This window comes from Streptomyces sp. NPDC019443 (genome assembly GCF_044389785.1).
Taxonomy (GTDB): domain Bacteria; phylum Actinomycetota; class Actinomycetes; order Streptomycetales; family Streptomycetaceae; genus Streptomyces.
The window spans coordinates 451,235-492,025 of sequence record NZ_JBIRYJ010000006.1; the positions used below are offsets into that span (position 1 = coordinate 451,235).

69 protein-coding genes and 1 pseudogene (1 of these 70 running past the window's edge) are annotated in these 40,791 nt (G+C 69.0%); 8 read left to right on the forward strand and 62 right to left on the reverse strand.

The annotated features are described in order from the left end of the window. The 14 genes from ACH492_RS22135 to ACH492_RS22200 form a co-directional block, all read right to left on the reverse strand. Positions 1-435: the 5' portion of a hypothetical protein gene (locus ACH492_RS22135; protein WP_398989053.1), read on the reverse strand. It extends 312 nt beyond the left edge of the window; the window shows 435 of its 747 coding nt (coding positions 1-435); it begins with the start codon at positions 433-435; the stop codon falls past the left edge of the window. Continuing rightward, positions 435-890 carry a hypothetical protein gene (locus tag ACH492_RS22140; RefSeq protein ID WP_398989055.1) on the reverse strand — a complete coding sequence of 152 codons (456 nt, stop codon included), beginning with the start codon at positions 888-890 and terminating at the stop codon, positions 435-437. The genes ACH492_RS22135 and ACH492_RS22140 overlap by 1 nt, the downstream gene beginning before the upstream one ends. Continuing rightward, positions 887-1,288, reverse strand: coding sequence for a hypothetical protein (locus ACH492_RS22145; RefSeq protein ID WP_398989057.1), 402 nt, complete (start codon positions 1,286-1,288; stop codon positions 887-889). Before ACH492_RS22145 ends, ACH492_RS22140 begins: the two co-directional genes overlap by 4 nt. Further along, positions 1,288-2,334, reverse strand: coding sequence for a hypothetical protein (locus tag ACH492_RS22150; protein ID WP_398989059.1), 1,047 nt, complete (start codon positions 2,332-2,334; stop codon positions 1,288-1,290). The genes ACH492_RS22145 and ACH492_RS22150 overlap by 1 nt, the downstream gene beginning before the upstream one ends. A gap of 37 nt (positions 2,335-2,371) precedes the next feature. Next, the gene (locus tag ACH492_RS22155; RefSeq protein ID WP_398989061.1) at positions 2,372-2,734 is read right to left on the reverse strand and encodes a hypothetical protein; all 363 of its coding nucleotides are present in this window, start codon (positions 2,732-2,734) and stop codon (positions 2,372-2,374) included. Positions 2,735-2,837: 103 nt separating this feature from the next. Beyond that, positions 2,838-3,284, reverse strand: a complete 447-nt coding sequence (locus ACH492_RS22160) for a hypothetical protein (RefSeq protein ID WP_398989062.1) — start codon at positions 3,282-3,284, stop codon at positions 2,838-2,840. Positions 3,285-3,296: 12 nt separating this feature from the next. Next, positions 3,297-3,716 carry a hypothetical protein gene (locus ACH492_RS22165; protein ID WP_398989064.1) on the reverse strand — a complete coding sequence of 140 codons (420 nt, stop codon included), beginning with the start codon at positions 3,714-3,716 and terminating at the stop codon, positions 3,297-3,299. 85 nt (positions 3,717-3,801) lie between these two features. Beyond that, a complete protein-coding gene (locus tag ACH492_RS22170) occupies positions 3,802-5,268 on the reverse strand; it encodes a phage major capsid protein (protein WP_398989065.1) in 1,467 nt (488 codons plus the stop codon). Further along, positions 5,265-6,554 carry a head maturation protease, ClpP-related gene (locus tag ACH492_RS22175; protein ID WP_398989067.1) on the reverse strand — a complete coding sequence of 430 codons (1,290 nt, stop codon included), beginning with the start codon at positions 6,552-6,554 and terminating at the stop codon, positions 5,265-5,267. Before ACH492_RS22175 ends, ACH492_RS22170 begins: the two co-directional genes overlap by 4 nt. Beyond that, positions 6,551-8,053: a phage portal protein gene (locus ACH492_RS22180; protein ID WP_398989069.1), complete on the reverse strand. Its 1,503-nt coding sequence runs from the start codon at positions 8,051-8,053 to the stop codon at positions 6,551-6,553. The genes ACH492_RS22175 and ACH492_RS22180 overlap by 4 nt, the downstream gene beginning before the upstream one ends. Positions 8,054-8,311: 258 nt before the next feature. Next, positions 8,312-9,637: a phage terminase large subunit gene (locus ACH492_RS22185; RefSeq protein WP_398989071.1), complete on the reverse strand. Its 1,326-nt coding sequence runs from the start codon at positions 9,635-9,637 to the stop codon at positions 8,312-8,314. Then, positions 9,634-10,167, reverse strand: a complete 534-nt coding sequence (locus ACH492_RS22190) for a hypothetical protein (RefSeq protein WP_398989073.1) — start codon at positions 10,165-10,167, stop codon at positions 9,634-9,636. Before ACH492_RS22190 ends, ACH492_RS22185 begins: the two co-directional genes overlap by 4 nt. 98 nt (positions 10,168-10,265) lie before the next feature. Then, entirely contained in the window at positions 10,266-10,649 is a 384-nt protein-coding gene (locus ACH492_RS22195; protein ID WP_398989075.1) for a hypothetical protein, read from the reverse strand. A 249-nt stretch (positions 10,650-10,898) separates the two neighbouring features. After that, complete coding sequence (locus tag ACH492_RS22200) at positions 10,899-11,285, reverse strand: hypothetical protein (RefSeq protein WP_398989077.1); 387 nt, start codon at positions 11,283-11,285, stop codon at positions 10,899-10,901. Between the two features lie 105 nt (positions 11,286-11,390). Between ACH492_RS22200 and ACH492_RS22205 the strand changes: the two genes are divergently transcribed. Both ACH492_RS22205 and ACH492_RS22210 read left to right on the forward strand, forming a co-directional pair. Next, positions 11,391-11,633 (forward strand): hypothetical protein, encoded by a 243-nt coding sequence (locus ACH492_RS22205; RefSeq protein WP_398989079.1) that lies wholly within the window; start codon positions 11,391-11,393, stop codon positions 11,631-11,633. Positions 11,634-11,683: 50 nt separating this feature from the next. Next, the gene (locus tag ACH492_RS22210) at positions 11,684-11,863 is read left to right on the forward strand and encodes a hypothetical protein (protein WP_398989081.1); all 180 of its coding nucleotides are present in this window, start codon (positions 11,684-11,686) and stop codon (positions 11,861-11,863) included. Positions 11,864-11,869: 6 nt separating this feature from the next. Here the strand turns inward: ACH492_RS22210 and ACH492_RS22215 are convergent, their stop codons facing one another. The 8 genes from ACH492_RS22215 to ACH492_RS22250 all read right to left on the reverse strand — a co-directional run bounded on the left by ACH492_RS22215 (position 11,870) and on the right by ACH492_RS22250 (position 16,885). Then, positions 11,870-12,358 (reverse strand): hypothetical protein, encoded by a 489-nt coding sequence (locus ACH492_RS22215; protein WP_398989083.1) that lies wholly within the window; start codon positions 12,356-12,358, stop codon positions 11,870-11,872. 8 nt (positions 12,359-12,366) lie between these two features. Further along, positions 12,367-12,600 (reverse strand): hypothetical protein, encoded by a 234-nt coding sequence (locus tag ACH492_RS22220; RefSeq protein ID WP_398989085.1) that lies wholly within the window; start codon positions 12,598-12,600, stop codon positions 12,367-12,369. 207 nt (positions 12,601-12,807) lie between these two features. Then, a complete protein-coding gene (locus ACH492_RS22225) occupies positions 12,808-14,793 on the reverse strand; it encodes a sporulation protein SsgA (protein ID WP_398989087.1) in 1,986 nt (661 codons plus the stop codon). 4 nt (positions 14,794-14,797) lie between these two features. After that, positions 14,798-15,427, reverse strand: a complete 630-nt coding sequence (traA, locus tag ACH492_RS22230; protein WP_398989089.1) for a plasmid transfer protein TraA — start codon at positions 15,425-15,427, stop codon at positions 14,798-14,800. Between the two features lie 46 nt (positions 15,428-15,473). Then, positions 15,474-16,205, reverse strand: a complete 732-nt coding sequence (locus ACH492_RS22235) for a hypothetical protein (RefSeq protein WP_398989091.1) — start codon at positions 16,203-16,205, stop codon at positions 15,474-15,476. Further along, positions 16,160-16,378, reverse strand: a complete 219-nt coding sequence (locus tag ACH492_RS22240; RefSeq protein ID WP_398989093.1) for a hypothetical protein — start codon at positions 16,376-16,378, stop codon at positions 16,160-16,162. Before ACH492_RS22240 ends, ACH492_RS22235 begins: the two co-directional genes overlap by 46 nt. Positions 16,379-16,398: 20 nt before the next feature. Further along, positions 16,399-16,596 (reverse strand): hypothetical protein, encoded by a 198-nt coding sequence (locus ACH492_RS22245; protein WP_398989095.1) that lies wholly within the window; start codon positions 16,594-16,596, stop codon positions 16,399-16,401. A gap of 88 nt (positions 16,597-16,684) precedes the next feature. Further along, complete coding sequence (locus tag ACH492_RS22250) at positions 16,685-16,885, reverse strand: hypothetical protein (RefSeq protein ID WP_398989097.1); 201 nt, start codon at positions 16,883-16,885, stop codon at positions 16,685-16,687. Between the two features lie 213 nt (positions 16,886-17,098). Between ACH492_RS22250 and ACH492_RS22255 the strand changes: the two genes are divergently transcribed. From ACH492_RS22255 to ACH492_RS22265, 3 genes are all read left to right on the forward strand, one after another. Next, positions 17,099-17,344 (forward strand): hypothetical protein, encoded by a 246-nt coding sequence (locus tag ACH492_RS22255; protein WP_398989099.1) that lies wholly within the window; start codon positions 17,099-17,101, stop codon positions 17,342-17,344. Positions 17,345-17,476: 132 nt separating this feature from the next. Next, complete coding sequence (locus ACH492_RS22260; RefSeq protein WP_398989221.1) at positions 17,477-18,109, forward strand: NUDIX hydrolase; 633 nt, start codon at positions 17,477-17,479, stop codon at positions 18,107-18,109. Beyond that, positions 18,106-18,507, forward strand: coding sequence for an NUDIX hydrolase (locus ACH492_RS22265; RefSeq protein ID WP_398989101.1), 402 nt, complete (start codon positions 18,106-18,108; stop codon positions 18,505-18,507). Before ACH492_RS22260 ends, ACH492_RS22265 begins: the two co-directional genes overlap by 4 nt. A 150-nt stretch (positions 18,508-18,657) precedes the next feature. On the opposite strand, the gene ACH492_RS22270 is transcribed toward ACH492_RS22265, so the two are convergent. From ACH492_RS22270 to ACH492_RS22335, 14 genes are all read right to left on the reverse strand, one after another. Next, complete coding sequence (locus ACH492_RS22270; protein WP_398989103.1) at positions 18,658-18,852, reverse strand: hypothetical protein; 195 nt, start codon at positions 18,850-18,852, stop codon at positions 18,658-18,660. Beyond that, entirely contained in the window at positions 18,849-19,694 is an 846-nt protein-coding gene (locus ACH492_RS22275; RefSeq protein WP_398989105.1) for a hypothetical protein, read from the reverse strand. The genes ACH492_RS22270 and ACH492_RS22275 overlap by 4 nt, the downstream gene beginning before the upstream one ends. Then, positions 19,691-20,077 carry a hypothetical protein gene (locus ACH492_RS22280; protein ID WP_398989107.1) on the reverse strand — a complete coding sequence of 129 codons (387 nt, stop codon included), beginning with the start codon at positions 20,075-20,077 and terminating at the stop codon, positions 19,691-19,693. The genes ACH492_RS22275 and ACH492_RS22280 overlap by 4 nt, the downstream gene beginning before the upstream one ends. Continuing rightward, on the reverse strand, positions 20,070-20,327 hold the full coding sequence (locus tag ACH492_RS22285; protein ID WP_398989109.1) for a hypothetical protein: 258 nt from the start codon (positions 20,325-20,327) through the stop codon (positions 20,070-20,072). The genes ACH492_RS22280 and ACH492_RS22285 overlap by 8 nt, the downstream gene beginning before the upstream one ends. 135 nt (positions 20,328-20,462) lie before the next feature. Continuing rightward, positions 20,463-20,705, reverse strand: coding sequence for a hypothetical protein (locus ACH492_RS22290; RefSeq protein WP_398989111.1), 243 nt, complete (start codon positions 20,703-20,705; stop codon positions 20,463-20,465). Continuing rightward, complete coding sequence (locus ACH492_RS22295) at positions 20,702-20,884, reverse strand: hypothetical protein (protein ID WP_398989113.1); 183 nt, start codon at positions 20,882-20,884, stop codon at positions 20,702-20,704. Before ACH492_RS22295 ends, ACH492_RS22290 begins: the two co-directional genes overlap by 4 nt. Further along, a complete protein-coding gene (locus ACH492_RS22300; RefSeq protein WP_398989114.1) occupies positions 20,881-21,291 on the reverse strand; it encodes a hypothetical protein in 411 nt (136 codons plus the stop codon). The genes ACH492_RS22295 and ACH492_RS22300 overlap by 4 nt, the downstream gene beginning before the upstream one ends. A gap of 66 nt (positions 21,292-21,357) precedes the next feature. Beyond that, a complete protein-coding gene (locus ACH492_RS22305; protein ID WP_398989116.1) occupies positions 21,358-21,876 on the reverse strand; it encodes a DUF4326 domain-containing protein in 519 nt (172 codons plus the stop codon). 23 nt (positions 21,877-21,899) lie between these two features. After that, complete coding sequence (locus tag ACH492_RS22310; RefSeq protein WP_398989118.1) at positions 21,900-22,043, reverse strand: hypothetical protein; 144 nt, start codon at positions 22,041-22,043, stop codon at positions 21,900-21,902. 81 nt (positions 22,044-22,124) lie between these two features. Further along, positions 22,125-22,403, reverse strand: a complete 279-nt coding sequence (locus ACH492_RS22315) for a hypothetical protein (protein WP_398989120.1) — start codon at positions 22,401-22,403, stop codon at positions 22,125-22,127. Between the two features lie 84 nt (positions 22,404-22,487). After that, positions 22,488-22,775: a hypothetical protein gene (locus ACH492_RS22320; protein WP_398989122.1), complete on the reverse strand. Its 288-nt coding sequence runs from the start codon at positions 22,773-22,775 to the stop codon at positions 22,488-22,490. Continuing rightward, positions 22,772-23,170 (reverse strand): hypothetical protein, encoded by a 399-nt coding sequence (locus ACH492_RS22325; RefSeq protein ID WP_398989124.1) that lies wholly within the window; start codon positions 23,168-23,170, stop codon positions 22,772-22,774. The genes ACH492_RS22320 and ACH492_RS22325 overlap by 4 nt, the downstream gene beginning before the upstream one ends. Then, entirely contained in the window at positions 23,167-24,489 is a 1,323-nt protein-coding gene (locus tag ACH492_RS22330; RefSeq protein WP_398989126.1) for a DnaB-like helicase N-terminal domain-containing protein, read from the reverse strand. The genes ACH492_RS22325 and ACH492_RS22330 overlap by 4 nt, the downstream gene beginning before the upstream one ends. Further along, a complete protein-coding gene (locus ACH492_RS22335; RefSeq protein WP_398989128.1) occupies positions 24,486-24,773 on the reverse strand; it encodes a hypothetical protein in 288 nt (95 codons plus the stop codon). Before ACH492_RS22335 ends, ACH492_RS22330 begins: the two co-directional genes overlap by 4 nt. 735 nt (positions 24,774-25,508) lie before the next feature. On the opposite strand from ACH492_RS22335, the gene ACH492_RS22340 reads away from it, so the two are divergent. Then, positions 25,509-25,796, forward strand: a complete 288-nt coding sequence (locus ACH492_RS22340; RefSeq protein WP_398989130.1) for a type II toxin-antitoxin system Phd/YefM family antitoxin — start codon at positions 25,509-25,511, stop codon at positions 25,794-25,796. 54 nt (positions 25,797-25,850) lie between these two features. Here ACH492_RS22340 and ACH492_RS22345 read toward each other — a convergent pair whose 3' ends face one another. The 25 genes from ACH492_RS22345 to ACH492_RS22465 form a co-directional block, all read right to left on the reverse strand. Next, the gene (locus tag ACH492_RS22345; RefSeq protein ID WP_398989132.1) at positions 25,851-26,693 is read right to left on the reverse strand and encodes a hypothetical protein; all 843 of its coding nucleotides are present in this window, start codon (positions 26,691-26,693) and stop codon (positions 25,851-25,853) included. Further along, a complete protein-coding gene (locus ACH492_RS22350) occupies positions 26,693-26,980 on the reverse strand; it encodes a hypothetical protein (protein WP_398989134.1) in 288 nt (95 codons plus the stop codon). Before ACH492_RS22350 ends, ACH492_RS22345 begins: the two co-directional genes overlap by 1 nt. Then, a complete protein-coding gene (locus ACH492_RS22355; protein ID WP_398989136.1) occupies positions 26,977-27,378 on the reverse strand; it encodes a helix-turn-helix domain-containing protein in 402 nt (133 codons plus the stop codon). Before ACH492_RS22355 ends, ACH492_RS22350 begins: the two co-directional genes overlap by 4 nt. Further along, positions 27,375-27,851, reverse strand: coding sequence for a hypothetical protein (locus ACH492_RS22360; protein WP_398989138.1), 477 nt, complete (start codon positions 27,849-27,851; stop codon positions 27,375-27,377). The genes ACH492_RS22355 and ACH492_RS22360 overlap by 4 nt, the downstream gene beginning before the upstream one ends. Continuing rightward, positions 27,848-28,213 (reverse strand): hypothetical protein, encoded by a 366-nt coding sequence (locus ACH492_RS22365; RefSeq protein ID WP_398989140.1) that lies wholly within the window; start codon positions 28,211-28,213, stop codon positions 27,848-27,850. Before ACH492_RS22365 ends, ACH492_RS22360 begins: the two co-directional genes overlap by 4 nt. Further along, entirely contained in the window at positions 28,210-28,602 is a 393-nt protein-coding gene (locus ACH492_RS22370; RefSeq protein ID WP_398989142.1) for an ASCH domain-containing protein, read from the reverse strand. The genes ACH492_RS22365 and ACH492_RS22370 overlap by 4 nt, the downstream gene beginning before the upstream one ends. 69 nt (positions 28,603-28,671) lie before the next feature. After that, a complete protein-coding gene (locus ACH492_RS22375) occupies positions 28,672-29,172 on the reverse strand; it encodes an endonuclease VII domain-containing protein (protein ID WP_398989144.1) in 501 nt (166 codons plus the stop codon). Continuing rightward, positions 29,169-30,152, reverse strand: coding sequence for a hypothetical protein (locus ACH492_RS22380; protein ID WP_398989146.1), 984 nt, complete (start codon positions 30,150-30,152; stop codon positions 29,169-29,171). Before ACH492_RS22380 ends, ACH492_RS22375 begins: the two co-directional genes overlap by 4 nt. Beyond that, positions 30,152-30,994 (reverse strand): hypothetical protein, encoded by an 843-nt coding sequence (locus ACH492_RS22385; protein WP_398989148.1) that lies wholly within the window; start codon positions 30,992-30,994, stop codon positions 30,152-30,154. The genes ACH492_RS22380 and ACH492_RS22385 overlap by 1 nt, the downstream gene beginning before the upstream one ends. Continuing rightward, the gene (locus tag ACH492_RS22390) at positions 30,991-31,236 is read right to left on the reverse strand and encodes a hypothetical protein (protein WP_398989150.1); all 246 of its coding nucleotides are present in this window, start codon (positions 31,234-31,236) and stop codon (positions 30,991-30,993) included. The genes ACH492_RS22385 and ACH492_RS22390 overlap by 4 nt, the downstream gene beginning before the upstream one ends. A 107-nt stretch (positions 31,237-31,343) precedes the next feature. Next, positions 31,344-32,090, reverse strand: a complete 747-nt coding sequence (locus ACH492_RS22395) for a methyltransferase (RefSeq protein WP_398989152.1) — start codon at positions 32,088-32,090, stop codon at positions 31,344-31,346. 85 nt (positions 32,091-32,175) lie between these two features. Continuing rightward, positions 32,176-32,394: a hypothetical protein gene (locus ACH492_RS22400; RefSeq protein WP_398989153.1), complete on the reverse strand. Its 219-nt coding sequence runs from the start codon at positions 32,392-32,394 to the stop codon at positions 32,176-32,178. Between the two features lie 75 nt (positions 32,395-32,469). Then, positions 32,470-33,273 (reverse strand): DNA-methyltransferase, encoded by an 804-nt coding sequence (locus ACH492_RS22405; RefSeq protein ID WP_398989155.1) that lies wholly within the window; start codon positions 33,271-33,273, stop codon positions 32,470-32,472. Then, positions 33,270-33,578, reverse strand: coding sequence for a hypothetical protein (locus ACH492_RS22410; protein WP_398989157.1), 309 nt, complete (start codon positions 33,576-33,578; stop codon positions 33,270-33,272). The genes ACH492_RS22405 and ACH492_RS22410 overlap by 4 nt, the downstream gene beginning before the upstream one ends. After that, positions 33,575-34,015 carry a hypothetical protein gene (locus ACH492_RS22415; RefSeq protein WP_398989159.1) on the reverse strand — a complete coding sequence of 147 codons (441 nt, stop codon included), beginning with the start codon at positions 34,013-34,015 and terminating at the stop codon, positions 33,575-33,577. The genes ACH492_RS22410 and ACH492_RS22415 overlap by 4 nt, the downstream gene beginning before the upstream one ends. Next, a complete protein-coding gene (locus tag ACH492_RS22420) occupies positions 34,012-34,134 on the reverse strand; it encodes a hypothetical protein (RefSeq protein ID WP_398989161.1) in 123 nt (40 codons plus the stop codon). The genes ACH492_RS22415 and ACH492_RS22420 overlap by 4 nt, the downstream gene beginning before the upstream one ends. Next, positions 34,131-34,565, reverse strand: coding sequence for a hypothetical protein (locus ACH492_RS22425; protein WP_398989163.1), 435 nt, complete (start codon positions 34,563-34,565; stop codon positions 34,131-34,133). The genes ACH492_RS22420 and ACH492_RS22425 overlap by 4 nt, the downstream gene beginning before the upstream one ends. Beyond that, complete coding sequence (locus tag ACH492_RS22430) at positions 34,558-35,043, reverse strand: hypothetical protein (RefSeq protein ID WP_398989165.1); 486 nt, start codon at positions 35,041-35,043, stop codon at positions 34,558-34,560. Before ACH492_RS22430 ends, ACH492_RS22425 begins: the two co-directional genes overlap by 8 nt. Then, positions 35,043-35,384 (reverse strand): hypothetical protein, encoded by a 342-nt coding sequence (locus ACH492_RS22435; RefSeq protein WP_398989166.1) that lies wholly within the window; start codon positions 35,382-35,384, stop codon positions 35,043-35,045. The genes ACH492_RS22430 and ACH492_RS22435 overlap by 1 nt, the downstream gene beginning before the upstream one ends. Next, positions 35,381-35,884: an HNH endonuclease signature motif containing protein gene (locus ACH492_RS22440; protein ID WP_398989168.1), complete on the reverse strand. Its 504-nt coding sequence runs from the start codon at positions 35,882-35,884 to the stop codon at positions 35,381-35,383. Before ACH492_RS22440 ends, ACH492_RS22435 begins: the two co-directional genes overlap by 4 nt. Continuing rightward, the gene (locus ACH492_RS22445; protein WP_398989170.1) at positions 35,881-36,105 is read right to left on the reverse strand and encodes a hypothetical protein; all 225 of its coding nucleotides are present in this window, start codon (positions 36,103-36,105) and stop codon (positions 35,881-35,883) included. Before ACH492_RS22445 ends, ACH492_RS22440 begins: the two co-directional genes overlap by 4 nt. Then, complete coding sequence (locus ACH492_RS22450; RefSeq protein WP_398989172.1) at positions 36,102-36,575, reverse strand: hypothetical protein; 474 nt, start codon at positions 36,573-36,575, stop codon at positions 36,102-36,104. Before ACH492_RS22450 ends, ACH492_RS22445 begins: the two co-directional genes overlap by 4 nt. Continuing rightward, a complete protein-coding gene (locus tag ACH492_RS22455) occupies positions 36,572-37,195 on the reverse strand; it encodes a hypothetical protein (RefSeq protein ID WP_398989174.1) in 624 nt (207 codons plus the stop codon). The genes ACH492_RS22450 and ACH492_RS22455 overlap by 4 nt, the downstream gene beginning before the upstream one ends. After that, positions 37,192-37,398, reverse strand: a complete 207-nt coding sequence (locus ACH492_RS22460; protein ID WP_398989176.1) for a hypothetical protein — start codon at positions 37,396-37,398, stop codon at positions 37,192-37,194. The genes ACH492_RS22455 and ACH492_RS22460 overlap by 4 nt, the downstream gene beginning before the upstream one ends. Before the next feature lie 157 nt (positions 37,399-37,555). Next, positions 37,556-38,017, reverse strand: a complete 462-nt coding sequence (locus ACH492_RS22465) for a helix-turn-helix domain-containing protein (protein WP_398989178.1) — start codon at positions 38,015-38,017, stop codon at positions 37,556-37,558. A 215-nt stretch (positions 38,018-38,232) separates the two neighbouring features. Between ACH492_RS22465 and ACH492_RS22470 the strand changes: the two genes are divergently transcribed. Further along, the gene (locus ACH492_RS22470) at positions 38,233-38,760 is read left to right on the forward strand and encodes a helix-turn-helix domain-containing protein (protein ID WP_398989180.1); all 528 of its coding nucleotides are present in this window, start codon (positions 38,233-38,235) and stop codon (positions 38,758-38,760) included. 374 nt (positions 38,761-39,134) lie between these two features. Continuing rightward, the gene (locus ACH492_RS22475; RefSeq protein ID WP_398989182.1) at positions 39,135-40,478 is read left to right on the forward strand and encodes a hypothetical protein; all 1,344 of its coding nucleotides are present in this window, start codon (positions 39,135-39,137) and stop codon (positions 40,476-40,478) included. Between the two features lie 151 nt (positions 40,479-40,629). Here ACH492_RS22475 and ACH492_RS22480 read toward each other — a convergent pair. Then, positions 40,630-40,791, reverse strand: a pseudogene (locus ACH492_RS22480) (oxidoreductase); the annotation flags it as partial.

Below are 40,791 nucleotides of genomic sequence, written 5' to 3' on the forward strand. Positions count from 1 at the left end.
GGTGGCCGTGGTGTCGGTGCGCTTGCCCGCCGTCATCGACGTGCCCCACTCGAGGCCGTAGCCGTTGGCCTGCGACTGCACGGTGAACGTGAACGCCCCGTCGTCAGCGCGGGTCCCGTCATAGTTGATCTGCTTCGAGACCAGGCAGGCCGACTGGCCGCCCAGGGCAGTGCCGCGGAAGTAGCTGACGATCACGTCGGTGGTGGGGAGCAGCGACAGGCGGTCGTGCGCCCGGTCGGTCGCCGGGTTGAAGAACGCCGTGTAGTCGATGTGTCCGTCGCGGACCAGGCCGATCCGCTCCATTGCCGACTTGTCGATGCCGGTCACGTCTTGGACAGCAGGGCCGCCGGCGATCGAGTTGACCGCGCCGATGTCGCCGGAGACGTCATAGCCCGCCACGTACAGGTTGTCCCCAAGTCCTGACTGCTTGGCCATCAGGGAGCCTCCGTCCATAGGTCGTTGACGATGAGCGGAAGCGTGATCGTGAACACCCGGAACTCGATGCCGTCGACGGTGATGTAGCCGCCGATCGCTTCCAGGCCAGGGCCGTCCGAACCGATCAGATCTACCTGGCGCACAAGGCCACCAAGGGTGAAGTCGGCCGCGTAGGCACCCATCAGCGCGTCGACTGCATCGAGCATCGCCACGTCGATGTCATCTGCCGGCTCGGCCTGCATCGACTCGAAGACCCGCACGCTGAACGTGACCCGCGCCGAGACGGAGTCGAGTCCGGATGATCGGACGCTGCCGATCCGGTCGGCGAAGATCGCACAGTGCAAGCCGTTGCCTGGGGCGTTCTTCGGTTCGTGTGCGTTGACCTGCTCAAACTTGCCGAGGCTCATGGCGTGGGTGACGACGGCGTCAATGATGTTGCGGGTGGCGAGGGTCATCGCAGGAGCCCCCTCGCCTGATAGCGGTTGAGGAGCTGGATCGCGATGCGGTTCGCGTCACGGTCGACGATCGGCTTGACGCGTCGGAAGGTGGCGTAGCCGCGGAAGCGTGTGACAGGCGCGTTGCGGGAGCCGGTGCCCTCGAGCCACGGCCCGTAGATGACGCCCTGGTCGGTGACTTCGTAGCCCCCCCGGTTCCGGCGGACGGTGATGCGGAGCCGGTAGTACGGGGTCTGCTTCTTCAACACCTGGTTCAGGCGTGTCTTGACGAGCTTCTCGCCGTGCTCGGCGACGGCGTAGTTGAGGGCGTCGCTGTACTGGGATGCGGCGCGCTGGAAGCGGCCGTCCCTGAATGGGCCGGTGCGGGTGGCGTTGACGCGTATCTGGAAGTCGGGCATCACACGCCCCGCAGTCTGGCTTTGCGGCCGTGGGAGTCGTACACCTGGTCTCGGAGTACCGAGATGGCGCTGGTGTCGCGGGCCCGCTCGCCCGTGCTTTCCCCGCTGCGCTTCACCCTGGAGTAGCCGGACTGCTCGGACGTCAGCGTGCTGATCGCCTGGCCCACGACGAGGGTGCGCACCGGGCCGGGCGGGTCCCAGCGGTAGACGTCGGCCCCACTGGAGTGGGTGGCCGCTGTGGTGCCGAGTGCGGCGCGGGTGACGGTGAGGGTGCGCAGGGCGTTGATTCCGGCGCCGATGCTGTGGGCGGCGATGACGCTGCCGTCCCAGGCACGCTTCACAGTGAGCGCGGTCGGTGACTTGTCGACAATGAGCATCCGCTCCGAGTCGATGAGAATGACCTCGTCGACAGAAAAGCCGGTGGATACACCGGTCAGGGTCACGTCGGCGTTGCTGGCGGTCAGGGCGACGGTGAGGTCGACGAACGTGTCCTTCATCAGCCGCTCGGTCACGAGCATCCGTTCGGAGTCGACACGCAGGAGGGAGCCGACGCCGATCCCTGGGGCGGTGGCTACGTCGATGCTGGTCGCGCTGGCTGTGATGCCGCCGTCGAGGTCGGCGACCTGCGTCTCGTCGTTGCGGTAGCCGAACAGGCCGGAGATGGAGATGCTGCGCTGGTGCGTGTCGCCGCCGCCGAACGCCGAGCTCGAACTGAGGTCGATCTCTACCCTGTTGTACGGCGGTCCGTACTCGTTGGGCTCGAGGAAGTAGTCAGTCGACGCGATGACTTCCCCGCCGGCGGAGAGGGCGGTGACGGAGATGAGCTCGTTGGCGTCGAGCCAGAGCCGCCACGGACGCGCGTGCTGCCCGTTGGGCCAGTCGAACAGGCGGGTTGCGACCTCGGGGTAGAACCGCCTGTGACACAGCGCCTCGACGCTGCGTGAGGCGGCCTCGAGGGCGCGGTCTATCTGCCTGTTCGCGCGGGCCGTCTCCTTGAAGTCGAGTGCTTCCTTGACTTCCTCGCGGGTCGCATACAGCACGCCCATCTCCGTTCACCTCCCTTCCGTTGCTCGCTGTTGGTGGTCAGTTGTCAGGCGATGCGTCCGTCTTCTCGCCATCCGTCGAACGGGCAGAAGAGCTTCCCGTCTGGCCCTTCTTGGAGCGGCTCGCCGTCCTGGGGGCACGCTTCGGGGCGGCGGTTTCGCTCGGCTCGGTACTCGTCGGAGGCTTCTCGGAGGATGGAGAGGAGCTGGTCCCAGCTGATGGCTGGTCACCTCCCTCTACCTGCTTCTTGAGCGCGGCGTATTCCTCTTCGCTCAGCTCCTTGTCGAAGTGCAGGACGCGATCTGGGGCCGGTGCCGCCTCGGCGGGGGTGGATTCAGCGGCACCGGCTGTCTCGGGGGCGTGGGCGTTGGACGCCCCGCCATGGCGAGTGATCTTCGGCATGGTTTCTCCCTGCTCGATGGAGTCGACCGAGCGGCAGTGCGGGCAGCACGCAGCGCCCACCGCATAGACGGTGGTGCAGCCCGTGCACACCCGCGCCGCCATGTCAGGCCGCCACCAGCGTCGCGCCGTCGGTCAGCGGCACCCACGTGCAGTAGACCGTCATGGCCCCGTCCACGTTGGTCCCGGCGGAGTCGATCTCAACAGTGCCGGTCGACACCACGGCCTGGGCAGGCGGACCATTCCGCGTAAACGCGGCACTGTCCGGCTCCCATCCGATGACGGTCCCAGCCAAGGTGTCCGCGGTGCCCAGGTCGCCCGCGACGATCGTCGCGGTGTCACCGGTCGTCGGGTTGGCCTGGATGGTGACGGTGTTCGCCACGGTGATCGCCGTGGTCACCTTCGCCCACAGTGCGGTGATCAGAACCTCGCCACCAGCGATAGTGAACAGGCTCGGCGTGACATCCTCGTCGAGGGTGCCGGTGGCCTTGGAGACCGGGGTGCTACCGAGCAGCAGCGTGCGCAGCTGGGAGCCCTGGATGATGGCAGTCATGAGTCAGCCCCCTCAGACCAGAGCCGCGAGGTTCTCAGGCGCACGCTGCACCTTGAGGTCGTGCAGGATCGCAACGACAGTGCCGGTCGACGTGGACGCGACCTTGACGTGCGTGTGACCGTCCGGCAGCTCAGCCTCGTTGATCGTGAAGACCGAGCAGTCGTGCCCGGCGGTGCCAGCGTTGACGACCGTCGACGCGGCGGCCTGCGTCTCCGCCGACCACGCGCCACCAGTGCCGGTGCTGTCGTAGAAGTGGTCGACGGTGGCGAGCACCGCCGAGCCGGAGCCGCCTGCACTGGCTGCGGACGTCACGGTGAACGTGTCGCCGGCGGCGAGGTGGCAGACGAAGCTGACAGCGGCGGCGTCCTTGAGGGGGACGTACACGTCGTCGGCGACAGCGACGACGTTGAAGACCCTTCCGAGTCCATCCATGGTTCTTGCCTTCCTGACGGGGGGTTAATGCCGTTTCGGATCGGCCCGGCCGGGGGCGTTACTGCCCGACCGGGCTGGCACCGGATTAGGCCCGGTCCGCGATCTCGACGAACGGGGACAGGGTCGGTCCGCCGTTGGCGGGGGTGATGGGGGACTTGAGCCACGGCTTGCCGTCGACGCGCTGGATGATCCGGAACGCCGTCTGGTCGTTGCCGAACTTCCAGTCCGTCGAGCTGGACGCGGTCATGGTCTGACGGTCGCCGACCAAGTAGTAGGACAGGTCGACGAACGCGAGGTCACTGCGGTCGCCGAGACGTCCGGCCTTCTCGCTGACGATGAGCGGGCGGCCGAAGATGGTCATCGGCGCAGGGCCGGCGACGTTGGTGAGCATGACCGGGCCGCCGCCCGTGCCGACGGAGAGGGCCATGGTGAACAGCTCCGGGATGGCTTCCGGGGAGCAGATCCAGATGCCGCGCGCGAGCGACGCCGGGAGCATCCTGCTGTACATCTTGATGACGTTCTCGACGACGACCGTGTCCGCGGGCTGGCCGGTCTCCTTGGCGACGGCGACACCGGCGCTGTTGTCTGCGCCGAGGAAGCCGAGGGGCTCGCCGACGCCGGAGCCGGACATGAACGCGACGTCCTCGAAGAACGCCAGGGCCTGCGGCCACAGCGTCTCCACCAGGGCGGCGAAGGACACGATGGAGTCCTGGAGGAGTTCGTTCGGGACGACGCTGAGGCCGGTGAGCTTCTGCGCGTCGAGGGTGATCCGCCCGAACTTGGCCTCGGACTGGGTGAGGGCTGCGGACTCCTCACCCCAGTAGGCGATCATGCCGCCGTACACGGACCCGGCGTTGGTCGTCGAGTCGATCATCGGGAAGGGGACTCGAGGCGACTCCATCGGCACGACCGTCGCCCGGGATCGGACGACCGCCATCTCGAGGGCGATCTGCAGCAGCTGGGACCGCAGTGTTTCGGGGACGAGGAACCCGCCGTCCGCCGGGACGATCGAGGAGTACTCGTTGCGCAGGCGGTGCATCTTGGCCTGCAGGTCTGCGTTGTTGTTGAGGTGCCAGGCGGCGTGGATGAACTCGCCGGCGGAGGCGAACTCGTTGTCGAGGCGCGCGCCGGGGGCCTTGGCGTTGTGGGCGGTGGCCTGCTTGTGCGAGGTGAGCATGTTCGTCGGCCGGGTTTGCGGGTCGAGGTTGAGCCGCTTGATGCCGTCGCGGCTGCCGTCCTGGCCGTTCTCGATGAGCATGTCCCTCAGGCCGCGCTGCACGCCCTCGTCGATCTGGCGCTGCAGGTCGGTGCCGTCGCCCTGCTGCTGCTTGGCGTAGCGGTTGATGAACTCGGCGAGGGCGTCGGGGCTGGCGACGACGGGGGCGATGCGGCCGGGGTCGCCGAGCATTTCGGCGAGTTCGTCGGCGTTCTTCGGGACGGGTACGTCCTTCGGCGCTACGGTCTGCGCGGTGTTGAAGGTGCGGCCGAGCATGTCCGGGTGGATGCCCATGGCGGACAGGCGTGCTCGCTGCCCTCGGGTGATGGTCTTCACTTGGATGCCTCCCTAAGGCTGGCGGTCACGTCGTCCCATGACGGCGTGGTCAAGAGTTGGGCTGTGAGTGCGGCCCACGGATCGGGCTCGGGGGTGGGTTCTGGCGTGGCCTCGGCGGTCACCGGCGCGGCGTGGTCTTCGTCGTCGCCGCCCCCGCCGTCCTTGAGGTGGGCCCGCAGGTGGGCTTCTACGCCCGCCCGCTCCGCTTCCGGGATGTCAGCCGACGCGAGGCGTGCGAGCCCGTTGCGGACCGCAGCCATGTTCGCGGGGCCGCCTTCCTTGCGGTGGTGGGGGAACTTGTAGGTGGACTTGGCATTCGGGTCGCCGTCTGGATCACGCCAGGCGTGGCAGTAGTGCAGCGTTCCCGACTCGTTGGGCATGCCGGCGACCGCACCCGGGCCGTCCCAGTCGCTGGTCTCGGTGGCGGTGTGGTGTACGCCTGAGGCGGTGTCGACGGGCGCGGGCTCCAGCGGCGCGGTGTTGACCAGCGGTGCGGGGGCGTGTTCGCGTCCGGCGTGCTTGAACACCGTCAGGTCCCAGCGGGCCGCCACGGGCTCGGGGGCGGGGGCCTGCTCCTGGCGGGCGGGGGCTTCGACTTCGTCGGCCAACCCGGCAGCTACGGCTTCCTCGGCGTTGAACCAGGTCTCCGCCTGCATGCGCTCGCGCCACTCTTCAGTGGTGCCACCTGCGCGTTCGGCGTAGATGGAGGCGATGTTGTCGGACTGCCGGTCCAGTAGTTCGGCCATCTGTCGCATGTCGGCGGCGTCGCCGAGGCACAGCCCGCTGCCTTCGTGGATCATCATTTGGGATCCGGTCTGCATGATGATCCGGTCCCCGGCCTGCGCGATCACGCTCGCGATGGAAGCGGCGAGCGAAGACACGCGGACGGTCACGTTGGCGGGGTGGGTGCGCAGCGCGTTGTAGATCGCTATGCCCTCGAAGATCTCCCCGCCCGGGCTGTTCAAATTGACGGTGATCTCGGTGGCGGTGATGGCGGACAGTTCACGCTGGAACTCTGCGGCCATGACGCCCCAGTAGCCGATCTCGTCGTAGATGTCGACGACGACCGGGCCCCCCGCAAGGTTGCTGATCTTGTACCACTGGCGGTCAGGCTGGATGGTGGCGGCCGGACGCCCACCGGCCGCCACCCCCTCCACGCGTTCCTGACGGCGCCCCGCCGCAAGGAACGCCTGCCGCGCGCCAGCGGACAGACTCTGGTTGATGAGGTAGTCCTTCGGTACGGGGCCGATGGCCTGCAGGCCGAACTCGGAAACACGTCGCGTCACGATTCGTCTCCCTTGCTGACCCGGCGCTTGACGACCGTGCAGCGGCACTCGTTACCGAACTCCGCACCCGTGCAGTGGATGTAGCCCGAGCCGCCCGGATAGTCCTTGTAAGCGGCAGCCCGGTTCCGGTACAGCTGCCCGTCGTTGTCCCGACACGGATCACAGGTGTCGTCGTCATCCTTGGAGACCGCGACCCACCGCATCGCGTTCTCGAGGTCGCCGCCGTCACCGCCATCAGCCGAAGCAAGGAGCGTTGACCCGGCGGGCAGCCAAGCGGCCGGCTGCGGCACGGGGGCAAGGGCCGCCGGTCCTCCGTGCCGCATGTCAGGGAGACCCACCGCCGAGAGGATGTCGTCGGGATCCCAGCCCGCACGCCGGAGCGCCTCAGCCGCGTTCGCACGGGCCGTGAGCTGTGTCGCCTCGGTCTCGGCATCCGGTGGGACTGGGTCCTCGTAGTCAAACTCCAGCCCCGCCGCCGTAGATCCGAACAGCGGCAGCAGGTCGTTGTTCAGTGCGCCCTTGATGCGCTCCAGTCGCGGGACGGTCAGCATCTCCGCGAACCACGCCTTCGACGCTTCGGCGGTCGCCCGGTTGACGTCGTCGATGTCGCCGACCGCGAACTTGGGCATGCCGAACGCGCCGCGGATCTCATCCTTGCTGACGCCCCGCAGCTCAACGAACTGCATGTCGCGCTGGCTGATGGTGCGGTCAACCCACTGCATGCCCGACTCGAGGACGGCGACCCGGTGCGCGTTGGCCACGCCCTTGTGCTGCTCGCCCCAGCGGGTGCGGAGCTCGTCGAACTCGGGGTCGTCGAGACGGCGGTCGACGGAGATGATGCCGCCCGGCTCGGCGCTGTTGGCGAAGAAGTTCTTGTTCCACTCGGCAGCGTACCGGCTCGAGTCGAGGTCGGTGAGGATGGACTGCACCGGGCCCATGCCGCGGTACGGGTCCAGCGGGTTCGGCATCCGCAGGAAGATGACGTCCTCGATACGGAGCGCGATCTCCTGCCCGTCCGGGCTGGTGTACATGTAGCCGGCGAGGAACGTCTCGGGGTCCGGCACGGGCCGTATGCGGTCGGGGCGGACGGGCCACATCTCCAGCGGTATCGGTGAGCGCGCATCGCGGGCGATGACCCACCAGCCTTCGCCAGTCAGGTCGACGTGTTGCTGTGTCGCCTCGACGAACTCCTGCCGCGGCATGAACTGGTTGGGCTTGTTCCACAGGTCGAGCGCTGCGTGCGCGGTGACCTCGACGCGGTCTTCGTCACGGCCTGACTTGGCCTTGCGCCACAGCTTCCAGTCGACCTGTGATGTGGCGTTCGATGTTCGGTGGACGATGGAGAAGAGGGTGCCGACGGATCCCATGGCCTGCATTTGGGCGACGGCGTCACGCCGGTTGCCGAACAGGCCGTGGGCGTGGGACTGGGCGCGGGAGGCGAAGGGGACCGGGGTGGCTGTTGCCCGGTTGAGGAGGGCGCCGAGGAGGGTTCTGGCCACTCGCCCTCCCGTCATGTGCTAGTCGCCGTGGAGCCGCCAGTTGATGGCGAGTGTGGCGAGTCCCGCTGTGATCCACCCGGCAGGCGCATAGATCATGTTGGCACCTACTGACAAGAGAATAGCCGCATTCAAGTCAAGAATGGTAGGCATGACTGTCTGCAATCTGTTGACCCACCTGCGGACTGGCACTTTCCGCGTAGCCATGATCTCGTCACCCCTCGCCGCTGGCACTTGTAAGAACCCTACAAGCCTGCTCGGTTACAGCCACCGCAGCCGAGGCCGCGACCCCAGGTCACGCTCCGCGACCATGTACCGCATGCTGTCCATCCCGTGATCGTTTTCTTTCACGGGCGTCTCCTTCGGCGCCTTGCCCGCCTTCTGATCCCACACGTAGCCGACGATCTCCTCCTCCGTGCACGTCGGCCGCTTCGCATCCACCAGCTCCGGATCCCGCTCAACCAGCGCACCCCGCACCAGGAACAGGCGCGGCTTGCCATCCGCCGCCGGACGGAGCCGGGCCTGCACCGCCTGAATGCCGTCCGTCACCGACTTGCGTGCCGCACTGGTGCCCAGCCCCAGCTCCCGCTCCAGCACCGCCCGCCCTTCGGCGTCGTGGTCGCAGATGATGGCCCGCGGCTTCGGTTCCCTCCACTCCCCCGTGTGGCGGGTGACCTGCCGCAGAATGTCCTTCGCGTGCTGGTCGACGGTGCGCCTGGTGCGGTAGATCTCCCGGTAGAGGAACAGCCGGCCGTCCGGATCCTCCGCCCACCACTGGATGACCTGAGGGTTGGTGAACCCGAAGTCGACAGACCACCAGCGCGTCCACGACTCGGGGATGGGGAACGGGTCTACGAGGTGCACGGTCGGCTCGAAGTCCTCGTAGATGAGTCCTTCGGCGGCGACCCACAGGCCGCGGCGCAGGCGCTGGTAGCGGACGCCGGTGAGGGCGTCGAGCTTGCCGATGTAGTCCCGGCCGCGCTCCGTGATCTGCCCGTCCCGGAAGAGGATCGGGTTGTCTTCGTGACGGCAGTTCAGCATCAGCGTCTTGCCGCCGTCGCAGCGCCGCTTGAGCCAGTGGTGGGGGACGTCCGGGTTGCAGTCGGCCATCAGCTGCTGGAAGGAGATGCGGCCGTTACGCAGCCGGGTGGTGATCGCTTCCCAGTCCGTCTCCGTCAGCTCGGTGGCTTCCTGAACGTAGGCGACGTCGTACTCGGACGACATGATCCGGCTGGCCTTGTCCATGCCACCCACGACGATCACGCTGCCGTTGGCGTACCGGTACTGCGGCGACTCCTGCGGACTACCGCCGTACCAGCGGACGATCCCCGCATCGAGAGCTTCCTTCGCCACCCACTCCCGCCACGTCACGAGGGCGGTGGAGCCGAGGGACGCAAGGGTCTTGCGGATGACGATGCCCCGCATACCGGGGTTGAGGAGCGCCAGGAGGTGCAGCTTCTCCATCAGGGCCCGGGACTTGCCCGTTCCTGCGGGGCCTGAGAGCAGGATCTCCGCCTCGCGGCGCCCAAAGGCTTCCAGTGCCGTTCCGTGCGGCTGGTAGGCGTGCTCCAGCTGCCCGGTGGTCACGTGAGTTTGCCCATGTCGACGCCGACGATCTCGTACTTCACGCCGCCCGACACCTGTGTCTTGACCGGCTCGTCGAGGCCGAGGAGCTTGCGCCTGCTCTCGCCGTTGCGGCGCCTCGACTCTTCGATCTTCAGTAGCCGGTCGACGGCCTGAAGGACAGGCACGTCGTCCTCGAGGGGCTCATCCCCGACGTAGATCACCTTGCCGTTGTTGACGGTGATGTGCTTCCGCTCCAGCACGGCGCGCACGGATTCCTCGAGCGCGTTGAGGCGCACCAGTTCGGCGTCGAGGCGGGCCAGCTCCATCTTGCGGAGCTCATCGCCGGCCTCCTGCACGGTCTCTTTGAGGACGCGTTGCACGGCGCGGCGGGCGGTGCCCCGGTCTGTGAAGCCGAGTTCGGTGGCGATGGCTGGGAAGGAGAGGCCCCGTTCGCGGAGGCGTGCGGCTTCGGCGTCGCGTTCGGCGGTGTCGCGGGTGCGGATGAATCTGCCTTGGGCGGCGCGTGCGTTATGGGGGTCGGGGTTGGTCATCGTGCCTCCTTCCTGTGGACAGGATGACACGGAGGGTACGTAAGTGGCCCGCCTCCCGTGGTATGGGATGGCGGGCCAGAGTGGGCCAATGAGACGGGCTAGTCCTTCGGGGGCCGCATGATCCAGACCTTGTCGGCCCCTACCGCGTCTGCCGCATCCTCGATGGGGTCGCGGTGCGTCCACTCGGGGAGCGGAGCAACGGCGATCTCCTCGCCATGGATGCGCTCAGCTTCAACCAGCCATGCGTACAGGTCGCTTCGGTCCAGGCCGGTCGGGGGCTTGAGGTCGGCGAGGAACGGGTGCTGCTCGATCAAGGCGGGCGCGCAGGCGTCGGCGACCTTGCCGAGCTGATGGGTGTACACGTCCTGCCCGGTCATGTGGCGCAGCAGGTCGTAGACGCCGTCGACGTGGCGGCGGGACAGGAGCTTGTCAGTCGTGACGCTGAGTACGTCGGCCAGGGGAACGGAGCAGGTCTCGGTCATGCGGGTCATCCTCTCGCGGATGGCTAGTCGTCGTCGGTGGTCTGTTGGCTTGAGCAGCCGGGGTAGTGGCCGCAGGCGTTGCAGCAGGTGCCGCAGTCGCAGTACATGGCGCTCCGGTCAGTCGTCGGGGTCGGTGTCGTCTTCGGGTTCGGCGTAGCGGTCGTTCCAGTAGGCGTCGTCGAGGGCGGCCTCTTCGGCGGGGGTCAGGTCCCAACGCGGGAGGGGTGCGACCTGCTCGGTGAAGTTGGTCTAGGCGGCCTCCGTATAGGTGGCGGCGAGGAGGTGGCGGGTGGCCTTGTAGGTGCGGAGGGCTTCGTAGAGGGCGGGGTCGATGGGGCCGACGACGTTGACGTGGATCCATTTGCCGGTGGTGCGGTGCTGCGCCCACACCCGGACCGGCGAGGCTCCGTCGTTGGCCGCTCGGTACGCCTTGGCGACATGCCGGCCGAACCAGGACTTCTGTCCGTCGGGGAGGTCGCCGCCGCCGATGCGGTCGAGGAAGTCGCCGGTCCGGATGAGGTGGCCGAGGTCGACGTGGAGGGCGACGATGCCGGAGAGGGTGCGGTAGGCGAGGGCCTTGATCGTGTGGCGGGCGGCTCGGTGGCTGCGGGTGATGCTGCGGACCGTGGCGTTCATCGGGTTCCCCTCCGTCGTGCGCTTACCTTGTACCCACAAGGTTACGCATAACCGTGTACCCACACAAGGGGTTGCGCAAAGGAATCCCTGTGGGAACATGAGTCCATGACCGATGACGCCAGCGACCACACCTACGCAACCCGCTTCCGCATCCCCAAGCGCATGTGGAACGCCTACGGCCGCGTCGCCGACCGCCTCGGCACCGACCGCACCGCCGACCTCGTCGACCACGTCCGCGCCACCATCAGGAAGCACGGCGACGAGCGAGACCACGCCGACCTCACAGCCGCCGAAGCCGAGTTGGCAGAGCGCCGCTCACGCAAGGGCGGACGACCCCCCAAGACCTAACCCCGCCCGTTCCTCCCCCACCAAACCCCTGCGCCCGGCAGACTGCCGTCATGGGGGTTTCGTACATGGTCCGCGGCCAGACCCGCGACGAATGCCAGGCCGCGCTCGACCGCCTGTGCCGGCTGCTCGGAGCGACGCCGACCAACCCGCCGACGGACAGGGTCGGGCCTGGCTGGGTCGCACGGGCGCAAGCAGCGGCCCCCGCCAACGAGGGCGAGGGCCGCGGGTAGAGCGGGCTACTGGCTGGTGGTGCTCTTGCCCCACCACTTGTTGTGGTTGTGGACGTGCTGCTCGTTGTGGATGTGCGTGCCCGCGCTCCTGAGCGTTGAGGTGATGCGGGCGACGATGAGCGCGCCGACAATCCAGGCGACTACGGTTCCGGCCGCGGCTGCCGCGTTGAACAGCTGGCCCGCGCCGATGAGGAGCTGCCCGCCACCCCAGCCGACACCGGCGGCGAGGATGCCGCCGCACCCCATGCGCTGCGCCATCGGGTCGAGGAGCGGCTGGGGGGTGAGGTCGCGCGGCTGGGGCGCGATCTGGGGCTGCAGGAGGCGGGCGTCGATGGCGACGGACACGTTCGGGTTGTCGGCGGACTGGACGTAGGCGACGCGGCGTTCGCCGTACAGCTCCACCTGCGCGGGCTGGACGAGGGGGGCAGACCAGCCGGGCATGGTATGCCGCTGCCCGGCCTGCTGGGGCGGGCTGTACGGCTCAGGCATCGACACGGGGGCTCCTACAGGTAGGTGATGGAGCGGATGACGTTGCTGATCCGCTTGAGGGGCAGGGTGATGATCAGGTCGGCTATGCCGATGCCGACAATGCCGAGGATGATCACGGCGGCCGGGACGGTGTTGGTGGGGTCGGACAGCTCGACGAAGATCCGCACGGCGAACACCGCGGCAAGGATGTGGGTCATCTTGATCAAGCCGTCGAGGAGATCGGCGAGTTGTCGTTTCGCGGTGTTCACGGGGCCTCCGGGCCTGTGCTGTTCGGTGGGCTGTTCCATGGCTGTTCGGTGGGCTGTTCCTCGCGCGCGCCTTAGGGATCTAGAGCGGCGCTGTTCGCTGTGCCGCACAGCCCTGTTCGGCTGTTCATGCTGATCGCAGGGCTGTGCGGTCTTGTTCGGTGGCTGTTCCGTGACGTAGAGCTGGCTGTTCGGTGCTGTTTGTGCAGGTCAGGCGTGTGCGGGGACGTTGATGCGGTAGATGCCAGCCTCGTCGGTCGTGGAGAGCAGCCCCTCGGTCTCGAGGCGACGGAACTCCTTGCGGACCCAGCTGGCGGACTTGCCGATGCGGCCGAGCTCGGGCGTGATGTCCTTCGGTCCGAAGGTCAACTGCCCTCGGTCGACGAACTCGTTGAGGACCTGCTCCAGCTCCTCGAGCGCCTGCTCGCGGCTCTTCGTCTCGGGCGGGGCACTGGCGAGCGGGATGTCCATGCCGCCCGGGACCGGAGGCAGCGGCTTGTCGATGTCGACGTGCAGGTCCGCGTACTCCGGGTCCGTCTGATGCAGCGCCATGTCGTCGGCGTCCAGGCCCTCTTCGCCCGCCGGTTCGGCGACGGGCTGGGCGGCCTGGCTGATGGACGTGTACCGCTTGCGACCTGCATAGGCCTGGCCTGCGGCCTGCTCGGTCACCGGGCCAAGGCCCTTGAAGCGGACACTGCTGTACGCGGCGATGACCTGGGTTGCGTAGTCCTTGTCGAGCAGGTAGGTGCGCACGGGGGTGGCGAAACGGTCCTCGGGGATGCCGGGGCCTTCGAGGTAGCAGTAGCCGGGCTTGAGGTTCTTCCACTGCTCGGGCCGGGCGCCGGCGTCGATCGTGTCGTCGGACAGGACGAACCCGGCGTCGACGGAGCTGTTGACGCCGAATGCTGCGCCGCCTGCGATGTTGGCGCGCACGTCGGTGTCCATGACGGTGTGTGATGAGCGCTGGAGGGAGAAGACGAGGGAGCCGCCGGCGGACCGGATTTCCTGGATGGTCGGCAGGAGGTCTTCGCCTTCGCGGAACAGCTTGGCGACTTCCTCGCACCAGATGATCAGGTACGGCATGTTCAGCTTGGCCCCGGCTTCGGGGGTCCACTGGTCGTAGCCGTGTTTGCCCAGTTCATTGGCCCGTGCGGTGATCATGGCGGGTAGTGAGGAGATCACGGCACGGCATTCGGCCATGGTGAACGCGGCCCAGTCGATGCCGCCGAGGATCGGGCCGAACGTCTGGACGCCCTTGGACGGGTCCATCGCGATGATGGCGACGTCGCGCCGGGTCATCAGGTCCGTGAGCGAGACGCGGCCGCCCTGGGACTTGCCCGCGCCGGTCATGCCCATGAGCTGCCAGTTCCCGGCGTTGCGTCCGGCCTCCTCGTCTCCTGAGAACCACATCCCGGCTGCCGGGCCGTCCTCGTAGATGCCGATGGGGATGGGGGCGTCGCCGATGCTGCCGCCGGGTGCGGAGGGTCCGGGCCACGGGGTGGGCGTCTTGAGCATGTCCTCGGGGATCACCACGTACTGGCCGCGACCCGCATCCTCCGGGTCGCGCTCCCAGCGGACCGCGTTCTCCGGCACGCCGAGGACACCGGCCAGGCCCTTGGCGGCTTTGGCTGCGTCGTCGTGGGTCTGCTTCCCGCGGTCCAACTCCACGGGCACGGTGACCTTGTTCGGCTCGGCCTTGATGCCCTTCGCCTGCGCGCGGGCGAGTCCGATCTTCGCCAGGAGCCCCTTCTCCTCACTGTTCTCGCTGGTCGCAGCCTGGTCGGGGCTGGTGCGCATGACCATCTTCACCGCCCACAACAGGGCGATCGTCGGCCCGCCCATGAGCCATGAGTTGACCGCCAGCTCGTGCGTGGGGCCTCCGATCGCCGCAGCGGCGAACCAGCCGGTGGCCGCGGCGGCGGTGGCGGTGGCCTGCACCAGGCGCTGCATCTTCATGCGGGCCTCGATCCCGGCCCACAGCGTGGTGCCCGTGACGCCGACAGCGGCCAGGGTGAGGAACGCTGAGGCCACGGACGACCCGCCCCACTGCCAGTGCGCGGCCAGCGCGACCGGCCACTCGGCCAGCCACACCGCGAACGGCGGGACAAACGGGATCGCCTTCGACGCCAGGAACGAAGTGAGACCATTCCTACTGGTCGGTGCCGGTTCGATCTCCGGCTGCTGCTTCTTGACCATGACGTCACATCCCGAAGTTCATGTTGCGCCGGGGCTGCTGCTTGGGGCCGCCGTAGGCGTTGAGTTCGGGCGCGTACTCGCGCATGAACGCCGGCCACGTGCGGGCGGAGTGCGCGGACGCGGCCTGGGCGGCGTTCGCTGCCCGCTTGAGGCTGCGGGCGACCCGGTGCGCGCGGGCGATGGCCTGCCCGCGTCCCTGACCGGGTGCTACCGGCACCTCACGCAGCACGAGACGGAGGGTCTGCTCGGCGTAGGCGAAGTCCATGGCGGCCTGACGCATGGCGCGCCTGCCTCGCTCGGCGAACTCGCGGATGTGGCCGGCGGACAGGAACTCGGCGTCGCCGATCGGGGACTGCCGCGAGAACTGCCCGGCGGCGCCACCGTCGCCGGTTCCGCCCTTGTTGATGTGGACGTGGTACTCGCGGGTCTTGCTGCGGTTGCTGGTGCGGGTCTTGTTGTTGGTGACCTTCTCCCGGCGGGCCCGGTCCCGGTCCCTCGGCGAGGACTGCTGTACGCGGGGCTGTTGAGGACCGGCCGTGCGGGCGCGGCCATTGGCGAAGTTGGCGTCGTTCAGCAACCCGCCGGTGGCGGGGTCGACGCGGATCGGTCCGCGAGGTGTGCCGTTGGTGGCCATGAGTTACTCCTGGTCGGTGCGCGCGGCCATGCGCCGCGGTGGCGGGTTAACTGGCGGGCTTGAGGGCGGCACGCTTCACGCGGCGGCCGTAGGAGGCGTCGGTCCCGAGCTTCTTGCCGATGTCGGTCCCGGACAGTTCCGGGTTCTCGGCGAGCCACTCGCGGGCGGTACTGACGCTCTCCTCGAAGGAGCGGGCGGGGGCCTTCGTCCGGGTACGCGCCGCCGGGACTCGCCGGGTGCGCCGTACCGGGACCGGCGGGGTCTTCGGTACGGCGGGGAGTTCCGGGCGGCGCGCCGTCTCGACGGCTACCGGTCCCGCCTCGTGGGAGGTCTCCGGGACCGGGACTCGCTCCACCTCCGGTCCCGCCTCGACGGGCTCCTCGCCTGCCGGTTCGTCGGCCAGTACCGCGAGCGCGTGCACCCGCCAGATGACGAGCGGGACCAGCAGCGAGACGGCGGCCACGAGCGGGACCGAAACCTTGACGACGTGCGCCTCGAGCATGTGCGCCGAGACTTGCGCGATGCCCATCAGGAGTAGCGACAGGGCGATGTCCCGGCCGCGGGACCGGCGGATGGCGGCGATGACGTACACGTCGAGTGCGACGGGCAGCAGTACCGCCACCGGTACCGGCGCGCCGATGGTGCGGGCGAGGTGGTACTCGGCGGATGCGGTGAACCCGACGCCGGCCAGGAGGCTAATGGCAACGAGGGGGTCGCGGCCTGTGCCGGCCACTACGACCACCCCCTGCGGTACCGCCGCGTCGGGCGGGCGAGGCACCAGCCGATCGTGACAAGCAGCGCGACAGTGAGGACGGCGCCGCCAGCTGGTGCGGTGAGCACCCAGCCGACTGCGGCGATCCCGGCGGTCACGATCTGCGGGCAGGTGAGGATGAGGGCGATGCCGAGGACCCAGGCCAGTACGGCAGCGGGCCGCATGTGGTGGGTGCGCATGAGCGTGGTCCTCTCGGAGGTCAGGCGGCGGCGAGCTCGGTGAGGAGCTGCGTGCCGTGCTGCGCGTCGTGGGCGGCGATGAGGGCCTCGACGCGGTGCAGGTCGAGCTCGTCTCCGAGGGCGAGGGCGATCTCGTAGCGGGTGGCGAGGTTGAGCCCGGCCTCGTAGGCGTCGAGGTCGGCGTTGGAGACGAGGCGAAGAGCCTTGATGCGGGACATGGGCGTGCCTTTCCGATGGTCATGCGGACGGATGGGGAGCCGTGCCGGGCGGCTGGGGGATGTACCGCCCGACACGGCGGTCAGGGGGTTAGCGGCGGCGCAGTTGCCGGTCGAGGTTGGCGCGCACGTCGGCGGCGGCCTCGTAGTCGCTGCGGCAGGCGGCGACGGTCGCGGGGGTGGTGGCGATGTTGGAGGCGCGCACACGACGCAGTGCCTCGCTGGCGTCCGGGTCGGAGTCGACCATGCGGACGGTGCGCGACGGCGCACAGGTAAGCTCTTGATCAGCCATCGGGGATCCTCTCGAGATCCTGGTGGTTAGGCCCTGGCCAGCGGTGGAGTCGCTGCGCCCAGGGCCGTCTTCGTTTGTGGGTGCCGGTGGAGTCGGCAAGGTGATGCCTTCCGGGGTGGAGTCCCGTCCGGCTTCAACACCCATATTGAAGACGCGGCGCGCGGATGTCAACGCCCCATTGAAGACTGGCGTGTTGCCGCCTACCCTTGGCCCATGACCGACCCCCTGACCGGCGCTCTCGAGGACGCCACCGCCCAAGTCGCAGCCGTCGCCGATCCGGTCGAGCGCTTCCGAGCCGCCCGCGAGAGGCGAGCAGCGATCACCCAGGCGGACCGCGAACTCACAGAGATCGAGAAGGCCGTCGTATGGGAGCTGTACGAAGGTCGCACCTGGGCAGAGGTCGGAAAGATCCTCGGCTTCAGCGGATCCCGAGCCGAGGCCATTGCACGCGGAAGATGACCGGGTCGTCGTCATGTCTTCGAGCCTCGCCGCGCCCGGCTTACCGGGCCATGAGCCGCCGATGCAGTGGCAGTGCAGTCCCAGTGCAACCGCAGTGCAGTACGCCAGCATTCGACCGGCTGGAGCCTGACATTGGACGTCATCGGCAAGTGGACAGGACGTGCAGCGAGCCAGCTGCAGGGCGCGCTCCGCATGACGAATCAGGCATTCGCCGCCCGGCTCGGGGTCGCGGAACGCACGGTCGCTGGCTGGCACAGCAGGCCCGACGTGATCCCGCGGCCGGACATGCAGGCGGCGTTGGACACGCTGTACGGGAGGGCTGATGCGTCGGTGAGGTTGAGGTTCATGGAGTCCCTGCGTCCCGCCCCGTCCGTCACGGCGCAGGCTTTGCGGGTCGCGATAGCAGTGGTGCGCCGCGGGGGCGAGGTGCTGCTCGTCTGCCGCCGCGGCGACGCGAGCCTGTCGTGGCAGTTCCCCGCCGGGATGGTGAAGCCAGGCCGGACGCCCGCCGTGGTCGCGGTCGAGGAAACCCACGCCGAGACCGGAGTCCGATGCGCCGTCCGCCGACACCTCGGCACCCGCATCCACCCCGTGACCGGCGTGGTCGCCGACTACCAGCTCGCCGAATACCTGATGGGCGAGGCAACCAACCGGGACGACCGCGAGAACGACGCCGTCGCCTGGGTGCCGATCACCCAACTACCGAAGTTCATCCCGCTCGAACAGATCTATCCGCCCATCGTGGCCGCACTGGAGGACGCATGACCGAGACCGACCAGCCCATCTCCATGGCGATCATTACCGACGGCGGGCGGGTGCTGATGATCCGACGCAGGCAGCGGGAGGGGAAGCTGTCGTGGGCGTTCCCGGGCGGCGGCATCGAGCCCGGCGAGACGGCGGAGCAGGCCGCGGTGCGGGAGACGCTCGAGGAAGTGGGGCTCGAGGTCAAGGCGATCAAGACGCTGGGTGCGCGGATCCATCCGGACACTGGCCGGCACATGACCTACGTCGCGTGCGAGATGGTTGGCGGTGAGGCGCACGTCGCAGACGACGAAGAGCTCGCCGAGGTCGCCTGGCTCGAGCACAGGCAGGTCCCCGAGCATGTGCCGTGGGGGCTATACCTACCGGTGCAGGCCCACTTGGACGAGACGCTCCCGCACTGACCCTGGACGCACGAATGCCCCCGCCGCCGGTTGATTACCGGGGCGGGGGCGTCGTCGTTCGCGGCTGGCTCCTTGGTGCGGTGGTGCGGTCGGTGTTCTGCGGTCAGGCGGCGGGCGGCCGGGGCTGGTCGTCGGGGTCCGCCTCGCTGCTCACGAGGTGTTCCAGTTGTCGAGCGCCCAGACGAAAGCGCGAACCAAGCCGAGGACGACCGCGCCGATTCCCCAGACGACGGCCACGCCGGGCCAGCCGCCGACGTCGTAGTAGGCGCCAGCCGAGACGGCGGCGACGAACACGACTGCGGTGATCGCGGCGGTGCACCGGGCGGCAAGTCGCTTGGCGTTCACGGCTGCTCCTGCGGGTCGTCGGGGCAGGGGGTGCCGGCGGGTTCGGGGAAGATGCGCAGCGCGTCCTCGACGCGGCTGCATGTGACGCTGACAGCGTCGCTCCAGCCGGACGGCTCGTGCTCGGCCTCGTACTCGGCCAGCTCGGTTCGCCGTTCTGCGACGACCTTCCGGACGCGCTCGATCTGCCCGCGCGCTTCGGCCAGTTCCTCCCGCATCTGCTGCTGTTCCTGGTCGTAGGCGTCGCGGTCGCCTGTCGCGTGGCGGAGTGCGTCGCGGGTTTCGGCCAGCCTGCGGATCGCGGGGACGGCGAGCACGGCATCGGCTGCCAGGTGGACGTTGGTCTCGTCGAGGAGCGTCTCGTCGTCGCCGAGCCGGACCGACTTGATCGCCGCCGCGATCTGGTCCCGTAGCTGCGACGCGGGGGCGGGGGTGTCTGCGGCCACGGCTGCGGTGTACGCCTCGCAGTCATCCCAGGTGTGGCCCGGGTCGCCGCAGTGAGCGCAGGCAGAGTCGGACTCGATGGCCGTTGTGGCGTGCAGCCGCGCGAAGAACTCGGGCGCCACGTACTGCGGGTCCGGCTCGGCCTGCCCGTCCGCTCCGGGTCCTTCGAGCTTCGCCTTCCGCTCGGGCGCGGGGGTGGTCTTGCAGCAGCCGCACTTCGGCGGGCAGGGGCATTCGCCGTCGTAGCCCTCGGGGTGGACGCAGGTGGGCGGTTCGCCGCAGGTGACGGCTGCCGGGTCGTCCGACATCCGGTCGGTAGGCGGCGCTTCGAACGGGGTCTTACGGCAGCAGGGCATGACGCCGGAGCCGTTGGGCGGGCATGCGTGGATGGTCTCGGTCATCGCGGGTTCTCCTCGGTGGTCGTGTGGCAGGGGCAGGCGCAGGGTCGGCCGGTGAACTTGTGCGACAACCTGCAGCGTTGGTGCATGCGGTCGCGCCATGCCCGGAGCTCCGTCGCCCGGTCGGGGTGTGCGATGGCGGCGCCTTCGAGGAGGCGGGCGGTTTCGCAGGCGGTGGACAGGTAGCTGCGCGGGGGCAGGAGGGCGAGCAGGTCGGCGGGGAGCTGCTCGCGGGTGGAGCCGGGCGGGTTGTCGATGGCGTCGAGGACCGCGTCGGCGACGGCCTGGCGCACGGACAGGTCCAGCCATGCGCCGGACGCGTGGACCGCGGCGTCGACGGCGGCGACGGCCAGGGCGCGGCGGCGGTCGGGTGTCGGCTCAGGCATCGGAGGCTCCGGCGTTGTCGTTCCAGCCGGGCTTGGTGGGGATGGTTCCGTTGGCGTGGCCTGCGATGTGGTCGACCATCGTTTCGGCGGTGAGCGGCTGGCCGCAGCCGAAGCAGGGCTCACTGTCCGGCTCCTCGTGGGTCGCTTCCTCGGCGCGGACTTGGGCGAGGGCTGCCGTGTACGGCATGCCGGTCTCGGCCTGGAGGGCGCGGGCTTTCTTCTGCGCGGTGGACTTCTTCTTCTTGGTCATTTCGGTTCCTATCGGGTCGAGTTGGTCACGGTCAGTGGATTGGCGGCGCTGTACGCCTCGCTGACGCTCCGGGGCTCAGGGCTCCCGCTCCCCGCCGGATGGCTACGAGGCGCTTACGCGGGCACTGAGGGCCCTTCACGGCCCCGCTGCGGTCGCTGAGTCCGGCGCAGGCTGAGCGTCGAGGGCTGCCTCGGCCTTCTCGGCGCGCAGGCACTGCGCCATCAACTTGGCGTGGCAGCCGTGGTGCGCGAGAGCGTCGGCTGCGGTGGATTCCATTGCGCGTGTCATCGCTTCGGCGCGCTTCTCGGCGCGCTCCAGCCGCTCGTACAGGGCGTCGAGTTCGTCGTCGGTGATCGTCGATGCGGTCTTGCGGGTCACGTCTGCCTCCGCCGTGCTCGGTCGGTGGTGGGTTTGCCGCTGGCGTCCAGGAGCCCGTCGGCTTGGGCGAGGAGCCGCATGGCGCGGGCCACAACGTCGGCGGGCTTCTGGCCCTGGTAGCGGCGCAGCAGGCGGGTCGTCGCCTCGTCGAGGCGCACCGTCCACGCGGGGGCGGTCACGTCTCGTCCTCGACCGTGTACGTGGTCGTCTCGCGAACGACGCGCCAGCGAACCGGCTCACCGTCGGCAGCCCAGTTCTTCGCGGCGGCACGGCGGGCGGCCAGCGCGTCGAGGGCGATCTGCCGGTGCTGGGTGGGACTTCCGGCGGGCATCCACTGACCGCCGTCGTGGATCTCAACGCGGAACCGCTGCTCCGTCGGGTGCGCCTCGGTGACGGACTGGTCCGACCAGTTCATGTCGCAGCGGCCGAGCACATCCCGCGCCGCCTTCCGGTGCCGGTCGCGGACGGCTTCATCGAGCTGGTCCCACGGGGCGGTGCTACGGCCGCTGAGGACCTCCGCTCCGGCGAGGGCGCGGGCGAGGTCATCGACGCTCAAGCCGATCGGCTGGGCGGGTGTCTGGGTCATCAGGTGTCTCCTCGGTAGGCTCGGGCCAGGCCCGCCCCCGCTAAGCCCGGGGGCGGGCCGCTTGCGTCACGGGGCAGGGGTGGCGGGGCGGGGGTCTTCACCGGCGGCAGTGGCGATCAGCACGTCGCCGTGGCACGGGAGTTCGCGGAGGCACCAGCACATGACGTCTCGTCCGGCGAGCTCGGCCCGGATGACGGCAAGCATCTTGGGCTGGTCGGCGATCCACTCGGCGTACCGGTAGACCGCGGCCTCATGGGCTGCGTACCGCGTGTCGGCCGCAACCCATCGCTTCTCCGCGGGCGGGGTGGGCTGGCGGGCGCCTTCGGTCCACGACGCGGCCCAGCCTTGCGGTGTCTGGACGACGGCCCACGGGTTGCCCCAGCGGGTGCCGCGGCCGACGTACTTGGCTTCGGCAGGTGCGCGCCAGCCGAAGGTGCGGCGGCGCTGGATACGGATGGGGCCGCCGTTGGCTGCGCGGCGCGCATTCTGTTCGGCTCGCAGTTCGATGGCGGCCGGGCATGTGCATCCGCAGTCGCACCCGTTAGGGCAGATGCAGCGGCAGCGGGTGGCAGTGGTCTCGGGCATCAGGTCTCCTCGGTTGGGTTGGGTTAGTCGGCGTTGGTCATGCGGCGGTCGTAGTCGTCGCATTCGCAGGGGCAGTTGTGCGAGCGGCCACAGGGGCACGGTTCGCAGCAGTAGTGCTGGCGGCAGTCCGGGCAGTTGGAGCGGTTGCAGTCTTCGCAGCGGTCCATCAGGTCTCCTCGGGTCGGGCGGGCTAGGTGGGGGTTTGGGGTTGGCGGTGCATCAAGCAGCGGGACAGGCAGGGGTGGAGGTCAGTGGGCCTGCTGCACCCAGTGAGTGCGGCGCCTGGCGAGGGATCCGCTGCGGTCGCTGCGGTCCGAGGCGCGGCAACCGTCATCGCAGTAGGCGGCGTCGGAGCGCTTGCGGAGCCGACGGTGCGGTCCGCCGCTTACGCCGCATGGGGTGTCCTTGGTGCAGTCCGGGCACCAGTCGATGGGGTCGATGAAGTCGCCGCACCATGCGCAGTGGCGGGTGCCGTCGCCATGGATGACAGCGGTCTCGGCTTGGCGGGTGGCGTAGCGGTTACGCACGTCGGGTCTCCTTGCGGCAGTCGGTGCACGGCTTCGGTGTGGGGCCGGTGGCGGCGGTACCGCACGGCCAGACGCCGGGGCGGGTCATGCGGGGTCCCGGCGGGCGGCGTGCTTGTGGGCGCGGTTGACGGCGGCCTGCTCGTGGAGCAGGGCGGACAGGTGCCGGTCGAGGAAGTCGGCCGCGGCGGGCTCCGGCGGCACGGTCCGGCCGGGGACGATGCCCCAGCCGCAGGTCCAGACGGCGTGGCAGTTGGGGCAGCGGTAGCCGCAGACGATGCCGGTGTCGCCGTCGCGTATCGCCGCGGCAGGGATCACGTCGTACTGGCCGCAGCGTTCGCAGGCGTCGGCGTAGGCGCGGTTGTGGTCGGTCACGACTCCTCCATGGGGAGCTCGCCCTGGCTGCCGGTGCGTGCGGCTTCGATGGCGGAGCAGCGGCGGCAGGGCTCGGCGAAGTGGATCGAGGCGGAGCCCATGGCCCAGGCCTTCTGGAACTTGACGTGGTCGGCGAGGGTGCCGTGCTCGGCCATGTCGTCGATGGCCTCGTCGGTCATCAGCGGTTCGTCGAGCGGGACATGGCAGCCGCAGGGGCAACCGGCCTCGCCGCCGATGCCGAGCGCTGCGGTGTGGGCCCAGCACGCGTGGTGCTTGTGCTGGCGACAGGCGGGGCAGATCGTCGTCTTCTCGCCGAACGCGACGACGACCTTGCCGGGGCGCAGTTCGGAGTTCTGGGGTCGGTAGCCGCGGCTGCGGCCAGCTCCTCGGGTCATGCCGCACCCCATCCGCTTCCGGCGTGAGGGTCGTACCGGACCCATGGCCAGTCCGCGCCCTGCTTGATCTGCACGGGCCAGCTGCGCTCTTCACGCGGGCCGCGCCAGGAGACGACGTTCATGAGTCGCTCCTTCTTGGCCATCTCGTCGTCGGCGAGGCGGATGCCGTAGCCGAACTCGGGCCAGCGCATCCACAGCGACGAGCCGAGCGGGCGGAGGGCGCGCTGGTTGCTGAAGCCGTTCTGGTGGGGGGCGTGGGCTTCCATCCACACGGCGCAGCCGGAGGTGGCGCGGGCTTCGTCGATGACGACGGACACCTTGCGCGCCAGCTCCTCGGAGTTCGGGTCCCCGGCGTGGAGCCGGTAGATAGGGCCGATGACCATGAAGTCGGGCTGGATCTTCTCGACCTTGCGCATGACGAACGACCGGTCTGCGGGGCGGGTGAGGTCGAGGCCTTCGGGGCGGCACAGGATGCGCAGCCGGTTGGGGTCGTAGGCGCCGCGGGTGTGGCGTTGGGCGAGCTGGCGGAGCGGGCGGTAGTGGCGGGCGGATGCGAACTGGCCGTTCTCGCAGTCGAAGACGAGGACGGTGCCGGGGCCGGTCTCGATGGGGGCGTGCGTGAAGGGGTGGATGCCGGCGGAGATGCACACGGCCATCTGGCGGGAGAGGACGGATTTGCCTGCGCCTTCGGCTCCGGTGAAGACGATGCGGTCGCGGCGCTCGAGGAGTCCGGGGATGAGCCAGTCGTGGGTCTGCTCGACGGACAGGAACTCGTCGATGTTGGGGACGTGGTCGTCACTGCTGGCCATGCCGCGGTCGCGGATGTCGCGGAAGTCGGCGACGGCGCGCTCGACGAGGTCGGTGGCTTCTCCGGTTCCGGAGAGCGCTTCGTTGGTGAGGGCGGTGCTCTTCGCGGCGACGGCCCGGCGGAGGGCGAGGGCGAGGATGCGGTCGGCGTACCAGGGGGCCAGGGCCACAGTCGGTACGGCTTGGACGAGGTCGAAGACGTAGCTGCGTCCGCCGATGCGCTCGAGGCTGCCGGCCTGCTCGAGATAGTGGATGAGGGTGAGCTGGTCAACGGGTTCGCCGAGGGCGTGCATGGTGGCGATGGCGGTGAGGAGGGTCGCGTGCCGGGGCTGGTAGAAGTCCTCGGGGGCGAGGGTGTCGATGATGTGGCGGAGGACGTCGCGGTTGATCATGCAGCTGCCGAGGACGCTCATCTCGGCTTCGGGGTCGTGGGGTTGCATGCGGGTGATGGCGGCTACGTCGTTGGGGACGGTGTCCCAGAGGTCGTCTCCGGGCGGCGGGGTGTCGGTCATGTGCCGTACATCCATTCGTCGTGTGGGCTGGAGTTGGGGGGCGGGGTGGGGCGGCCGAGGCGTTGGGGTCTGCTGGTGTGAACGGGTGTTCCGTCGGCGGGCTTGGGCGGGAGTTCGCCCCAGCCGCGCATGAAGTACTTGGCGGAGTCGACGGCGGTGCGGTCGGCGGTGCGCCGGGCGTAGTCGACGAGTGCGGGTACGCCGCACTTGTTGATCAGCGCGAGGAGTGGGAACCACTGGTTGCCGGTGAAGGGCCAGCGGACGATGACGCCGCTGGCGGTCATGCTGTCGACGAGAGGGCGGGCTGCTTCCGGGATGCCGTAGTCGTCGCTGCCAGCCGCCCGCTCCGGCTCTCCCCCTGCTTGCTTGCTGGGAGTAGTTGGGGAGTGTGGGCCTGATTCCGGCCCACTAGCGATCCGTAGTGGGCCGGAATCCGGCCCACTAGCGGATTCCTCTTGATCCCGTAGTGGGCCTGATTCCGGCCCACTAGGTTCGGCTAGTGGGCCTAGATCCGGCCCACTAGAGGGATCTTGAAGGTGTCCTAGTGGGCCGGATTCCGGCCCACTAGAGACGGCGGGGCGGATGTAACCGACCGCTTTCGGGATGCCGTAGAGGGACGAGCGAGTACCGATTCCCTGCTCGATGATCTGTAGCTCGCCGGTCTCCGCGGCTGCCTTCACGGCCGCTTTGGCGACAGACCTTGAGGCGTTGAGCGCCGCCGTGAAGTCGGCATAGCTCAGCCGTACCTCGCACGCGGAGGTGCGCACCTGGTCCGCCACGAACAGCAGGGCGAGCCGGGCGTTACCCCTCGACCTGGAGTGGTTCCACACCCAGTGCATGGCGTCCAAGGTCACGGCGGTCTTCTTTCGAGAGGTGCTGACAGGGGGCTGAGAGCTGCATTCGGGCAGTGCTCATGGCGGCTTATCGAGGCCGGCCCCCTGGCCCCTGATCACCTCTGAATTGTACAACGCGACGCTACCGACGGACATTACAAGACGGCTGCTGTGTATTCTGGTCGCATGGGTGAACCCGCGATCCGCCAGCTGGGCATCTCCGAGGCCCGCGCGAACATGACCGAGGTCATTGCCGAGGTGCGTCTCCTCGGCCGTCCAGTCGTGCTCACCCGTCGCGATAAGCCGCAAGCCGTGCTCGTCTCGGTCGCCGACTACGAGCAGGCCAAGGCGCTCCGGCGGCTGGCCCAGATGGTCAAAGCGGCGGACCCCGACCTGTATGAGGAGCTGCTCGCCAAGGCAACGCTGAAGCCCAGGACCGTCCGGGTCACGAAGCGCAAGCCGTCGACCGACTGACCTCACGTCCCCTCCTCCTTGCCCCGCGGTGTCCCGCGGGGCTTTGTCGTGCGCTCAGGCGGCTAGCTGCGGGTGTTCGGCGAGGGCGCGGTCGACGTAGCAGCGGGCGATGCCCAGCCGTTCGGCTACTGCGGTGCGCGTCAGGCCAGCCGTGGTGATCAGCCAGTGGGCTTCTTCGGCGACGATCTCGGCTCGGGTGATCCCGTAGTCGGGGGTGAAGTGCGGGTCGTCGATGGCGTCGGGGCGTCCGGCCCAGTAGGCGACGGTGGCCCAGCGGCGTCGGGCCGCGTGTATGCGTGCGCGGCTGGCCGACCTGGGGCTGATGCCGTGCTTCTGCGGCTTCTCGCCCGCCAGCTGCTCGTACACGTCGGCGACGGCCTGGGCGGTGCGCCCGTACACCCGGTCCTGCCCGATGAGCGAGCCGGCGGTGCGCTCGGAGCAGCCGAAGCGGGGGCCGAGGTACTTCATGGGCCAGCCCGCTGCGACGAGAGCTTGGATGCGGCGGCTGGTTCCGGTGGCGTCGACGACGCCCGGCATTGCTGTGTCCGGGGTGATGGCGAGGATTTTCGCGGCGACTTCGGGGGTGCACCTGCGCTTGCGGGCCTTGCGGTATCCGGTGTTGCCGTAGGCGCGGGTGAAGCCGATGACGGTTTCGAAGGGCAGGCCGGAGAGTTCGCTGACGCGGACGGGGGTGAAGTCGACGGCGTACAGGGCGAGGAGGTGGAGGCGGACGGGTTCGGCGTCGATGAGGGGCTGCCATGTTCCGGCGGTGCGGCTGTGGTAGCGGTCGCGCTGGTAGGCCTTGTATCGGTCGCGGCATTCGGGGCGGAGGCAGCCGTAGTGCTTGACGCAGGTGAGCTTGTCGTGGTGCGGCGCGGTCCGGGTCGCGGTGGCCATCACCCCTCCTCTCGCTGCTGCTTGGCGGTGTCGTGGCGGTGCTGTGCTTCGGCCGTGCGCCAGCTGGGTGGGTCGGGCCAGATGGCCTGGCAGTTGTCGAGGTCGTCGGCGACCTGCTCGGCTTCACGCCGTGCCCGGCAGTCGGCGGCGTCGCGGTACACGTCGGCGGGGGTGCGCTGCGGGAGCGGCGGCTGGCGGCGGTAGCGGGCCCAGACGATGGCGGCGGTCACGGCGATGGCCAGCCAGATCCCGGCGACCCACGCGGCCGTCTCGACGGCGGGGCTCATGCGGCACCGTCCTCGGGTACGTCGGCCCGGCCGGGGAGCAGTGGCAGGAGGGCGTTGATCTGGTCGCGGACGGAGGCGAGTCGCTTGGCGAGGCGGCGTGCGTCGCGCTCGGTTCCGGCGGGGATGGCGTCGGCGATCTGCTCGCCTGCTACGGCCCGGCTGATGAGGTCGGCCGGGTCGACGTTGAGGGCTTGGGATGCGGCGATCAGGGTGTGGACCTGGATGCGCTGGACGCCGCTTTCGAGGTTGGCGACGGAGGGGCGGGTGAGGCCGACGGCTGTGGCGAGGTCAGCTTGCGTGACGCCTCGGGCGAGGCGGGCGGCCCGGACTTGCTGGCCGAGGTGGCGGTACAGGTTGCCGATGACGGCGTTCGCGGAGGCTAGGTCGGCGGGGCTCATGCGGTCACCTCGTGGACGGTGATGCCTGCGGCCCGTGCGAGGCGCATGCAGTTGCGGGTGCCGTAGGAGGGTCCGGCCGGGTCGGGGAAGGCGACCATCCAGTCGGCGCGCGGCTCCTTGGCGACCATCTGGGCGTTGCGGCGGGGTCCGGCGTCGGGGCAGTAGTCGTCGCACAGGCCGGGGTGGGCGGTGTCGCCGGGCTTTTTGGTGCGCCGGTGTCCTTGCGGGCACGCGTCGGTGCAGTGGTCCCAGTCGGCGGGCATGGGGTCTTCGGTGACGCCGAGCCATTCGCCGCAGTCCCGGATCCAGTCGGCTGCTGCCTGGTCTGCAGAGTTGTCGCCGGGGCAGGCGCCGTGCCGGACGATGACGGGGCCTTCGGCGATGTTGAGGGCGATGTCGGCGATCGTTCCGGTGACGATGCCCGGCTCGGGCAGGTTCCGGCCGCCGGCGAGGAGGATGACGAGGGTCTTCATGCTGCTGCCTGCTTCCGCTGTTCGTTGCGGGCGGCGATGGCTTCGAGCCGGGCGTCGGAGAGGACGTAGAGCTTGATCGGCTTGCCGTGGGTGGACTCGGCGGTCGAGGGTTCTTCGCCGACGACGATCAGTTGCCGCGGGTTCTTGCGGCGGATGAGGCCGTGGAAATACAGGCCGGCCGCGCCTTGCGCCATGTCGGGAAGGACGGCGCGAACGTCGTTCATGGAGAAGGCGCGCCCGTCGCCACCGATAGCGTCGATGGCCTGGTCGAGGAGGGCGGTATCCCACTGGGTGACGGTGGCGTACATGGCGGCGAGGAGTTCGTTGGCCTGGGTGCGGGCTTCTTCCGGGGTGAGGGTCATCGGACTGCCTCCCGCTCCTGCTCGAGCACGGCGGTGGCGATGTCCTCGGCGGGCGTCCACAGTCCGAGGCGGCCCTTGCACGGCACCGGGCGCGCGAGGCGGCGGACGTTCGCCAGCTCCCAGTGGTAGACCTCGGAGAAGCCCCACTTCTGGCAGCAGCGGCCGTTCGCGAAGTGGACTTCGACCAGACCCGCGATGGCGATGACGGCACTGCGCGTGTCCGGCCACGGCTCGGCCATCTCTGCCGGGAGGGCGTTGCGGTCCTCGGCTGCTGCCGCGTGGATCAGGAAGTCGCCGCGGTGGCGGGTGGCCCAGGTTCGGTTCTCGATGCGCTTCTCGCCGTGGGCGATGGCGTCGGCCCACGGCTGTCGGATGGTGAGTGCCTTCATGGCGGTGTCCCTTCGGTGTGGTTCTCTGGGGGTGGCCGCCCCCTGTTTCGGGCAGGGGGCGGCCGGTCGTCATTGCTGCAGCAGGGGGTTGCCGTTTCCGTATGCGGCGAGGTACTCGGCGGCCTCATGGCGGCGGTTCTCGTAGACGCCGATCATCAAGTTGCATGGGTTGCAGAGCAGGGCCCGCACAACTCCCGTGGCGTGACAGTGATCGACGAAGAGCCGCGCGCCGACGTTGGGCGCCGTTCCGCAGATGGCACACACGCCGCCCTGCGCATCGGCGAGTGCCATGTACTGCGCGAGGGTGAGTCTGTACATCTCCCAGAGCCTGCGGATGAGTCGCTGCTCGGACGTCTCGGGCTCGCGTCGCCGCTCACCCCTGGCGCGTCGCCTCTCGGACCGGCACTCGCCGCAGATCCCCATACGGCCTTTGCTCCGGCCGTTGCTGTGGAAGGCGACTTCGGGCTTGGTCCCCTTGCAGCGCTTACAGGTCCTGCTCACTTCAGGCTGGGCGGCGTAGGAGGCGGCCATGGCAAGGTCGAGGGCTGCGGTTTCGGTGTGCCCGCTCATGCGGCACCGCCAGGTACCGCGACGGCGGGCCAGCCGCCTTCGGGCTCCAGCTCGGCGTCGACCGGTTCGGCTTCGGCCTTCAGCCGGTCGGAGATCTCCTTGAGATCCGCGATCAATTGGTCGTTGAGATGGCCGGCCGCGTGCGCCCGCCGGTACACGTCGCCGACGTCATCCGGGGTGAGGGCACCCTCCGCCTCGGCGAGGTAGTCCGGCTTTGCCGCCTCAAGCGCGAGCGGCTCACGGGTGCCTGACGGGTCAAGGGCGAGCGCCGTGGAGATGGGGCCGGTCAGAGCCTGGCGCGGGGTGATACCGCGGACCTCGACGACCACCACAGGGAAGTGCTTCGTCTTCCCGCCAGCCACACGGGACCGCGGCTCGATCCGCAGCGTCACCGGCACGAGCCCCTGTCCGCCGGTGCCGGACAGGACCATGTCGACGGTGCCCGCCATTTCGTTGGCGGCGTAGAAGCTGTGCGTCTCTGCCCGCCATACACCGACGTCCGGCATGTCGGGGAGGACGACGCTCAGTCGGGACGTGGCCGCGCAGACCTTGTCCTTCTTGTACTGGTCCTGCCTCAGCAGGTGCCAGTCCTCGCCGTACTCCGCCATGCACAGGCACGGCTTCCTGCTGAGCTGTTCGGTCTGCCCGTCGCAGCGGCGCATGCAGCCGCCCTTGTTCCACATCTCGTTGCACTGGGACAGCGGGTCGCCGGGGGGCAGCAGGGCATCGATCTGCTCGGCCTTGGTGATGACGCGGAACTGCGGGACACCGGCGCCTTGCGGCTGCCAGCGCTCAACGTCCCCGCCCCACGCTGCGGCTGCGGCTTCGACGTAGTGCTCGGCATGGGAGGAGACCACCCAGGTCTTGGACTTGACGGGACGCGGGCGCTTCTTCGGGTCGTCGCTCGGTACGGACCAGCCGGTGCGCAGGCGGCCGAGTTCGCGGGCCTGGCGTTGGAGGGTGAGGATGCGGGAGCCCATCAGGCTGCCTTTCGTGTGGTGCGCCGGGCCGGCTTGACGGTCTGGCCGGGGGCGAGCAAGGCGGGATAGGTGGAGGGGGCGGCGTGGTGCCACACGGCGTTGGCGAGGGCGCCGCGGAACGCGCGGTGCGCGTCGCGCCCGGCGGGCATTTCGACGAGGGCGTGGGACTTGGCGCGCAGGTTGAGGACTCCGGCCCGCTGGATCTTCGGCATGGGCGCGTCGGTGTCGTCGGGGAGCAGGACGGTCTCGGCGTAGCGGAGCGCGGCCAGCTGCTGCGTGTTCTCCGGATAGACCGACTTGGCGGGGCGGGTGGCGCTGGTCTTGAAGTCGATGAGCCACAGCTCCAGCCGTCCGCCCGGCCCGGTGGGCAGCCAGATCATGAGGTCTGCGGTTCCGGCGTAGCCGAGGCGCCGGTGTAGGACGGTGATCTCGGTGGCGACGAGGTGCTGCTCAAGGTCGACGCCCCAGTTGGCGAGCCAGAGGTCGAACTGGGCGAGGTAGGGGGCGACTTCGGGGTCGGCCGGGATGGGGGCTCCGAGGAGTCGGAGTTCGGCTGCTTTGTGGATGCGGTCGCCGAGGTCGGCGGCGTTGTCTCGTGCGTCGCGGTGGATCTTCTTGATCTGTTTGGTGAGTTCGGCCCGGTCGGTGATGGCGCGGCGGGCGACTTCCATCCGGTTGTCGAGGATCCACTCGACGGTGACCTTCACCGCCCACGGCATGAGCGCGGCCTTGTTGACGGACGTGCCGAGGACGTTGGTCACGGAGACCAGGTCCGGGCCTCCGGCCGGGTCGAGGTAGTAGCGGCCGTGGTCCGTGTCGCGGGCGTTCTTCGGATCGGTCATGCCGAACCGCCCGCGATGCGCTGCAGGTTGGCCACGCCGTTGGGGTCGTACTTGATGGCGACGACTGCGGCGACGTACTCGGGGAAGCCGAGGGCGAGCTTGTCGCGGTTGTCCTCGTCGGCCCTGTCGATGGTGGTGATGAGGCTTTCGATGCAGCTGCCGGCCTGGTAGCCGCCGTAGCCGAAGTGGAAGAGGACGTGGTTCGCGGTCTCTGCGGGGATGGTGGGTGTCTCGGTGCTCATGTGCTGCCTTCCTGGGGTGTGTTGTGCCTGCCGGTCGCCGCGCTGGGGGTTGGCGGCGACCGGCTGGCTGGCCGCGGCACTGGGGGAAGCGCGGCCGGGGAGGGGGTCTAGGCGGGCTTGGGGATGACCGCGATGATCGTGTTGACGCCGGTGCCGGACTCCTTGAACGCGCCCTCAGGCAGGGGCAGGAGTTCGCCGTCCTCGCGGTCGAGGAGCTGCCAGAACTCCTTCGTCAGCGGGGTGCTGCGGAATGTGACGCCGTTCGACATCACCGCAACGAGCCGGCCGCCGGGCTTCAGGAACTGCCAGGCGTGGAGGACGTGCCGGATGTCGTCCTGCTTTGCGAACGGCGGGTTCATCACCACGCGGTCGTAGCCGGTGCCCGGGTCGGTGGTCAGGAAGTCGCGGACCAGGATGAGGTTGGCGTACTCCGCGTCGAAGATGACCGTCGCGTTGGACTCCTGCAGTTCGATGCAGTCGACGACGGCACCGGTGGCGGCGGCCGCGGAGGCAATGGCGCCCTGCCCTGCGGACGGCTCCAGCACGGTCATGCCGGGCTTGAGGTCGGCGAGTTCGATGAGCTGCTGGACGATTGGCGCGGGGGTGGGGAAGTAGCCGAACTGCTGCTTGGTGCTGACGACCTGGCCGGTGAGGATGACCTGCTCTATGGCGTCGGCTGCGTCGCCGTCGAACAGGTGCGCCTTCGCTGCCCGGTTCCACTTGCCGCCCGCCAGCTCGAGGACTTTGGCGGTGTCGGTGTACAGCTTGCGGTCGAGGGTGCCGGTGAGGACGAGACGCTGGCCGTCGGTCTCGGCGCGGTCGAGTACTTCGAGGACGCTGGTGGGTACCTTCACGGTGTTCTCCTGGGATGCTGGGGTTGCGTCCCGCCCGAATTCACCTCGGGCGGGGCGTCGTGCGTTGTGGGCGCCGGAGGGGTGGTCAGTCGGCGTAGTAGCTGGCCGGGTCGTCGACGCCGGCGACGGTCGCTCCGTCTTTGAGGAGCCGGTGGGGGCCGGTGCCGCAGCACACCGTGTAGGCGAAGTAGGCGTTGTCTTCGGCCCTGTCGTCGCCGTCGGTGTCGTAGGTGCTGCGGGTCTTCCAGGCCTCGGAGGTCCAGTCGTATGTCTGGAGCTCGTAGACCGGCTGCTGATGGGTCATGGCGGGTCCTTCGGGTGGGATGGGTGGTGGGCCCGCCGGTCGGGGCCGGTGTCATCCGTCGACGCGGCGGGCGGTCTAGGTGAGGACCAGCGCCGACAGGCGGCGCGCTGCGGCCTCGGCGTAGGGCTCGTGGGCTTCGATGCCGACCGCTCTTCGTCCGGCCTGCCGGGCGGCGTCCAACGTGGAGCCGGACCCGGCGAACGGGTCGACGACCGTTCCGCCTACCGGGCACCCATACCGGATCAGCGGGTCGAGCAAGTCGACCGGCTTCTCCGTTTTGTGGATGCCGCGCTTGTGCATGGACCGGACTTGCAGCACCGAGGTCAGCAGCCGCGTCCCGTCATCGGTCCAGCTGGTATGCGGCTTGTATGCGCCGAGGTGCGGCGAGCGGATGTCGGGGCTTGAGCCGAAGCGGCTGCGCGGGTCCCGCCCGGAGACGATGCGCTGCGCTTCGTGGTGCACGTCGCCCCACTTGCCGCGGTACCAGTAGAGGGCGTGTTCGTGGACGCGGCGGAAGCGGTCGGCTGCGCGGGAGCTGCCGTTGTGCTTTTCCCACACGACGTGCACATCGCCGAGGATGGGTTCGCCGTCCTCGGTGCGGCCGACGACGTCCTGTGACAGCTTCCAGTCGGCGGCCTGGAACTCGGTGAGCCGGCGGAAGAACATGCGCTGCGATCCGAAGCACCACATGCTGGAGCTGTGCGCGGCGGCCGTGTCGAGCCATCCGTCGGGCCAGCGGTCCCATTCGTGCTGCGTGTCCTCATACGGTGGGTCGGCGACCAGCAGATCGGCCTGCAGGTCGAGGGCGGGCAGGACCTCCCGCATGTCCCCGAGGTACAGCTGGATTCCGGCGTCGGTGTCTTCCCAGTAGGGCTTCACAGGGCACCTGCTTCGATGCCGTCGGCGGCTCCGTAGAGGGCGCCTCGCACGTCGGCGACGGTGCGGCCTTCGGCCCATTCGTCGATGTCGGTCTGGTGGTCGGCGTCGGCGATGCCGGGGTTGATGTGCCGCTTGAGCCAGTAGCCGGCGTCTTCGACGAGGAGAGAGTCGGCGGTGTCCCAGTGCGGCAGGGTCACGTCGGGGCGGCCGTAGACGGCGGCACGGATGCAGCCTTCGGGGTCGGGCCCGTACAGGAGGGTGAGGTCGGCGGCCTTGTGCAGAACGGCGATCAGGTCGGCGCTCACGCCTCGACCTCCGTCCGCAGCTGTGCGAGGGGGATGGAGTGCGTCGTCTCGCTGCTGTCCTCGCCGCTGGCCCAGGTGGGGACGGGCCGCTTGCCCGCCCGCAGCACCGGCCCGGTGTCGAAGCGTTGGGCGGTGACCGGCAGCTCGGCGGGTGCCTGGCCGCGCTGCTCTTCGAGGTCGCGGATGCGGGTGTGGAGGTCCCGGAGCTGCAGGTCCTTCACTGCGGCGGCAGCCTGGGCACAGTCGCGTGCCTGCTCGGCGTTCCGCAGGTCGAGGTAGGTGTCGGACTTTTCGACGATGACCGTGCGGATCAGCTGGTCTGCGGAGGCCAGCCGGCGCTTGAGGTCGGCGACTTCGGCTTCGAGGGCGGCGATCCGGTCCGGTGCACGGTGCTTGTTCTGCTTGCCGCGCAGGCCGGGGAGGGTGAGCGTGTTCACGATGACCTCCGGTCACGGATCCAGCGGCTGACGTTTTCTCCGAGGGCGGCGAGGAAGACCCAGCCGCCTCCGATGACGGCGCATACGACGAGCGCCCCGGTGTCGGTGGACTGGCTCATGCGGTCACCTGCTCTGCGGCGGGTTGTCCGAAGGGCCGGTCGGGGCAGAAGTGCGGCCCGTTCATGGCGTCGTACAGCTCGCGGTAGGCGCCTTCGTTGCCGTCCTGGAGGGCGGCGAGACGCTCGGTCAGGGAGGCGGCCAGGGTCTGGGCGGTGCGGAGTTCGGCGGTCTCCTGCCGCAGCCGGGCGTTCTCGCGCTCGCTCTCGTCGAGTGCGTCGAGGAGGAGCCATTCGGGGCCGGTGGCCGGGTATCCGAGGGCGGCCCGCTGGGCGCGCATGGCCGCGATGGCCTGCTGCGTCGGGGTCAGGTCCGCGGCGGCGGTGGTGGTCGCCTCGGCCCTCAGCGCCCGCTCCTGTCGTGCGAGCTCGGCGTTGTCGGTGGCCTCGAACATCGCGGTCAGTTCGGTTGCGGTGGGCTGGCGGTCAGGCATTGCGGTCCCCTGTTCGGTTCCATTCGTGGCGCCCCCATGCGGTGAGGGCGAGGAGTGCGGTGGTGGCGATGAGCCAGCCGCGGAGGGTGAGGAGACGGGTCATCACTGCACCCCCCCCGTAGTGAGGGAGTCGCGACTGGCAGGCGGGACGGCCGTGGACGCCGTCCCGCACTTGCGGGTCGTGGTCCGGCCAGCAGCTCGAATGGTGGTGGCGGCAGTCGGCATTCACGCCGATCACCACCACCAGCCCCTCGATCTGCTTCCAGCACGACCAGCACACGTCCTCCGGCACGAGCCAGTGGCCGAGTGACGGGTCGACGTACTCCCACGGAATGCCGAGCCATGCGGCCGTGTAGATCCGGCAGTCGGCGAGGGACGTCCAGGCGTCCTCCCACAGGACGCGGTCGCCTGACATGCGGGCCGCATCCTGCTGGTCGGAGATGCGGCGCCCGAGGTTCGCCGGGGAGATGGCGGCCATCACGCCATCACCGCCTGCCGGGCGGGCCGCCACTCACGCTCCGAGTGGTGCAGCGTCAGCACGAACAGGACGCCCATGCCGTGCTGCGTCGCCTGCGTCACGAACCTGCCGCCGCCCATCTCCAGACGGCGGGTCTCCGGCTCCACCACCCGCAGCACCGCCAGCCACGCGGCGAAGTCGCCGGGCTTGTCGCGGAAGCCGACCTCCACGGTCAGCGGCGCGGCGAGGGTCACGTGGCCGCGGATGTGGATGTCTGCGGCCGGCAGGTTCGGGTACTCGTGCGCGAGCATCTGGAGGGCGGTGAACACCTGCCCGTGGTCGGCCATCGACAGGGCGCTCATGCCGTTCCTCCGGTGGTTTTTGGCGGGCAGGCGACGCAGGCGCAGCCGGGGATGGGCGATGGCTTGCGGCCTCGCCGGACGGCGCGCAGGTGCTCGCAAATTCGGCAGCGACGATCGCCCCGCGGGGAGACGTAGAGGTTGGCCCCGGCGTACTCGTGGCCGGCAGGGCAGTGTGTGGTCCTGGCTCGACGGGCCGTCATGCCGATGCCTCGGAGCGTGTTGACCTGGTTCGTGACTGGCTCCAGGTGGGCCGGGTTCACACATGCCCGATTGCGGCACAGGTGATCGATGACGAGGCCCGGCTGTATTGATCCGACTTCGGCCTCGTAGGACCAGCGGTGCGCGGGCACGGTCTGGCCATCCACGAAGATCCGGCCGTAGCCTCGGGCCCCGATAGCACCGACCCAAAGCCAGCATCGGCCGGGAGCCTCGCGCCTCAGCGATACAGGTCCGTCGTGCTTGACCTTCGCCCAGAAACGATCGGCGACTGATCGCGTCATCGTCGCTCACCGCCGGGTGTCCACTCGGGGTAGTCGGCGTCGGTGGAGCAGCAGTCGCCATGCTCGGAGGCGAGGCGGATAAACAGCGGGTCGCAGCAGTCGGCGAGATGTGCCTGCTCGGCAAGCAGGCCGTCGCGGGCCGCCTTGTCCTTCAGGGCGCGGATCTCGTCGGCCAGCCGGGTCAGCGGCACGTCCACACGGGCCATGTCGGCGGCAGTCATCGCGACACCTCCACCCACGGGCCGGAGGTGCGCTGCACCAGGCGGGCGGTCGGGTACATGGCGCGGAAGCGCGTCAGATGCCGCTCCGCGTCCTCACGGACCGGCGTCGGGCACAGCACGTGGCCCTCCGGGGAAAGCACGCCGAACTCGACCGCGGACTCCGGCTGCTCGGCGGCGGCGGTGCGGGGCGAGGAGGCGGCGAGGTGGCGGAGTTCCTTGCCGATGCCCGCAGCGACTGAGGCGGCGTACTGGCCGGTCTCGCTGTTGCCGCACGCTCGGGCGGCACGAACGGCGACCTCGGCGGCCTCGTTGAACGCCTCGCCACGGGTCTCGGTTTGCGCCGCAGCCAGGAGCTGGTCGACCTTGCGGTGAACCGGGCCCGCTTGCTCGTCGTCCATCAGGCTGTCGAGCACGCCAGCCTTGTGGAGCAGGTAGGTGATGAAGTCGGTCAGCTCGTCGCGGGCGCTCATGACAGGCCGCCCTTCCGAACCTCGGCCTCGATCACCGGGAGGACGGAGGTGCGGAACCAGGCCGACGCCTCGAAGCCGCCGGACGCCAGGTCGATCAGCCGCGAGTAGCCGGTGTGGACCTCGCCGGTGAACTCGTTCTCCCACTCCCAGCGGACGCCCCTCGCGTCCAGCCACTGGCCGAGCTTCGCCACGTACTCGGCGTGCAGGTCACCGCATCCGAAGCCGCGGTCGTCGCGGTAGCCGTAGGCCGTGTCGATGGAGACCGTCAGCCAGCAGGGGCGACGGTGGTGAGTGCCGTCGCACGGCCCCCACTCCTCGACGTAGATGGAGTTCTCGGGGAGGTTGCAGTCCTCGTCGTGCTCGGCCGCCTGCTCTGCGGTACGCAGCGGGGCGTCGGGGCGGTAGTAGAGCATCAGCCAGCCAGGCAGACCCTGGCCCGGGTCGTTGGAGATCGTCCACGGGTTGTCGGGGCTGACGGACCACTCGCCCTTGGAGTAGGTCTTGTCCTGCTCGTCGGTGAACGAGTGCTTGTCGGTTGCGCCGAGGAGGCTGCGGAAGAACTTGAACGTCTCCTGCGGGTCGACCTTGTCGAGCACGAAGATGCGGGTGTCGAGTGTCATCGCACGCCCCCGGCCTTGAGCACGAGCAGCGGGTTCCAGGCGGCGAGGACCTTGTTCGCGGCGGCCAGGCGGGAGAACGCAGCCTCACGGTCGTGACGGTCCTCGTCGTCAAGCAGGGCCGACATCAGCGGGGCGCGGAACCGGAGAACCTCACGGGCCTCCAACTCGGCGTCGATCTCCGCCTGAAGAATGTGGATCGGCATGCACGCGCCGATACGGGCAGCGACGGCATCAGGGATGGGAACTGGGACTGGAGTAGCGGATGATGAAGGCATGGGATCGCCTCTCTTCTGGATGGTGAAGGTGGATCTCTAGGCCCGGTGTCGGAGGTCAGAGCCCGGCACTGGGCCGCATGCCGCACTAGGCGGCGCGGGTCTTGCGCTGTCCGGGGACGACCGCGTGCCGGTCGTTCTCCTTGCGGATGTCTTCAGCGGTGAAGCTGATGACTCCGCCGTCCTTGTGGCAGTGGACTTCGCCCTTGTAGGCCTTCTCGCGAAGCACGCGGGCGCTCTTGTACGGCAGCCATCGGTTGTCGATGACCTCTTCGGGGGTGTAGCGCCGAAGGTCGTTCTCGTCCGCCGCGATGGGGGGCGTCTTCGTGGCCTTGGCGGTCACGTTTTTCTCCTTGTCGGTGATGTCGTCCGACGTCACCTGCAGTGCGTCGGCAATGGACTGGACCCGTTCGTCTGCGGACTCGCGGATGAGCCCCCTCTCCATGCGGGAGAGGTAGCCCCTGTCGAGGCCGGTCAGCTTCTGGAGCTTGCGCAGGCTCATGTTCTGAGCTCTCCGTGCCCTTGCGATTGCGGGTCCGTCTAGCTTCACGCTTAGAATCTAAGCCCGCAATGGCTACGAGCGCAAGCGGTCTGCCTACATTGTGGGCTCATATTCCGGGCGTGGCATGCCGTGCCACGGGAGGGGCGTGGAAAGTGCAGAGTGGAGGATGCAACCCGGAAAGCTTGAAATGCCTACTAATGCGCAGGTCAAAGCCCAGGATGTGGGCTTCGCGGTTGCATGATCGTGAGGCATGATGTGGAGTCATGGACCTCGACTGGGACCGCCTGGGCGCCGCACTGCAGGCCGCGCGCCAGGAAATGGCACCGAAGCTCACGCAGGACGAGCTTGCGGTAGAGCTCGGCGTCGGCCGCTCCGTGATCCAGAACATCGAGCGCGGCCAGGCCTTCAAGAAGCCCACCCCCACAATCCGCAACTTCGCCCGGCGCGTCGGCTGGACCGACGACTCCGTCGACAGAGTCCTCGCCGGCGGCGACCCGCAACTCACTGACGGGGTGCAGGAGTCGGCGGCCCAGCAGCTGCCGGCCGGGCCTGCGCTGCCCACGCGGATCGAGCACGAGCTGAAGTCCGAGGGTGAGTTGGTCGACACGGTGGTGATCCCGCTCGGTGACGGTGCGAGCGCGGTGGTCGTGGTGAAGAACCCGCCGGACGCGACGCCGGAGCAGCGTCAGCGGAATCTCGATGCGTGGCTGCGCATGCAGGCCCAGCTCAGGGAACTGGACTACTCCGGTGAAAACGGAACCCGGACGTCACCCGCCGCGAACGGTTCGTAGCACAAGGCGATTTCAGTCACTCCCAGCACTCCACAGGTGACCCAAAAGTGTGGTTGCATGGCTGAACGCTGACTGTGGGGCCACCGATCGGACAATGGGGTGCCGATGTGTGTCCATGTCTTCTGCGCGGAGCGACTGCCGAACAACTCCCTCGTGTGGGTTGACGGCAGGTCCGGTCACATTCACGTCTACGCGGATAGTTCGCTGGCCACGGCCGACGGCAGGCTCACCGCCGAGGGTGCCCGCCACGTCAACGCCGGACTGGCCGCGGTGCCCGGAGCGCCATCCCTCGAATCAGCCAAGCCTTGCCATTGAGCGCCGCTGTAGTCCCTGTCTGAAAGACAATGGAGGCAGACACCTGAAGGGGGTGGCGGATGGCTCATGGCGAGAAGGTCTACAAGGTCGTCAAGGGGAAGCAGACAAAAACGTTCACGTGGCGCTCCCGCTACAAACGGCCCGATGGCACGTGGGGGAGTGAGCCGGGCTTCCCGACGAAGGGTCTGGCGAAGCAGTGGGGTGAGGAGCAGGAGGCCGCGATCCGGGCGGGCCGGTGGATCGATCCGGACCTGCAGCGCATGCACTTCGGGGAGTTCGCCCGCAAGTGGATGCGGGCGAAGCCGAAGCGCGGTGCCACGGTGGGCAAGCGGTGGAATCTGCTGGAGCAGCACATCCTGCCGAAGTGGGAGCACACGCCGCTGATCTCGATCAACTGGTTCGATGTCGACTCGTGGCAGCAGGGTCTCGCCTGCGACGAGGTCACGGCCGGGCATGCCGTCACGCTCATGTCGTCGATCCTCACCGGCGCTGTGGACGCCAAGCATCTGACGGTGAATCCGCTGCATGCCCGCCGCCGCACCCGGCCCACGTCGGCGCCGACGACGAAGAAGAAGACGGACGAGGAGAAGTGGGCGGCGCCTGAGGTGGTGCTGCAGATGGCTGAGCGTCTCGGTCCCGCGGTCGGGCTGCATGTCCTCGCGACGGCGTTCACGGGTCTCGGCTGGGGCGAGGGCGCAGGGCTGCACCGGGACAACGTTCTGCTGACGCGGCGCCAGGCGTATGACGGCGGCTGGTTCGAGTGCCCCGTCATCCGTGTCGACGCGGAGGTGGGGGAGTTGGCCGAGTACGAGGGCCGCGACGAGGACGGCACCAAGACGGGGCTCGTTCTGCAGCTGGAGCCGCCGAAGAATGCGGGCCGGGCGCGGGACATCGACGTGCCGCCGTTCCTCGCCCTGCTGCTGCGCTACCACCTCGCCGACTGGCCGCACCCCTACGTGTTCTGCACGCCGGCGGGGAAGTGGTGGCGCCGCTCCAACTTCACACGCTCCAACATCCGTCCGGCGGCCGACGGACGTGATGCGCTCCCCACGGTGAAGGGGCATGCGCCGCGGCCGAAGTGGGAGCCGATCATGCCGGGGCTGACGATGCGGGATCTGCGGCACACGCATGACACGTACCAGGATCAGATCGGGGTGCGGCCGGCGTTGATGTTCGAGCAGGCGGGTCACAAGAGGCCTGGCATCAAGGCGGTTTACCAGCATCCGACTCCGAGCATGAGGCAGATGCGGCTTGACGGATTGCAGGAGATCTACGAGCGGGCGATGCATAATCTGAAGTGGCGCTCGTTGTGGGGCCGGGTGGACCTGGTCAAGGCTGATCGTGGAGCCCGTCCCACAAATATCCCCCAAATGATCAACGGGGATCAGGAGCGGGTGGCGTAGGTGCAGGTCACAGCGTTAGTCCATGGTCGTAGAGGCTGGTTTACATCGGCTCTTACAAAGCAGATGTCGGCGGTTCGAAACCGTCCGCGCCCACCAGTGCAAAGGCCCCCAGCCGATCATGGCTGGGGGCCTTTGACATCCACTTTTGACATCAACCGGGGCGGTCATTGACGACCGGCCGCCGCTTGAGCATCCGGTCCAGGTGGCTCAGTGCCTCACGCTGCGTGTCCTGCACGACGTGGGCGTAGATGTTCATCGTGACGGCAATCTGGCTGTGGCCAGCGGCGGTGAGCAGGGTCGCGCAGCCGTGCCG

Excerpts from the sequence above, each read along its gene's own strand:
- ACH492_RS22430 (WP_398989165.1), bottom strand. The coding sequence starts at position 35,043 with ATGGCCGCCATCTCCCCGGCGAACCTCGGGCGCCGCATCTCCGACCAG.
- ACH492_RS22225 (WP_398989087.1), bottom strand. The coding sequence starts at position 14,793 with ATGGTCAAGAAGCAGCAGCCGGAGATCGAACCGGCACCGACCAGTAGG.
- ACH492_RS22375 (WP_398989144.1), bottom strand. The coding sequence starts at position 29,172 with ATGAGCGGGCACACCGAAACCGCAGCCCTCGACCTTGCCATGGCCGCC.
- ACH492_RS22460 (WP_398989176.1), bottom strand. The coding sequence starts at position 37,398 with ATGCCGATCCACATTCTTCAGGCGGAGATCGACGCCGAGTTGGAGGCC.
- ACH492_RS22400 (WP_398989153.1), bottom strand. The coding sequence starts at position 32,394 with ATGACCCATCAGCAGCCGGTCTACGAGCTCCAGACATACGACTGGACC.
- ACH492_RS22390 (WP_398989150.1), bottom strand. The coding sequence starts at position 31,236 with ATGAGCACCGAGACACCCACCATCCCCGCAGAGACCGCGAACCACGTC.
- ACH492_RS22345 (WP_398989132.1), bottom strand. The coding sequence starts at position 26,693 with ATGGCCACCGCGACCCGGACCGCGCCGCACCACGACAAGCTCACCTGC.
- ACH492_RS22340 (WP_398989130.1), top strand. The coding sequence starts at position 25,509 with ATGGGTGAACCCGCGATCCGCCAGCTGGGCATCTCCGAGGCCCGCGCG.
- traA (WP_398989089.1), bottom strand. The coding sequence starts at position 15,427 with ATGGCCACCAACGGCACACCTCGCGGACCGATCCGCGTCGACCCCGCC.
- ACH492_RS22205 (WP_398989079.1), top strand. The coding sequence starts at position 11,391 with ATGACCGATGACGCCAGCGACCACACCTACGCAACCCGCTTCCGCATC.
- ACH492_RS22380 (WP_398989146.1), bottom strand. The coding sequence starts at position 30,152 with ATGGGCTCCCGCATCCTCACCCTCCAACGCCAGGCCCGCGAACTCGGC.
- ACH492_RS22265 (WP_398989101.1), top strand. The coding sequence starts at position 18,106 with ATGACCGAGACCGACCAGCCCATCTCCATGGCGATCATTACCGACGGC.
- ACH492_RS22420 (WP_398989161.1), bottom strand. The coding sequence starts at position 34,134 with ATGAGCCAGTCCACCGACACCGGGGCGCTCGTCGTATGCGCCGTCATC.
- ACH492_RS22335 (WP_398989128.1), bottom strand. The coding sequence starts at position 24,773 with ATGACCGCCAGCGGCGTCATCGTCCGCTGGCCCTTCACCGGCAACCAG.
- ACH492_RS22325 (WP_398989124.1), bottom strand. The coding sequence starts at position 23,170 with ATGACCCGAGGAGCTGGCCGCAGCCGCGGCTACCGACCCCAGAACTCC.
- ACH492_RS22155 (WP_398989061.1), bottom strand. The coding sequence starts at position 2,734 with ATGCCGAAGATCACTCGCCATGGCGGGGCGTCCAACGCCCACGCCCCC.
- ACH492_RS22140 (WP_398989055.1), bottom strand. The coding sequence starts at position 890 with ATGACCCTCGCCACCCGCAACATCATTGACGCCGTCGTCACCCACGCC.
- ACH492_RS22280 (WP_398989107.1), bottom strand. The coding sequence starts at position 20,077 with ATGCCTGAGCCGACACCCGACCGCCGCCGCGCCCTGGCCGTCGCCGCC.
- ACH492_RS22440 (WP_398989168.1), bottom strand. The coding sequence starts at position 35,884 with ATGACGCGATCAGTCGCCGATCGTTTCTGGGCGAAGGTCAAGCACGAC.
- ACH492_RS22160 (WP_398989062.1), bottom strand. The coding sequence starts at position 3,284 with ATGACTGCCATCATCCAGGGCTCCCAGCTGCGCACGCTGCTGCTCGGT.
- ACH492_RS22425 (WP_398989163.1), bottom strand. The coding sequence starts at position 34,565 with ATGCCTGACCGCCAGCCCACCGCAACCGAACTGACCGCGATGTTCGAG.
- ACH492_RS22210 (WP_398989081.1), top strand. The coding sequence starts at position 11,684 with ATGGGGGTTTCGTACATGGTCCGCGGCCAGACCCGCGACGAATGCCAG.
- ACH492_RS22450 (WP_398989172.1), bottom strand. The coding sequence starts at position 36,575 with ATGAGCGCCCGCGACGAGCTGACCGACTTCATCACCTACCTGCTCCAC.
- ACH492_RS22300 (WP_398989114.1), bottom strand. The coding sequence starts at position 21,291 with ATGACCCAGACACCCGCCCAGCCGATCGGCTTGAGCGTCGATGACCTC.
- ACH492_RS22240 (WP_398989093.1), bottom strand. The coding sequence starts at position 16,378 with ATGCGCACCCACCACATGCGGCCCGCTGCCGTACTGGCCTGGGTCCTC.
- ACH492_RS22200 (WP_398989077.1), bottom strand. The coding sequence starts at position 11,285 with ATGAACGCCACGGTCCGCAGCATCACCCGCAGCCACCGAGCCGCCCGC.
- ACH492_RS22350 (WP_398989134.1), bottom strand. The coding sequence starts at position 26,980 with ATGAGCCCCGCCGTCGAGACGGCCGCGTGGGTCGCCGGGATCTGGCTG.
- ACH492_RS22435 (WP_398989166.1), bottom strand. The coding sequence starts at position 35,384 with ATGAGCGCCCTGTCGATGGCCGACCACGGGCAGGTGTTCACCGCCCTC.
- ACH492_RS22145 (WP_398989057.1), bottom strand. The coding sequence starts at position 1,288 with ATGCCCGACTTCCAGATACGCGTCAACGCCACCCGCACCGGCCCATTC.
- ACH492_RS22250 (WP_398989097.1), bottom strand. The coding sequence starts at position 16,885 with ATGGCTGATCAAGAGCTTACCTGTGCGCCGTCGCGCACCGTCCGCATG.
- ACH492_RS22150 (WP_398989059.1), bottom strand. The coding sequence starts at position 2,334 with ATGGGCGTGCTGTATGCGACCCGCGAGGAAGTCAAGGAAGCACTCGAC.
- ACH492_RS22165 (WP_398989064.1), bottom strand. The coding sequence starts at position 3,716 with ATGGATGGACTCGGAAGGGTCTTCAACGTCGTCGCTGTCGCCGACGAC.
- ACH492_RS22245 (WP_398989095.1), bottom strand. The coding sequence starts at position 16,596 with ATGTCCCGCATCAAGGCTCTTCGCCTCGTCTCCAACGCCGACCTCGAC.
- ACH492_RS22190 (WP_398989073.1), bottom strand. The coding sequence starts at position 10,167 with ATGACCAACCCCGACCCCCATAACGCACGCGCCGCCCAAGGCAGATTC.
- ACH492_RS22275 (WP_398989105.1), bottom strand. The coding sequence starts at position 19,694 with ATGACCGAGACCATCCACGCATGCCCGCCCAACGGCTCCGGCGTCATG.
- ACH492_RS22445 (WP_398989170.1), bottom strand. The coding sequence starts at position 36,105 with ATGACTGCCGCCGACATGGCCCGTGTGGACGTGCCGCTGACCCGGCTG.
- ACH492_RS22255 (WP_398989099.1), top strand. The coding sequence starts at position 17,099 with ATGACCGACCCCCTGACCGGCGCTCTCGAGGACGCCACCGCCCAAGTC.
- ACH492_RS22285 (WP_398989109.1), bottom strand. The coding sequence starts at position 20,327 with ATGACCAAGAAGAAGAAGTCCACCGCGCAGAAGAAAGCCCGCGCCCTC.
- ACH492_RS22355 (WP_398989136.1), bottom strand. The coding sequence starts at position 27,378 with ATGAGCCCCGCCGACCTAGCCTCCGCGAACGCCGTCATCGGCAACCTG.
- ACH492_RS22310 (WP_398989118.1), bottom strand. The coding sequence starts at position 22,043 with ATGGACCGCTGCGAAGACTGCAACCGCTCCAACTGCCCGGACTGCCGC.
- ACH492_RS22475 (WP_398989182.1), top strand. The coding sequence starts at position 39,135 with ATGGCTCATGGCGAGAAGGTCTACAAGGTCGTCAAGGGGAAGCAGACA.
- ACH492_RS22455 (WP_398989174.1), bottom strand. The coding sequence starts at position 37,195 with ATGACACTCGACACCCGCATCTTCGTGCTCGACAAGGTCGACCCGCAG.
- ACH492_RS22365 (WP_398989140.1), bottom strand. The coding sequence starts at position 28,213 with ATGACCCTCACCCCGGAAGAAGCCCGCACCCAGGCCAACGAACTCCTC.
- ACH492_RS22330 (WP_398989126.1), bottom strand. The coding sequence starts at position 24,489 with ATGACCGACACCCCGCCGCCCGGAGACGACCTCTGGGACACCGTCCCC.
- ACH492_RS22385 (WP_398989148.1), bottom strand. The coding sequence starts at position 30,994 with ATGACCGATCCGAAGAACGCCCGCGACACGGACCACGGCCGCTACTAC.
- ACH492_RS22370 (WP_398989142.1), bottom strand. The coding sequence starts at position 28,602 with ATGAAGGCACTCACCATCCGACAGCCGTGGGCCGACGCCATCGCCCAC.
- ACH492_RS22195 (WP_398989075.1), bottom strand. The coding sequence starts at position 10,649 with ATGACCGAGACCTGCTCCGTTCCCCTGGCCGACGTACTCAGCGTCACG.
- ACH492_RS22360 (WP_398989138.1), bottom strand. The coding sequence starts at position 27,851 with ATGAAGACCCTCGTCATCCTCCTCGCCGGCGGCCGGAACCTGCCCGAG.
- ACH492_RS22305 (WP_398989116.1), bottom strand. The coding sequence starts at position 21,876 with ATGCCCGAGACCACTGCCACCCGCTGCCGCTGCATCTGCCCTAACGGG.
- ACH492_RS22470 (WP_398989180.1), top strand. The coding sequence starts at position 38,233 with ATGGACCTCGACTGGGACCGCCTGGGCGCCGCACTGCAGGCCGCGCGC.